Origin of the sequence: Tumebacillus flagellatus, from assembly GCF_000714935.1 — a bacterium.
Classification (GTDB): domain Bacteria; phylum Bacillota; class Bacilli; order Tumebacillales; family Tumebacillaceae; genus Tumebacillus; species Tumebacillus flagellatus.
The window spans coordinates 113,519-170,969 of sequence record NZ_JMIR01000004.1 but is presented as its reverse complement, the minus strand read 5'-3'; the positions used below and the strand labels follow the sequence as shown (position 1 = coordinate 170,969).

The 57,451-nt window shown below is 56.7% G+C and carries 53 protein-coding genes, 1 tRNA gene and 1 pseudogene (2 of these 55 cut by a window edge); 13 read left to right on the top strand and 42 right to left on the bottom strand.

The genetic code is table 11. The features are described from left to right. The 4 genes from EL26_RS23460 to EL26_RS04835 form a co-directional block, all read right to left on the bottom strand. Positions 1-1,065 carry the 5' portion of an HNH endonuclease gene (locus EL26_RS23460; protein ID WP_052036003.1) on the bottom strand. It extends 528 nt beyond the left edge of the window, so only the first 1,065 of its 1,593 coding nucleotides appear in the window; it begins with the start codon at positions 1,063-1,065; its stop codon lies beyond the left edge, outside the window. Positions 1,066-1,248: 183 nt separating this feature from the next. Beyond that, positions 1,249-2,634: a dipeptidase PepV gene (gene pepV, locus EL26_RS04845; protein ID WP_038085089.1), complete on the bottom strand. Its 1,386-nt coding sequence runs from the start codon at positions 2,632-2,634 to the stop codon at positions 1,249-1,251. Between the two features lie 15 nt (positions 2,635-2,649). Further along, positions 2,650-3,636 (bottom strand): 2-hydroxyacid dehydrogenase, encoded by a 987-nt coding sequence (locus EL26_RS04840; protein ID WP_038085087.1) that lies wholly within the window; start codon positions 3,634-3,636, stop codon positions 2,650-2,652. Between the two features lie 75 nt (positions 3,637-3,711). Beyond that, positions 3,712-4,713 (bottom strand): substrate-binding domain-containing protein, encoded by a 1,002-nt coding sequence (locus tag EL26_RS04835; RefSeq protein ID WP_038085086.1) that lies wholly within the window; start codon positions 4,711-4,713, stop codon positions 3,712-3,714. A 146-nt stretch (positions 4,714-4,859) separates the two neighbouring features. Here EL26_RS04835 and EL26_RS04830 point away from each other — a divergent pair, with 146 nt between their 5' ends. Next, complete coding sequence (locus EL26_RS04830) at positions 4,860-5,798, top strand: ketopantoate reductase family protein (protein ID WP_038085084.1); 939 nt, start codon at positions 4,860-4,862, stop codon at positions 5,796-5,798. Between the two features lie 23 nt (positions 5,799-5,821). On the opposite strand, the gene EL26_RS04825 is transcribed toward EL26_RS04830, so the two are convergent. The 6 genes from EL26_RS04825 to EL26_RS04800 all read right to left on the bottom strand — a co-directional run bounded on the left by EL26_RS04825 (position 5,822) and on the right by EL26_RS04800 (position 12,597). Beyond that, complete coding sequence (locus EL26_RS04825; protein ID WP_038085082.1) at positions 5,822-7,633, bottom strand: ATP-binding protein; 1,812 nt, start codon at positions 7,631-7,633, stop codon at positions 5,822-5,824. A 194-nt stretch (positions 7,634-7,827) separates the two neighbouring features. Then, complete coding sequence (locus EL26_RS04820) at positions 7,828-8,415, bottom strand: GNAT family N-acetyltransferase (RefSeq protein ID WP_038085081.1); 588 nt, start codon at positions 8,413-8,415, stop codon at positions 7,828-7,830. 30 nt (positions 8,416-8,445) lie between these two features. Further along, entirely contained in the window at positions 8,446-9,024 is a 579-nt protein-coding gene (locus tag EL26_RS04815) for a hypothetical protein (RefSeq protein WP_038085080.1), read from the bottom strand. After that, positions 9,012-10,730, bottom strand: a complete 1,719-nt coding sequence (locus tag EL26_RS04810; RefSeq protein ID WP_052036002.1) for an acyl-CoA dehydrogenase family protein — start codon at positions 10,728-10,730, stop codon at positions 9,012-9,014. Before EL26_RS04810 ends, EL26_RS04815 begins: the two co-directional genes overlap by 13 nt. 199 nt (positions 10,731-10,929) lie before the next feature. After that, complete coding sequence (locus EL26_RS04805; RefSeq protein ID WP_038085078.1) at positions 10,930-11,331, bottom strand: DUF3888 domain-containing protein; 402 nt, start codon at positions 11,329-11,331, stop codon at positions 10,930-10,932. 39 nt (positions 11,332-11,370) lie between these two features. Continuing rightward, entirely contained in the window at positions 11,371-12,597 is a 1,227-nt protein-coding gene (locus EL26_RS04800) for a WD40/YVTN/BNR-like repeat-containing protein (RefSeq protein ID WP_038085077.1), read from the bottom strand. A 117-nt stretch (positions 12,598-12,714) separates the two neighbouring features. Here EL26_RS04800 and EL26_RS04795 point away from each other — a divergent pair, with 117 nt between their 5' ends. Next, entirely contained in the window at positions 12,715-14,352 is a 1,638-nt protein-coding gene (locus EL26_RS04795; RefSeq protein ID WP_038085075.1) for a glycoside hydrolase family 13 protein, read from the top strand. An 84-nt stretch (positions 14,353-14,436) separates the two neighbouring features. On the opposite strand, the gene EL26_RS04790 is transcribed toward EL26_RS04795, so the two are convergent. The 6 genes from EL26_RS04790 to EL26_RS04765 all read right to left on the bottom strand — a co-directional run bounded on the left by EL26_RS04790 (position 14,437) and on the right by EL26_RS04765 (position 18,373). Continuing rightward, complete coding sequence (locus tag EL26_RS04790; RefSeq protein WP_038085073.1) at positions 14,437-14,850, bottom strand: hypothetical protein; 414 nt, start codon at positions 14,848-14,850, stop codon at positions 14,437-14,439. 33 nt (positions 14,851-14,883) lie between these two features. Beyond that, entirely contained in the window at positions 14,884-16,242 is a 1,359-nt protein-coding gene (locus tag EL26_RS26145) for an EndoU domain-containing protein (protein WP_238546048.1), read from the bottom strand. 133 nt (positions 16,243-16,375) lie between these two features. Continuing rightward, positions 16,376-17,281 carry a hypothetical protein gene (locus EL26_RS04780; protein ID WP_038085070.1) on the bottom strand — a complete coding sequence of 302 codons (906 nt, stop codon included), beginning with the start codon at positions 17,279-17,281 and terminating at the stop codon, positions 16,376-16,378. After that, on the bottom strand, positions 17,269-17,790 hold the full coding sequence (locus tag EL26_RS04775) for a sigma-70 family RNA polymerase sigma factor (RefSeq protein ID WP_052036001.1): 522 nt from the start codon (positions 17,788-17,790) through the stop codon (positions 17,269-17,271). Before EL26_RS04775 ends, EL26_RS04780 begins: the two co-directional genes overlap by 13 nt. Positions 17,791-17,906: 116 nt before the next feature. Continuing rightward, positions 17,907-18,206 (bottom strand): hypothetical protein, encoded by a 300-nt coding sequence (locus EL26_RS04770; protein WP_038085187.1) that lies wholly within the window; start codon positions 18,204-18,206, stop codon positions 17,907-17,909. Between the two features lie 91 nt (positions 18,207-18,297). Next, positions 18,298-18,373, bottom strand: a tRNA-Thr gene (locus EL26_RS04765). Between the two features lie 133 nt (positions 18,374-18,506). Between EL26_RS04765 and EL26_RS04760 the strand changes: the two genes are divergently transcribed. The 6 genes from EL26_RS04760 to EL26_RS04740 all read left to right on the top strand — a co-directional run bounded on the left by EL26_RS04760 (position 18,507) and on the right by EL26_RS04740 (position 26,326). Further along, complete coding sequence (locus EL26_RS04760) at positions 18,507-18,845, top strand: hypothetical protein (protein WP_038085068.1); 339 nt, start codon at positions 18,507-18,509, stop codon at positions 18,843-18,845. A 109-nt stretch (positions 18,846-18,954) separates the two neighbouring features. Beyond that, positions 18,955-19,110, top strand: coding sequence for a hypothetical protein (locus EL26_RS25325; RefSeq protein ID WP_161780658.1), 156 nt, complete (start codon positions 18,955-18,957; stop codon positions 19,108-19,110). Between the two features lie 117 nt (positions 19,111-19,227). Next, positions 19,228-20,571, top strand: coding sequence for an efflux RND transporter periplasmic adaptor subunit (locus EL26_RS04755; protein ID WP_038085066.1), 1,344 nt, complete (start codon positions 19,228-19,230; stop codon positions 20,569-20,571). Continuing rightward, complete coding sequence (locus EL26_RS04750) at positions 20,568-23,663, top strand: efflux RND transporter permease subunit (protein WP_038085064.1); 3,096 nt, start codon at positions 20,568-20,570, stop codon at positions 23,661-23,663. Before EL26_RS04755 ends, EL26_RS04750 begins: the two co-directional genes overlap by 4 nt. 4 nt (positions 23,664-23,667) lie before the next feature. Continuing rightward, entirely contained in the window at positions 23,668-24,753 is a 1,086-nt protein-coding gene (locus EL26_RS04745; RefSeq protein WP_038085062.1) for an SGNH/GDSL hydrolase family protein, read from the top strand. Between the two features lie 106 nt (positions 24,754-24,859). Beyond that, entirely contained in the window at positions 24,860-26,326 is a 1,467-nt protein-coding gene (locus EL26_RS04740; protein ID WP_338010849.1) for an amidase family protein, read from the top strand. A gap of 67 nt (positions 26,327-26,393) precedes the next feature. Here the strand turns inward: EL26_RS04740 and EL26_RS04735 are convergent, their stop codons facing one another. Genes EL26_RS04735 through EL26_RS04725 form a run of 3 tightly spaced genes read right to left on the bottom strand, consistent with a single transcriptional unit; the run spans position 26,394 to position 28,522 of the window. Next, complete coding sequence (locus tag EL26_RS04735; protein ID WP_038085058.1) at positions 26,394-26,720, bottom strand: VOC family protein; 327 nt, start codon at positions 26,718-26,720, stop codon at positions 26,394-26,396. Between the two features lie 27 nt (positions 26,721-26,747). Beyond that, entirely contained in the window at positions 26,748-27,779 is a 1,032-nt protein-coding gene (locus tag EL26_RS04730; RefSeq protein ID WP_038085056.1) for an S-adenosylmethionine:tRNA ribosyltransferase-isomerase, read from the bottom strand. A 2-nt stretch (positions 27,780-27,781) separates the two neighbouring features. Further along, positions 27,782-28,522 carry an SDR family NAD(P)-dependent oxidoreductase gene (locus tag EL26_RS04725; RefSeq protein ID WP_038085054.1) on the bottom strand — a complete coding sequence of 247 codons (741 nt, stop codon included), beginning with the start codon at positions 28,520-28,522 and terminating at the stop codon, positions 27,782-27,784. Positions 28,523-28,731: 209 nt separating this feature from the next. Here EL26_RS04725 and EL26_RS04720 point away from each other — a divergent pair, with 209 nt between their 5' ends. Further along, positions 28,732-30,057: an MFS transporter gene (locus EL26_RS04720; RefSeq protein ID WP_038085052.1), complete on the top strand. Its 1,326-nt coding sequence runs from the start codon at positions 28,732-28,734 to the stop codon at positions 30,055-30,057. 90 nt (positions 30,058-30,147) lie between these two features. Then, positions 30,148-31,767, top strand: a complete 1,620-nt coding sequence (locus tag EL26_RS04715) for a serine hydrolase domain-containing protein (protein WP_038085050.1) — start codon at positions 30,148-30,150, stop codon at positions 31,765-31,767. 184 nt (positions 31,768-31,951) lie between these two features. Here the strand turns inward: EL26_RS04715 and EL26_RS04710 are convergent, their stop codons facing one another. The 12 genes and pseudogenes from EL26_RS04710 to EL26_RS23455 form a co-directional block, all read right to left on the bottom strand. Further along, positions 31,952-32,920 (bottom strand): D-2-hydroxyacid dehydrogenase family protein, encoded by a 969-nt coding sequence (locus tag EL26_RS04710; protein WP_038085049.1) that lies wholly within the window; start codon positions 32,918-32,920, stop codon positions 31,952-31,954. Positions 32,921-33,007: 87 nt separating this feature from the next. Continuing rightward, a complete protein-coding gene (locus EL26_RS04705) occupies positions 33,008-34,420 on the bottom strand; it encodes a glutamate-5-semialdehyde dehydrogenase (RefSeq protein WP_052036000.1) in 1,413 nt (470 codons plus the stop codon). Next, on the bottom strand, positions 34,417-35,208 hold the full coding sequence (gene proB / locus EL26_RS04700) for a glutamate 5-kinase (protein WP_038085181.1): 792 nt from the start codon (positions 35,206-35,208) through the stop codon (positions 34,417-34,419). Before proB ends, EL26_RS04705 begins: the two co-directional genes overlap by 4 nt. A 387-nt stretch (positions 35,209-35,595) precedes the next feature. Next, the gene (locus tag EL26_RS04695) at positions 35,596-37,989 is read right to left on the bottom strand and encodes an ATP-dependent helicase (protein ID WP_038085047.1); all 2,394 of its coding nucleotides are present in this window, start codon (positions 37,987-37,989) and stop codon (positions 35,596-35,598) included. After that, positions 37,958-38,203: a hypothetical protein gene (locus EL26_RS24890; protein WP_152559174.1), complete on the bottom strand. Its 246-nt coding sequence runs from the start codon at positions 38,201-38,203 to the stop codon at positions 37,958-37,960. Before EL26_RS24890 ends, EL26_RS04695 begins: the two co-directional genes overlap by 32 nt. A 28-nt stretch (positions 38,204-38,231) precedes the next feature. Beyond that, positions 38,232-39,281, bottom strand: coding sequence for a hypothetical protein (locus EL26_RS04690; RefSeq protein ID WP_038085045.1), 1,050 nt, complete (start codon positions 39,279-39,281; stop codon positions 38,232-38,234). 70 nt (positions 39,282-39,351) lie between these two features. Further along, on the bottom strand, positions 39,352-39,819 hold the full coding sequence (locus EL26_RS04685; RefSeq protein ID WP_038085043.1) for a SprT family protein: 468 nt from the start codon (positions 39,817-39,819) through the stop codon (positions 39,352-39,354). Continuing rightward, positions 39,816-40,319, bottom strand: coding sequence for an NUDIX hydrolase (locus tag EL26_RS04680; protein ID WP_052035999.1), 504 nt, complete (start codon positions 40,317-40,319; stop codon positions 39,816-39,818). The genes EL26_RS04685 and EL26_RS04680 overlap by 4 nt, the downstream gene beginning before the upstream one ends. Positions 40,320-40,417: 98 nt before the next feature. Then, positions 40,418-41,740 carry a hypothetical protein gene (locus EL26_RS04675; protein WP_152559173.1) on the bottom strand — a complete coding sequence of 441 codons (1,323 nt, stop codon included), beginning with the start codon at positions 41,738-41,740 and terminating at the stop codon, positions 40,418-40,420. 71 nt (positions 41,741-41,811) lie between these two features. Then, a complete protein-coding gene (locus EL26_RS26650; RefSeq protein ID WP_420802050.1) occupies positions 41,812-42,147 on the bottom strand; it encodes a methyl-accepting chemotaxis protein in 336 nt (111 codons plus the stop codon). A gap of 28 nt (positions 42,148-42,175) precedes the next feature. Continuing rightward, positions 42,176-42,880, bottom strand: a pseudogene (locus EL26_RS26645) (methyl-accepting chemotaxis protein); the annotation flags it as partial. Between the two features lie 738 nt (positions 42,881-43,618). Continuing rightward, positions 43,619-44,833, bottom strand: a complete 1,215-nt coding sequence (locus EL26_RS23455; RefSeq protein ID WP_052035997.1) for a rhomboid family intramembrane serine protease — start codon at positions 44,831-44,833, stop codon at positions 43,619-43,621. Positions 44,834-44,874: 41 nt separating this feature from the next. Here EL26_RS23455 and EL26_RS04660 point away from each other — a divergent pair, with 41 nt between their 5' ends. Then, positions 44,875-45,567: a metallophosphoesterase gene (locus tag EL26_RS04660; protein WP_038085040.1), complete on the top strand. Its 693-nt coding sequence runs from the start codon at positions 44,875-44,877 to the stop codon at positions 45,565-45,567. A 24-nt stretch (positions 45,568-45,591) separates the two neighbouring features. Here EL26_RS04660 and EL26_RS04655 read toward each other — a convergent pair whose 3' ends face one another. From EL26_RS04655 to EL26_RS04635, 5 genes are all read right to left on the bottom strand, one after another. After that, the gene (locus EL26_RS04655; protein WP_038085038.1) at positions 45,592-46,545 is read right to left on the bottom strand and encodes an NAD(P)H-dependent flavin oxidoreductase; all 954 of its coding nucleotides are present in this window, start codon (positions 46,543-46,545) and stop codon (positions 45,592-45,594) included. Positions 46,546-46,632: 87 nt separating this feature from the next. Further along, positions 46,633-47,199, bottom strand: coding sequence for a GTP cyclohydrolase I FolE (folE, locus tag EL26_RS04650; protein WP_038085036.1), 567 nt, complete (start codon positions 47,197-47,199; stop codon positions 46,633-46,635). 233 nt (positions 47,200-47,432) lie between these two features. Continuing rightward, the gene (locus EL26_RS04645) at positions 47,433-49,967 is read right to left on the bottom strand and encodes a transglycosylase domain-containing protein (protein ID WP_052035996.1); all 2,535 of its coding nucleotides are present in this window, start codon (positions 49,965-49,967) and stop codon (positions 47,433-47,435) included. A 204-nt stretch (positions 49,968-50,171) separates the two neighbouring features. Further along, positions 50,172-50,747, bottom strand: a complete 576-nt coding sequence (locus EL26_RS04640) for a YkoP family protein (protein WP_038085034.1) — start codon at positions 50,745-50,747, stop codon at positions 50,172-50,174. 143 nt (positions 50,748-50,890) lie between these two features. Beyond that, positions 50,891-51,088 carry a cold shock domain-containing protein gene (locus EL26_RS04635; RefSeq protein WP_038085033.1) on the bottom strand — a complete coding sequence of 66 codons (198 nt, stop codon included), beginning with the start codon at positions 51,086-51,088 and terminating at the stop codon, positions 50,891-50,893. Positions 51,089-51,222: 134 nt separating this feature from the next. Between EL26_RS04635 and EL26_RS04630 the strand changes: the two genes are divergently transcribed. Further along, complete coding sequence (locus EL26_RS04630) at positions 51,223-51,603, top strand: hypothetical protein (RefSeq protein ID WP_038085031.1); 381 nt, start codon at positions 51,223-51,225, stop codon at positions 51,601-51,603. Here EL26_RS04630 and EL26_RS04625 read toward each other — a convergent pair. From EL26_RS04625 to EL26_RS04600, 6 genes are all read right to left on the bottom strand, one after another. Next, on the bottom strand, positions 51,600-53,162 hold the full coding sequence (locus EL26_RS04625) for an ABC-F family ATP-binding cassette domain-containing protein (RefSeq protein ID WP_038085029.1): 1,563 nt from the start codon (positions 53,160-53,162) through the stop codon (positions 51,600-51,602). The genes EL26_RS04630 and EL26_RS04625 overlap by 4 nt on opposite strands. A 315-nt stretch (positions 53,163-53,477) precedes the next feature. Next, positions 53,478-54,257: an SDR family NAD(P)-dependent oxidoreductase gene (locus EL26_RS04620; RefSeq protein WP_038085027.1), complete on the bottom strand. Its 780-nt coding sequence runs from the start codon at positions 54,255-54,257 to the stop codon at positions 53,478-53,480. Further along, complete coding sequence (locus EL26_RS04615) at positions 54,258-54,593, bottom strand: rhodanese-like domain-containing protein (RefSeq protein ID WP_038085025.1); 336 nt, start codon at positions 54,591-54,593, stop codon at positions 54,258-54,260. Between the two features lie 3 nt (positions 54,594-54,596). After that, positions 54,597-55,544, bottom strand: coding sequence for a cysteine synthase A (cysK, locus tag EL26_RS04610; protein WP_173424605.1), 948 nt, complete (start codon positions 55,542-55,544; stop codon positions 54,597-54,599). A gap of 63 nt (positions 55,545-55,607) precedes the next feature. Continuing rightward, complete coding sequence (locus tag EL26_RS23450; protein ID WP_081856978.1) at positions 55,608-56,216, bottom strand: C40 family peptidase; 609 nt, start codon at positions 56,214-56,216, stop codon at positions 55,608-55,610. Positions 56,217-56,341: 125 nt separating this feature from the next. Beyond that, positions 56,342-56,698, bottom strand: a complete 357-nt coding sequence (locus EL26_RS04600) for a Lin0512 family protein (protein ID WP_038085021.1) — start codon at positions 56,696-56,698, stop codon at positions 56,342-56,344. Between the two features lie 143 nt (positions 56,699-56,841). On the opposite strand from EL26_RS04600, the gene EL26_RS04595 reads away from it, so the two are divergent. After that, positions 56,842-57,451 carry the 5' portion of a TRM11 family SAM-dependent methyltransferase gene (locus EL26_RS04595; protein ID WP_338010848.1) on the top strand. Its footprint extends 140 nt past the window's final position, so the window shows 610 of its 750 coding nt (coding positions 1-610); the start codon lies at positions 56,842-56,844; its stop codon lies off the right edge, out of view.

Genomic DNA, 57,451 nt, shown 5'->3' with positions numbered 1-57,451 from the left:
CTTCTCGATGGATTGTCCGTTTAGGTTCCCGGAGAATCGGACAACACTCTCGTCCGCTTTGTTGAAAAAAGAGAACCCTTGCGCGGCTCTTACATCCGCTCCGCCGGCCGTCGCCAGTCCGTAATTAGGCCCCATGCCGCGAAAGAGTGTGATCTCCCGGTCGCCATTTTTGACTTCGCGATAGAAGCGGGCTCCGTTTTCAAGGACTTGTTTGCCATACTCCCGTGCTTGCTGCAACTTCTGCAAAGCAGGGCCAAACTTCGCCCCAGCCTTCGCCAAGAGTTCGGCACCGCGAATTTCTTCCCCAACGCCGACCACCATCAACACATCGGTCCCAACGTTGAAAATCAACGATCCCGCGGCTTCCAGACGATCTCCCCAAGAACTGTTGGAATCTGTGAGTGTATTCCAAGATTCCACGATCTCCGGGATTCCTAAAAACTCCTCCACACCGTCTAAGAGGAGATTCCCGAACTTTTTCAGGTACTCCTCCGGATGTTCTTCAACGTCTTTCCAAACTGCATCTAATGCGGGGATTACCACATCTTCCGTGTAGACCTCCGCCACATGATACCCTCGTTTGACCACATCCCACAGCGATTGGAAACCCTCCATGAGATCAATCCCCCGAAACGCCGTCGCCGCCGCTTGATCCGCGTACCAGCTCTCGGTTTCAATCTCTCCTGCCAACCAAGCAATTTGCCCGTCCAGATACGCAATTTCCGCATCGTTTGCCGGATTGGCACTCCAATGCAGATGGTTGCGCTGATTCTCAAGTCTTTGCAGGTTCTGTCTTTTTTGCTGAATGGTTTCGACCTTGTACGCCAACGTACTCAAAGTGGAACTGATCTCATCAAAGGTAGTGATGTACTTTTTGTACTCACCCGCCAAAAACTCCGCTTTCGTGACAAAACTGTCAGCCGCTTGCCCTTTCCAACCGGACGCCCCCTGTACGAGTGCATGCGCCTGTGTTTCGATGCGGGAGGATTGCCTTCGAATGTCGTTGGCTGCTCCTGCGAAGCGTTGTGCAAGGAATCGAAGTTGTTGTGGATCTGCTTCCACCATGTAGAACCCTACCTATCATCTAGGAATTACGATCATAAAAATAGTATAACGAACCTATTCTTGGTATTCAATCATGCAATCAAGCTCCGGTTTCTTACTAAATACAACAAAAAAAGGGCCGCGATTGGATTCTGCGGCCCTTCGTAATTTCAGAGGCAAAGTTACAAAACTGCGTGTTTCCTTCTATTTCGCCAGCTCATAAATCGCTTTGGCGTAGATTTTCGTGCAGCGGATCAGATCGTCCACCGCCCAGTTTTCGTCGCGCTGGTGAGCCAGCTCTTCTTGGCCCGGGAACAGCGCCCCGAACGCGACGGCGTTGGGAATCGCTCGTGCGTACGTGCCGCCGCCGATGGTCAGCGGCTCGGCTTTGTCACCGGTTTCTTCCTCGTAGACGCTGAGCAGTTTCTGGACGATTTCCGAGTCCTTCGGCACATAGAGCGGCTCCATGTTCGCGTGCTCGTTCATCGCGACGGTATACCCGTCCGGGCCGAGCTTCTCTTGCATGATCGAGAGCAGACCTTCCGACGTTTGGTCGACCGGGAAGCGGACGTTGAAGGAGAACTTCGCCGCTTTTTCATCGACGTGGACGAGGCCCATGTTGTTGGTCAGCGGGCCGGTCACATCGCAGACCAATTGGATGCCGAGGCGGTCGCCTTCGGTGTCGACTTCCGAAATGAACGTCCAGAGGTCGCGTTCGGCGGTGTCGAGTTCCGCGAGCAGTCGACCCGCTTGGCGGATCGCGTTGACGCCGTGCTGCGGAGCGGCGGCGTGCACAGAAACCCCGGCGACGTGGATTTTGATCGTGTCGTCGCCGACTTCCAGTTCATGCTGGATGTTGTACGACTCGGCGATCTCGCCGATCTGCTTCACGACTTGGTCGATGTCCACGCCCTTGACGTCCAGCACGATCGCGGTGTGATCCGGCACCATGTTGATCCGGTTGCCGCCCGTCACTTCGCGAACGATGACCGTCGCACTCTCTTGGCTTTTGCGATCTCGAATCACGTCGAAGCAGAGGATGCCCTTCTCCGCGTAGATCAGCGGGAAGTCGGCATCAGGCGTAAATCCGCCGAGCGGCTTCGGCTCTTTTTCAAAATAGTGATCCATGCAGCGCCAGTTCGATTCCTCGTCCAACCCGAAGATGACACGGACTTTTTTCGACAGTTTGACGCCCGATTCCTTCACGGCTTGCAGGGCGTGCAGTGCGGCCATCGACGGGCCTTTGTCGTCGATCGCTCCGCGTGCGTACATTTTGCCGTCGTGAATTTCCGCGCCAAACGGCGGGTACGTCCAGCCGGTGCCGACCGGCACGACGTCGAGGTGGCCGAGGACGGCGATGTAGTCGTCTCCCTCGCCGAATTCGATGTGTCCCGCGTAGCCGTCGACGTTTTTGACCGCGAAGCCCATCTCGCGGCCGAGGTTCAAGACGTACTCCAGCGCTTCGGCACAGCCGGGGCCGAACGGTTGATCCGGAGCGCTCGCCGGGCCGCCGACCGAGTTGATGCGCAAGATGCCTTGCGTGTTTTCGATAATCTGGCTGCGATGTTGTTCAATCCACTTTTCAAACATGGTATGTATGCCTCCTTATGAGTAAACCTCTGGGTTGACGAGAGAGTGCGGACGCTGTCCTTGCAACGCGCGTACGAGATTCTCTGCGGCGAGAATCGCCATGTTGTCGCGGGTTTCCCGCGTGGAACTGCCCAAGTGCGGCACGAGGACGACGTTGTCGAGTTCGAGGAATCCCGGATGAACGGACGGCTCGTTTTCAAAAACGTCCAGGCCCGCGCCCGCCAGCTGGCGTTTTTTCAACGCTTCGACGAGAGCTGCTTCGTCGACAATCGCCCCTCGCGCCGTGTTGATCAAGTACGCGGTGGGCTTCATGCGGGAGAGCAAGTCGGCGTTGAAGAGATGGTGCGACTCTTGATTATATGGCAGGTTCAGCGAGATTACGTCCGATGTGCGGACGAGCGTGTCCAGATCGACGTAGTTCAAGCTGTATTCGCGTTCTGTTTCTTCATCTAAACGGCGGCGGTTGTAATACTTCACGTTCATGTCAAACGCGCGCGCCCGTTTCGCCACCGCGAGCCCGATGCGGCCGGCCCCGACGATGCCGATCGTCTTGCCGCCGAGTTCCATGCCGAGCAAGAGGTCCGGAGACCAGCCGACCCACTTTCCTTGGCGAACGTACGCATCTCCTTCCACGATGCGGCGCGTGACGGCCATGAGCAGCGCCCACGCGATGTCGGCGGTGGCGTTCGTCAGCACGCCCGGTGTGTTCGTGACCGGAATGCCGAGTTCGGTGGCGGCTTGAATGTCGATGTTATTGTAGCCGACCGCGTAATTGCTGATCACGCGCAGGTGCGGGACTTTTTCAAGCATCGGGCGGTCGAGGATGTCGATCAGCATCGAGAGCAGGCCGTCGTAATTCGGGAGCAACGCCAGCAGTTCTTCGCGGGTCGGTTGCCGTTCGGAGGAAAAAACGGTCACCTCGCACGCCTCGCGCAAAATCGCGAGGCCCGCTTCCGGGATTTCGCGGGTGACGAGCACGCGGGGTTTGTTGGTTTGGGACACGGGATCACCTCGTCAGGTAGACGAAAGCCCGCATGTCGAGCGTGCGCATGCGGGGCCTCTTCCACGATCAGTTCTCTATCGTTTGGTAGACGTGCGCTCCAAGATGGAATGCGGGAGGCGCACGGTGTATTCTTCGATGGCTTCATCGTTGAGAAGTTTGGTCAAGAGGCGCATCGAGACGGCTCCGAGATCATAAGTCGGCTGGGCGATCGTCGTCAGTTCCGGGCGCACGATGGTCGTGAGGCGCGTGTTTTCGAAACTGAGCAACATCACGTCGTCCGGCGCTTTGCCGCCGCGGTCGCGCACGGCGTTGAGGAAGCCGAGCACGAGTTCGTCGGAGGTGGCAACGACGGCGTCCGCTTTCAAGCCGGAATTGAGGAATTCGTTGGAGACGTCATAGCCTGCTTGGTAGTGCGAATCGCGGGCGTGGATCACGTACGCCGGGTTGAATTCGTGACCGGCGTCGGCGAGGGCTTTTTCATAGCCGGCCAAGCGTTCCATCGTGACGGGCTGCGAAGTCGGACCGCCGAGAAACACGATCTTGTCCACTCCGAGGTTGAGAAAATAACGGGTCGCGTCCGTGCCGGCTTGCTTGTTGTCGATGGCGACGGACGGGATGCGGTGTTCCGGGTCTTCGGTGGCGCAGAGAACGACAGGCAATTGTGCCGATTCGAAAGTTTTTACAATCTTCGGTGTAATTTTTTCAGAGATGAAAATCAACCCGTCGACCTGCTTTTCCCACATGGTGCCGACCAGATCGACTTCACGGTCTTCGCGGGCATCGGAGTTGGTGAGGATGATGTGGTATTGGTACATCGTGGCGATGTCCTCGATGCCGCGGAGGACTTCTGCATGAAACAGGTCGGAAACGTCCGGGAGGATGACGCCGATCGATTTCGTGCGCTTGCTGGCGAGACCGCGCGCTACCGCATTCGGTCGATACCCGAGCTTCTCAATCGCCGCTTGAACTTTGGCTTTGGTCTCTTCCTTCACAACCGCCGTCCCGTTTAAGACACGGGAAACCGTCGCCATCGACACGCCAGCCTCGCGGGCTACATCATAGATCGTTTTGTTCACCGGACACACCTACTTTTCATTGACATTTATCAACTATCATACCACAGGAAGCAAGTGCAAAAAAGCACAAAGTGTGGAGGGTTTGCTGAGGTTTTCCGTTTCTTCTATACTAGAGGAGACAGAATTGTTTGAGGAGGCGGACGAGAATGAAGTTTCTGGTCGTTGGAGCCGGTGCGGTCGGGGGTTATTTTGGCGGGCGTTTGGTGCAGAAGGGCGAAGATGTGACGTTTTTGGTGCGTTCGGGTCGTCGGGCGCAGTTGGAGCAGACCGGGTTGGTGATTGAGAGTCACGCCGGGAATTGGTCGGCGGGTGTGAAGACGCTGGTCGCCGGAGAAGAGGCTGACGCGCCGTTTGATGTGGTGCTGCTTTCGGTGAAGGCGTATCATATGGGGCAGATTGTGGAGGATTTGCGCGGGTATGTGACGGAGCAGACGGTGATTTTGCCGTTATTGAACGGGTACGGGCATTATGAAACACTGTGGCAGGCGTTTGGGAAGGAACGCGTGCTCGGCGGGCTGTGCTTCATTTCGACGACGCTGGATGCGGAAGGTCGGATTGTACATAGCAGCCCTAGGCATGATGTGACGTTCGGCGAATGGGACGGCGGGCGTACGGAGCGGGTGGAGAAGATTTTGGAGCATATGTCGTGTGCGGGTTTTGATGTGATTCTGAGCGAGAACGTGCAGCGGGATGTGTGGCATAAATACATCACGATTGCCGTAATCAGCGGGATCACGACCCTGTTCCGCTCGTCGCTCGGGCCGATTATGGCGGATGCGCACGGGCATGCAACCTGCAAGAAGTTGCTGGCGGAGATTGTGGAGATTACGCGACTCGCCGGCGCCCCCACCAAAGAGGATGTCGAGGAAAAAACGTATCAGATCGTGGTCAATTCCCCCTTCGGGATGAAAGCCTCCATGCTCTACGACATGGAAAAAGGCCTCTCCGTCGAGACGGATCATCTGCATGGCTACCTCCTCTCGCTCGCGGAGAAACACGGGCGAACTGCAACAGAGTTCCCAGTGTTGCAGGCGGTATATGGGGTTCTGCGGGTGTATGAGATCTTTATCTATAGTTCTCGATAAAAAAGCTAACATAAAAAATCATCTCACCTAATGAGTGATCCTTCTCTTCTCTTCCCTTTCAACCTAGGTTTGTACTCATTTACTCTAATTGAAAACGCACCAAAGTCCAAAACCTTCTTATTTAAAACTTCATACTTCACCTCGTCATTCTCAAACCAAACAAAACCATATCCTTGAATACGATCATCATATGGGGTTTTTGGCAACACAACTTTTGTTACCTTCCCATAAACGCTAAGCAACCGCTTTACATCATCTTCCCTTAAATTAAGAGGGACTTTTGAAATGTGGATGGGGTCGTCATTTCCCGTAGAATTATTATCCGGAATATGAACCTTAAATCTCGGAACCTGCTGTTTTGGTATTTTTCGTTGCCTAGATAACTTCATGGCTTCTCCATGAGTTCGGAATTGAATTAGAATCCCCATTTTCCTTAAACCAGTCACTTCGGTATCATATGTATTTCTATCAGTTGTATTCATCGCATCGTAAATATCTTTTTGAGAAAATGGGTTATCATCCATGCCAAGAACAATAATTTTCTTTTGCCAGTTTGTCAACTCATACTCATCAAAGATAGCTAACCATTGCAATTGTCTCGGTGTATAGACTGATTTATGGAACAATGTAACACTGAAACTGTTATTCTCAGACTTCAAGACAGGCTTTTCCAGCTCATGTTCTTCCATGAGATCAAAGATCCGTTTCATCCCTTCGCCTAATTCACGCATAAACTTGTTTTCACGAAGAATGCGAGCAATAAGAGAGTTTCGAGATTCGTGTATACCTGACAACTGTGTTAAACCATCTATTGTTAATGTTGACAACAGGGCACCCGCACTCTTTATTTCCATCCTATCATCGAAAATAAATACATCAATCCCACTTTGAATAGTATAATCTCGATGAGCAATGGCATTTACAAGCGCCTCACGACACGCCCCTTCAGGATAAATATATTTTTGCTCAAACTTAGCGTCCGACCCAAACTCTGTTTTGTAAGCTAGAAACGGACGAAGAGCCTCCCATGAGCGAACTAATAATTCAAATATATTCCCTTGTACAGTCTCATCAGATAAAGCATTATAATTCCCACCGGGTTTTAATTCGGTACCAGCGACTTTTAAAATTCTGAAATTTGACCTAGGATGCCATTTCTGAATGTCTTTTGCAAAAAGTAATAATGCCGCCATACGAAGTTTTATTCCGTTAACTGTATATTCAGCTAACCCTATCTGTTGTAGGTATTTCTCTACACTTATTCCCCGTAAGTAATTATCTGCCATAGATTGCACAAAGAGAATATCAAGATCAGCTATAGTAGCATTATCCACAAACTGTCTGTCATATTCTCTTGATTTAACCTCTTGCCTTTCCACTATTATTCTTCTAAAATTCGCAGGAACTGTAGCTTTGTCTTTTCTTCTAACACAACGCCCATCCGGGAGTTGATAAATATCATCAATCCCTTTTGATACAGAAAAGAATAATATCACTTTACCATCGATAACTAACCTTGTATTATGAACCATTGGTAGTTGGCTATCGGCATGAACATGAGAACTAAATGCATTAAGCATAAATTGAATGTCTTCTTCGTTATGCGGAACGCCTGTTACCGTTCCATCATCTTCTACCCCGATTAATAATTCGCCTCCATCAGCATTAGCAAATGACACTAATGCTTCACCAATATCTTCACAAATCTTTTTGGATAATCTTGGTTTTTTTGATTCAGGTTTACCTTCTAGTGCGGTTTTAAATTCCCTAAAATGACTTTCCCCTAGCTGAATTGTGTTCTTGACGCGCTCCTGCAGAGCCAAAATTTCGGACATTTTCTTCACTCCAATCCAAATTATCATTTACGTTATTCTACAAATAAACAGAAATTCCTTCATTAGATTATTACACTAGTCTCTCTTTGATCAATGCATCGAAAGTATTTCATTCTGAAATAGCCTCATTATCTACTAGGTAATAAAAAATCTAAGTATATTGCCATTTATCAAAAAATAAATTTCCTCATACTTCAAAACACCCAGGTTTTTTTCTCTTTATAGACGGCTTTGATGAAGCCGCCGAATACCTCGTGGCTGTAGGTGAAGCCGCGGTTCAGGTAGAAATTGAGCGCCGCGTCATTGCCGTTGGAGATGTAGATGAAAATCAGATCGACGTCGGCGTGGCTTTCCAGCCAGTCGATGGACATGTTGAACAGCTGGGAGCCGAGCTTCAAGTCTCGGTAGTCGTCGCGGATGTAGAGGTTGTTCAGCAGGCCGATCTTTTGGGGGAATTGCACCCAGTCGGGGTAGAAACCCTGCGCGGTCGACGGGTCCTTCACTGGTGCCCAGTCCGGGATCGCGTTCGTTTCGCCCTCTACCATGTCGATCGTAGAAAAAACATACCCAACCGGCACCCCGTTGTCTTTCACCACCACAACTTGACTCTCCAATGCGCTTTCAAAGCCCTTCTTCATGCGTGTGTCAAAATTCATCGCGTCAAATGCTTCCGGCGCGAGCGTCGCTTGCGATTTTTGGAAGGCCATCAATTCGTTGCACAGGTCACGGCACGCCTCGATGTTGCCGTCTGTGATGACTTCTAAGGTGATGTTGCGTTCCATGGTTTCATCTCCACAATCAGAAATCTGGTATCAGAAATCTTTCTTCATTAATACAGAACCGTCCGAAGCGTAGACGACAGCGTGAACTTGCCACTTGTTGGCAGCGTCCGTCTCAGACACATATAACTGGTTCTTTTGATAGCCGATAAACCCCTTGTTCGTGACGGGGATTTTCATGGAGATCGTGTGTGTCGGGTCTTTCCTGTCAATGAACAGAACCTCGACTTCCTTCACTGGCTTCACGGTGTCCACCACACCCCAAACGACATCCCCAATCCCCTCTTGATAGATCGTCCGCAGCATCATGGCGTCAAATCCCACGTCATATCTCCAGCCGTCTTCTCCACTCCCCGAGTAGAAGTACCGTCCAAGCCACTTGTCATACGTGTTAAAAACATACATCTCTTTCTCTTTGAAGATCACGCCGTTGTGAGCATCTTCCGACATCACAACCGTAACGGGAAACTTCCAAAGTTTGCGGATGGCCCCTTCCAGAGTATCAGAAGAATCCCCATACCACATCTTTCCAATCCCAAACACCAAAAAAACAACGACCATGATCAGCAACGAGCGCGGACTCGTTGCTTTTTTCTGCCCTAAACGCTCCATGTTCCAAACGCCACCAACGCTTCAAACTGCTCGTCGGTCAGCACTTCGCCAGAGAGGATTCCGCGATCCGCATCCTTCGAGAACACCAGCTTCACCCACTGCTCCGCCGCCAACAGTCTTCTGCCGTCGCCCGAATTCAGGAGATCGTACTGGGCTTCCTCCGCCAAGTGGACGGCGGTGTACACGTCGTACATGAAATCCGCCAACTTCTTCGCAAGGGCGGTTTGTTGGCGTTGGTCTTGTTGCAAGACGTGGGAGATCAACTCTTGCGCGCGGGCAACTTCTGCCGAGAGTTGAGGGTGCAGTTTTTTCAAAGCAGGGTGTTCGAGGCTAGCCAGCGTCGCTTGCAAGTCCGCCACGAACGGCGCAGCACCTCCACGATGCAGAGTTTTGAGGACTTCCAGCGCTTGGATGTTCGCCGTCCCCTCCCACACCGGGTTGACGATCGCGTCACGCAGGAGGCGCGGAGTGACGTACTCTTCGATGTAGCCATTCCCGCCGTGAAGTTCAAGCGACTGGCGGGCCGCCGTCACTCCCAAGTCGCTGAGGCGCGTCTTCCCAAGCGAGAGCAAGATCCGCATCAGCAGGTAGTCATCCTGCGTGCCTGTGTTGTACGTATGCACCTGATCAAACTTCGAGATCATCTGTGCCGCCATCGCCCAGCCCGCTTCGATCTCCGTGATCAGGTTCGCGAGCGTCTCCTGCACCATCGGATACCGCGCCACCACATTTCCAAACGCCTCGCGCTGGCTCGTATACACCGCCGCTTCCAAGAAAGCCCTCCGCGCAATCGCCAGCCCGCCAAGCGCCGTGTCCAACCGCGAAACGTTCAACGCTTCCGCCATGTACTTGAACCCGTGATCGAGCGTCCCGATCAGATAACCAACCGCGTTGTTCAGCACCAACTCCCCGCTCGCGACCGCCCGCACGCCGAGTTTGTCTTTCAGGCGGCGGATGCTGATCCCGGGATTGCGCGTGCCGTCCGGCAGGGTGCGCGGCAGGAGGAAGAGCCCGAGGCCGGCGGTGGATTTTTTCTCATTCACCCGCGCCAACGTGATGGAGATCTCCGCGTCGCAGTTGCTCGCAAACCACTTCTCCCCCGTCAGTAAGTAGTGATCGCCCTCCGCAACCGCCACCGTTTTCGTCGCCCCGACGTCGGAGCCGCCTTGGATTTCGGTGAGGAACGTCCCGCCTTGCTCCATCACGTCCGGGTCGATGGAGGCAAGCCGCGTGAGATACGTGCGTTTTTGCTCCTCTGTGCCGAACTTCTCCAGAACAAACGCGACCGATTGCGTCAACGCCACCGGACACGTGAAACCGCACTCCGTCTCCGTCAGCAGATAAAACAAAATCCCGTTTGCCAAAAACGGAACTTTCTCCGGCGCGTTTTCGTCATATCGCAAGCCGACGACTCCCGTGCCGTAACCGTCCCGCACCGTTTGCAGGTAGCCTTCGTTGTACCAGACTTCATTGATTTCTTCGCCCTTCTTATTGTAGCGGATCAAACGCGGCTGGCCTTCGCGGTCGGTGTGCACGGCGCGGCGGTCCATCGGTCCGGCGACGAGTTTGCCTGTCGCTTGGAAGGTCTCTTCTAGATAGGACAACACAGCAGGCGGCAAATAGCGCTTGGCGTAGCGCGTCAAGATCGGATCGTCTGTGTACCAGTTCAAATCATTGGCAGATGAGAGTTTGCCGTAGTTCAACATGAAAAACCCCCTGTTCTATAAGTCGTGAATTCTATGCAAACGGAAACAGACTTTTTCAGCAAAGAAAAAAATGGAAGATGCTACACTTCACATTGTAATTGAATCAGCAGATAATTTCGACTACTATTTCTACAGCTTCACACAAAAAAGAGCCCTGCGCATGTGGGCTCCTTTTTTCAAAAACAAACGGTTGCAAAACTTACGCGTGGTTCCGCGCTTCCACCGGGTACGTCTCATACCCCAGCACTTTTGACGCTCCCGGTTGCACGCGCACTGTGACGATATCCCGCGATTTCGCTTGTTGCGTGGCGTCGTCGAGCATGCGGAGTTGCACGCGAACGGTGTACGTCGCCGGGTCGTGCGCGTCATGCGTGAGATGTAACACCTGCGCGTCGCGGATCGCAAAGCGCGGCGGGTTGGTTTTGTAATGCTCCTGCACCGCTTGATGAAGCGGTGCAGAGAGCGCGGTCAACATCGCGTCTTCCATCAGTTGCTCCCGTGTCTCGCGCGTGACCGCCTGCAGGCCGGTCGCCGGAAAGGCGGCGGTCAGAGTGAGAACGGCGAGCGCGAGAGTTGCGTACGTGGCGAGACGTTTTTTCATGACGGGCTGCACCTCCAATTTTTGGATAGTATGCCCGATTTAGCGCCAAGTATGACCGCCGTCTTCCGTTTTCAAGATGATACTTTCGCCCAACCCGCCCGGTTTCACCAGCAGCGCCCATCCGATCTGATCGCTCACGAAATCCAGCTGCTTGACCCGCTTTTCATTCATCGCCTGCTTCAACGCGCTGTCCTCCGGAACCGGAATCGCCTCCCACGTCGCGCCGCCGTCCTGGGTCGCGTACAGGTCCTCCGCCTGATCCATCACCCAGCCGCGTGTTGCGTCCGCGAAATCATAGACCATGTCGATGCGGAGGCCGTTTTTTTCAATTGCGGGGTCTTTGAGAGAGCGCAATTGGAACGGGCGCGGCGTCGTCGCTTGCCACGTCTGCCCGCTGTCGTGCGTGATCAAGAACGTCACGTTCAACTCCTGGCCGTCGACCGCCGCCATCACGCCGTCCTTGCCGTCGTTGAAAAACTCCGGCGGCTGCGTCGTGATCGTCGCGCTGCGGATCGGCAAGTCCTGCTGTTTCCACGTCTTGCCCCCGTCGTCCGTTCTGTAAAAAAACGGAACCTCCACATCCCGCAAATAGCCTGTCGCAAACCCGTGCTGTGCATCGGCAAACGAGACACCCGACTTGAGCCCCGCATACGGGAACGTGTCGCTGCCGTCGTGTTTGTCGTTCCCCGACACCCGTGTCCAGGTTGCGCCGCCGTCCTCCGTGCGGTTGAGTCCTACGATGTCGTTGCCTGTCGCCCCGCCCATGCGCTCCAACATCCAGCCGTGCTTGGAATCGACGAACTGAATCTCTCCGGCGCTGGGCGCGGAATGCGTGTCCCAATTTTTGAACCCGCTGCGCCCGCCGTCGGCGGTGTGTTGGACGACATACGGGGAAATTCCCGCTTCCACCGCTTCGGAAACCCAGATCTCGTCGGCGCCGTTGTACGCGGTGTGCAGTTTCGCCGGGTCGAGCGGCTTGAGTTCACTGGGGCTCATCGTGTCGGTATAGTTAAAGGTCAGCGCGTTGATCCAATGCCCGCCGCCGTCTTCCGTGCGGAAGACATTGCCTGCGGAGACCGCCCAGCCCGTTTTTTCATTCGCCATGTGGATTTCCAACGCCACAGGAGGTTGCGGAAATCCTTCGATCTGCGCACCGCCGATCTTTTTGTCGACCGAAAATTGGCCCTCGACCGCGGAGCCGCTGGTTCCACAGCCTGTTATCAGTCCCGCCGTTGCCAGAACAGCCAGCCACCCTGCTTTTTTCACCCCGAACCATCTCCTCCCATTCTTACCCATTAGACGCATCGATCCCGCGAAAGGTTGCACTTCCCCCGCCCAACCTTGATAATAAAAAAAGACCCTTATTAAACTGGAGTGTGCCAAATGAAACGAACATGGTGGAAAGAAGCAGTCGTTTATCAAATCTATTGGCGCTCGTTCTTGGACACGAACGGCGACGGTTTCGGCGACTTGCAAGGCGTCATCGCCAAACTCGACTACATCCAATCCCTCGGCGTCGATGTGATCTGGCTGAACCCCTGCTACGAATCGCCCGACCGCGACAACGGATACGACATCTCAGAGTACACCACGATCATGGAAAAAGCAGGCACGATGCAAATCTGGGAAACGCTGCTCCAAGAAGTACATACACGCGGCATGAAACTGATCATGGACCTCGTCGTCAACCACACCTCCGACCAGCACCCGTGGTTCCTCGAATCCCGCTCTTCCAAAGACAACCCCAAGCGTGACTACTACATCTGGCGCGACCCGAAAGCGGACGGCAGCGCGCCGAACAACTGGCGCTCCTACTTTGAGCCGTCGACGTGGACGCTGGACGAAACGACCGGTCAGTATTACTTCCACTCGTTTGCCGTCGAGCAGCCGGATTTGAACTGGGAGAGCCCGGCGTTGCGCGAAGAGATCTACCGCATGATGCGCTGGTGGCTGGACAAGGGGATCGACGGATTCCGCATGGACGCCGTCGCGTTGCTCGCCAAACAGGAGGGCTTCCCGGACGCGGAGCACCCGGAAGACATCTCCTACCTCGCCAACAACCCCGGCGTGCACGAGTACCTGCATGAGATGCACGAGCAAGTGTTGAAGCACTACGACATCCTCACCGTCGGCGAACTCGGGTTTATCAAGCCGGAGGACGGCCCGCTCTACACGGGCGAAGACCGCGGCGAGTTGAACACGCTGTTCCACTTTGAAGTGGCGGACGAGATGCCGTCGTGGGACATGCTGCGCTTCAAGGAAATCCAGACCCGCTGGTACCAAGCGCTCAAAGACAAAGGCTGGAACTCGCAATTCCTCAACAACCACGACCACACCCGCCAAGTCACCCGCTACGGCAACGACCGCGATTTCCGCGTGGAGTCCGCCAAACTGCTTGGCACGCTCGTCCACACGCTGCCCGGCATGCCGTACATCTACCAGGGCGAAGAGATCGGGATGACTGGCGTGCGCTTCTCGTCGATTGAGGACTACGACGACATCGCGATGAAAAACAAGTACCGCGACTTGGTGGCGGCGGGCCGCGACCCGCAGGAAGTATTTGAAAGCCTGCTGCCGCTCTCCCGCGACAACTCCCGCACGCCGATGCAGTGGGACGCGAGCGAGCACGGCGGGTTTACGACGGGCACGCCGTGGATCAAAGTCAACCCGAACCACACGGAGATCAATGTGGAACAAGCCCTCGCCGACCCGAATTCGGTGTTCTACTACTATAAGAAGCTGATTCAACTGCGCAAAGAGAACCCGGTGATGGTGTACGGCGACTACTTCGACCTCTCGGAAGGGCATGAGGAGCTGTACATCTACAAGCGCGAGTTTGAAGGGACGCGCTGGTTGGTGATGCTCAACCACTCCGACCGCGAGAACACGTTCACGCTTCCGGCTGGGTATGACGAGTCCGGCAAGGAGTTGGTGATCGCGAACTATGCGGACGTCACCGGTGAGGAGTCGATTCAAGAAACAACGCTGAGGCCGCATGAGGCGCGGGTCTATCAGATCTAGCCCTTGGGTATTGCCACCAAAAAAACAAAAAAGAGCCTGCTTAGATAGCGGCTCTTTTTTGTTACTTTCGTTTCACAAGTCATATTACGATTGAATTTTCGTAAGAAAGTCTTCCAATACTTTTTTCACAGGAAGGCTTACTGTGGATAATAATTCATTCACTCGCTCTATTATGCGTGGGTTTTCAAGTATCATGATTTTGCTCTCCATCGTTGTAAAACTTCGTAGGGTATCAATACATATTTCGAATAATTCCTCATCTTCCGTGCTAAGCAATGACAAAAGAATACTCAGCTCATATTCATTGCAGGTGCTATCCAAACAGTACGCTAATTTTTTTTGCCATTCAACTGATTTTTTTTGCACATTGTTTGTGAGTTCCTCCCAATCTGTATGGGTAAACTCTGACAAAATCTCACCGGCAATGATACAACCATCGTCATACCAAGAATCTACCGTTGTTTCAGCTGATAGAAGACGATCTAATACTTGATACATGTATACCCCACCTATCGTGAAAAATTCAGTATGTCAAAAACCCGCTGGGCGCGGCGCATGGATTGTACCTGTCGGGTAAGCACTCGTTACGTCTTCGCCAATTTTTAGCACTTCTATCTCAATACCGTTAATGATCGCTCTATGCCAAGTAGCTCTAGCTCTTAAACGAGTGGAGATCGCAGGTGTATTTCCAACCTCAATAATGCTGGCAAGGATTTGTTCATCGCTCCACGATTTTGGGAATAAAGTGCTCTTTTTGAGCTTAGAAATGTTACCATCTGGAAATTGTTTGGTAAACATAACATTCATCGTACCATCCACATTCGTTGATAACACTTCAACTGCGAAACCCTCATTTTCATTGTTTATTTTGGGAGAATGTCCTCCTATCAACTCGTTCTTGGGTACTTTGCGTTGCCCCTCTAAAATCTTAACTTCCATACTAGGACTGATAACAGTTTTCGTCTGAACAAAATTTACATTTTTGTCCTCAGCTACTCCTTCACCACCGCCAGTGAAAGTTCCTTTTTCCGCCTGAAATTTGGGCTTCAGCATGCCTAAGATCATCATCGAAAATTGAAGACCCGCAACCGCCGAGCCGCTTGGACTTTCGGACTCCATGCCTTGTTCGAAGGCGTACCCCACGTATCCGGGGTCGTTTTTCAATTGTGCTTTTGCATCGAAATTTGGGTCTTGGACGAGTTTTTGGTAACGCTGAGCACGTTCATCGGTGGACACTAGACGTTCCAGCAGATTGTATAATTCTTGGTTGTCCAAGCCAGGGGTGAATTTTAAATAATCTTTGGTATCTTCTGCACGATCGGATTCTGATAAATCACTTCGTTTTGACATGTAATATTGACGAAGAGCCTCTAAAAGTTGCTGATTGATCTTGTTGTTGTCCGGCATCTCGTGGTACTGACTTAACAGATCGCCAAACCCAGGGATCAAACTCATCAACTCTTGAAGCTGTCGAGCCGCAGTGGAATCGGCTTGATTGGCTTCCCATACAGCCTGTTGGCGGAGTGTTGCCGCTTGTCTCGCAAGGTTTTGCCGATGGTGCAAGTCATCGATCGTATCCCCGCTGTATTTCCAACTCGCCTGCTCGTACCTGTCCGCCTGTCTCTGAAGTTCCATGATGTGATCGATCTGGTTCGCAAGCGTATTGAGAATCGGGGCTGCTTTTTCCAAGACTTCGGCATTCCGTCTCAGATAGCCTGCTTGTATTTCCGTTTTTCGATCAAAAGCTTGAGAGGCCGTCCCTCGCCAATCGGTCGTAACCAGTTCAGTTTTGTGTCCGATCGCTTGGGTTGCGATTCGATGTAGTTCTTGGGCTCCGGCGGTAAAACGTGAAGCAGCATAACGCAGGGCGTAAGGGTCTGCGTGTAACATCACATCACCTCATTTCACCCTATTTTATTACAAATCACCAAATACACGAAGAGATTCGTTGAATCATTATTAATTACAAATCAAAAACAGCACCGTCATGGGTGCTGTTTTTATCTCTTTTCGTACTTATTCCCTACTGCTTCTCGACAATTTGGTTCCCTTGATCGCTCTTATAGCTCCCTTTCGGAATCTCGAAAAATTTCGGGTCAAAGTCTTTTGCGTCCATCGTTCTGTACGTGAAAGTCTGCACCTCGTCCAACACGCCCTCCGTATAGACTTCCCTTTTCAATCGCAACAACGTGGCTTCGTCGTAGTACACCGCCTCGACTTGGTTACGACCGTCCTTGGGGGCGATGGGCTGACGGACGACGAGGACTGGTACGCCGTCGACGACGTCTTTTTGAACATCGGTCCGCCCCTCCAGCATCTGCTGCGACTCGGTCTGCCATTCCTTGATGTCTGAGTCGTAGCCGTCGCTAATCGGCGGATGTTTGTGGAACACCGCGTCAGTCCGGTGATTGTCTTTGTCGTAGGTAAGGATGTACGACCCTAATTCCCGCACATTCATATGCATAACTTTTTTCGAGCCGTCCGGATTCAATTGGACGATGACGCTTTGTCCGGTAGCCTTATTGTGATGCACATCCAGTACAGTGCGATCAGCGTTCACAATCGTCATCTGCTCCACTTCTTGATTCATATCGAGTTTCGGTGCCGTCAGCGGCGCGACGTCAGACGGCGGTTGCGGCACATCCGGGGGAAATTCTGTCACCGCCACGGGAACATCGGGCTTCGTTGCGCTGGTTCCGCCTCCCAAGTACCCCGCCTTCAGCAATCCGGTGCCTCCTGCAATCAAAACCACCGCCGCCACGATCGGGACGGCGACTTTCGAAACCGCACGGGTTCGCGCCTTGCGGTTTCCTGTGCGCACGCGCTTCAGCACGGCTTCGGCGAGACGTTTTTTATCCTCCTGTGTCACCTGAAGGGCGTCATGCACATGCAAACGTGCTTGCTCCATGTGATTTTTTACACGTTCCATAAAGCTCGTTCCTCCTCTCCCAGTTCCTGCTGCAACTTCTTGAGCCCGCGGTGCAGGCGGACTTTGACGGTGGACTCCGTCAGCTCCAACAGGTCGGCGATTTCACGAATTTTCAGTTGTTCGAAGTAATGCAGCACCACCGCTTCGCGGTATTTCACCGGCAGTTTCAAGACGCGCGCCGCCAACTCTTGGTTCTGCACCTGCGCGAGCGCCGCCGTTTCCGCCGAGCTCGTCGTGGCTTTCAGGCCGACAAACTCCTGCACGACGATGTTGCGGTGCCGCCACGACCGCAGATAGTCCTTGCACGCGTTGACCGTCATCCGCGACAGCCACGCCTCCACGCGCCCGTCCCCGCGAAACTCCTCCATCCGGTCGAACGCTTTGACAAACACATCTTGCACGATGTCCTCCGCCACCATCCGATCTCTCACATAATAGTAGGCGGTGCGGATCAGCAACGCGCTGTGCCGCTCAATCCAGTCGAGCAACACCGTTTCTTTTTCCGACACGGAAGCACCTCCCCCTCAAAATCCTCACGTACATGACGAGTCCCGTTGGAAAAAGGTTACAAAAAAATCCGTGCGCACGCAGCCACGGATTTTTCGCTCACCCTCTATTAAAAACCTCAATCGTACTTCTCGTCCTCTTCCCGCGTAATCCCTTCAAAAATCAATTCCAGCTCCGTCTCGAAGTTCAACAGAAGCGGCGCAGGCAGTTCATCCGCAAACGCCTGCAACTCCGGTCGCGCCAACAGCGCTTCCAGCGTCGCCGGTTTCTCCTGCAACGCGTCCACCCACTCGCGCACGGCGTCGATGAACTTGTAAAAAGACCCCTCAAACCGCTCCGCATCTTCCGCCGCCGAATCAAAGTCGCTCGACTGCATCATCCGCCAGTTCTCTTGCATGGTCTCAAACGCTTCCTGCATTTCCTTCACCGCAAACCCTCCTCTGATGATGTACGAAAAAACCAACAAAAAAGCGCCTTCCTCGCAGGAAGACGCCTTCGATTACATCATGTGGTGCCGGCAACAGGAATCGAACCCGCGACCTACTGATTACAAGTCAGTTGCTCTACCAACTGAGCTACACCGGCATAGCGGAAACAAGCATTACTATATCATCACGCTCTCCACCTGTCAACCCCCTCCACACCTCCCAAAACCCTCCTGTCGTAAAAATCCCCCATTCGACATATGCTTGGACTAACGAAAAGGGAGGCGTCCTACGTGAAAAAGTGGTTGCTCGCCTGGGTGGTGTTCACCCTCTATTTGATCGCCAACATGACCGTCATGCCCACCGCCGAACAACCGCACTTGGTGGCAACGTTGTTGCTGGGCTTTTTCTTCTACTTGATCTTCGGAATTCGCGGGGTCTATTTCGCCATGCTCGCCGTCGCCGGGATCGTCGTGCTCGCCGTTCTCGTCCACCAATTTCGTCATCCGCACTACGGCTTCAGCTTCTACGGAGAGCAGTTCATCCGGCTCTTGCTCGATTTGATCACGATCATGGGCGGCGGCGGCATCGGCTATTGGGTCGACCGCTTGCTGCATCGACGCTCCACGTAATCCAAAAACGGAAGCCCCATAATGAAAATACGCCCTGCCGCAGTCGATTCTGCAACAAGGCGTACTTAGTATGTAGGTGCTTTCACGGGAAGAGTATGAGTTCGTAAACATGAAAGCAAACTGGAAACCGGACTCAGGTGTTTCGACAAACGATGTCGATTCACGTCGTTTCTTTACCGAAAATATACCGAACCTTGTCGAAGGATTCAAGGCGATGATCCGGCATCTGGCTGGATCATCTTTTTTTGGCTCCGAATTTCTCTAAATTCCCTCCGATTTCTTCACATTTCAATTCGCAATGTCCACTCATAAGAAACAGGAAAAACACTCACACTACATCCACCAGCATTGGAAATGTTTGACTCGGAGTGGAGGTGAGCCGATGAACCTGCATTGGAAAAAAACCGGGCTGCAACTGTCTTTGCTGACTCTCCTGCTCGCCGGGTGTGCCAAGTCCCCGCAGACGGCGCAGACCGAGACGGTCATCCCCGTCTCCGTCGAGCGCGCCGCCCCGCGCGACCTGCCGGAACAGCTCGTGCTGCCGGGACGCGTGATGCCCCGCGAACAGACACCCGTGCTGGCGACGGCGGCGGGTCGCGTGCAAGCGGTACTCGTCCAGGTCGGCGATTCCGTGAAAAAAGGCCAAGAGCTCGCCACGCTCGACACCGGCAGCTCACAAGCCTCTCTGACGGAAGCCAAAACCGCCATCGCCGGCCTCGAAGCGCAGATTCGCCGTCTGCAAACCGCCGCTCTGCCAACGGGCTTCGACGTTTCCAGCTCATCGAACGCGTCGACCGCCTCGGCGTCCGCTCTGCCCGGCGACATCTCGCGCAAAATCTCGCAGATTGAAACGAAAATGCAGTTGCAGATCGCCACCTTAGCGGCTGTTTTGGAAAAACCAGGGCCCGATGCCCTGCCGAAACTGCTCGCGATCTCCCAACAATTGCAACGCGCACAGAGTGAAGTGTCTCTCCTGCAAACACAAGCGGTTGTGGGACAAAGCCTCGATCTGTTTAAAGCGCCGCTTTTGCAAACGCTCCAAGCGCAACTCGTGCAGGCGCATCAAGCGTTGCGGCTCGCCCAAGCGCAAGTCCAAGCGGCGCACATCACGTCGCCGTTTGACGGGGTCATTCTCAGCAAGACCGCCGTCGCCGGAACTCCCTCCGGCCCCGGCGTGCCGTTGTTCACCGTGGGCGACGTGTCGAACGTGGACTTTGAAATTCTCGTCGACCCGACGATGCAGACGCGCCTGAAGCAAGGCCAGAAAGCCAACGTGCAAGTCGGCGAGCACGCGGCGGTGCAGACGACACTCGGTTCGGTTTCGCCCTCGCTCGACCCGCAAGCGAAGTCGTTCACGGCGCACGCGACACTCGAAAACGCAACCGGCGACTTCAAGCCCGGTCAAGTTGGCCTTGCGTCGATCACGCTCGATCCGCACGCAGGCGTGCTCTCCGTGCCGACCGCTTCGATTTTGCACGAAGGAGAAAAAACCTACGTCCTGCTCGCCCCAAACGGCACCGCCGTCAAACGGGCCGTCGCCACCGGCTACAACAACGGCACCTACACCGAAATCCGCAGCGGCTTGCAAAAAAACGACCCCGTCATCCACGAAGGTCTTGACCGCGTGCAACCGGGCACGAAAATCAAAGTGATTTCCTCGGGAACACCGGGAACTTCAATAACGCCGGAAACTTCAGGAACGCCGGGAACGGAGACTTCCTCATGAGACTCTCGGAACTCTCCGTCAAACGCCCTGTCGCCGCGACGATGATCATCATCGCGCTGGTGATCCTCGGCGGCGTGTCGTTGTTTCGGTTGCCGGTGGAACTTTTCCCCAGCATGACGTTCCCGCTGGCGGCCGTCACCGTGCAAAGCCCCGGCACCGGACCGGAAGTGATCGAGACGATGATCACCCGCCCGCTCGAAGAAATCCTCGGCACCGCCAACGGGGTCAAAAACATCTCCTCCACCACCCGCAACGGCGGCACGCTGGTACTCGTCGAGTTCGACTGGGGCACGAACATGGATTTTGCCACCCTGCAGATGCGCGAGAAGATCGACTATGTGAAATCCAGCCTCCCCGAAGGCACGCAGACGCCGACGGTGATCCGCTTCGACCCGAACTTGCTCCCGATCGTGCAACTGAGCATGATCGGCGGCAAAGACTTGCAAGAGCTTGGCAAACTTGCGAACGACACCGTCAAGCGAACACTCTCGCGCGTCGAAGGCGTCGCTGCCGTGCAAATCTCCGGCGGAGCGGAATCGGAAGTCCGCGTCACCGTGCGCCCCTACGATTTGCAAGCGCGCGGACTGACGCTGGAAGACTTGAAGCAACTGCTCGCCAGCGAGAACCTCACGCTCTCCGGCGGCTTGGTGCGGGAAGCGGAGCGCGACATGGCGGTCGTCATACGCGGCGACTTCCCCGACGTGGAAAGCATTCGCAACCTGCCGCTGGCAAGCCCGCAAGGCAACCGCTTCCACCTGCGCGACGTCGCCGACGTGGAATGGACGCTCGCGGAGCAAACGAACCTCTCCCGCATGAACGGCAAGCCCAGCGTCTCGCTCCAAATTCAAAAGCTGTCCGACGCCAACACCGTGCAAGTCTCCGGCGGCATCGCCGACGCGCTGAAGACGTTGCAACAGCAGTTGCCCGCGAACGTGCAGATCACGCCGCTTTTTGACCAAGCGACGTACATCAAGCAGTCGGTCGCCACGCTGACCCGCGACATGCTGCTCGGCGGCGTTTTTGCCGTGGTAATCCTGTATGTGTTTTTGCGCTCGTGGCGCAGTACGCTGGTCATATCGCTTGCGATCCCCGTGTCGATCATCGCGACGTTTATCATGGTCTATTTCGCCGGACAATCGGTGAACATGCTCACGATGGGCGGTCTCGCGCTCGGCGTCGGCGCGATGGTCGACACGGCGGTCGTCATCCTCGAAAACATCTTCCGCCACCGCCAGATGGGGCGGCCGCTGTACGAAGCCGTGCTGGAAGGCGCAAGCGAAGTGACGCTCGCCGTGACGAGCGCGGCGTTTGCGTCGGTCGTGGTATTTGCCCCGATCATTTTCGTCTCGGGCCTCGCCGCGCAACTGTTCCGCCCCTTGGCGCTGACCGTCACGTTTTCGCACTTGGCGTCGCTGTTCAGCGCGCTGTTGCTCGTCCCGATGTTCGCGTACTACTTCCTGCGCGGGGAAAAAACAACCCTGCCCGCAGCCCCACTTGCCGATTCCGCAGACCCGGAATCCCACGAGGCGGAAACGCTCGGACGCCTCTCCCGCGCGTATGAACACTTGCTGCGTTGGGCGCTAACTCACCGCAAAACGGTCTACCTGACCACGTTGCTCCTGCTCGGTCTGACCGCGGCGGCGTATCCGCTGATCGGCCAAGAATTTTTGCCCAAGGGCGATCAAGGGGCGATCCAAGTCACGATGACGTTGACACCCGGCACCCCTTTGGAAAAAACCAGCCAACGCGTCGCCGAGCTGGAGCAAAAAATCTCCGAGCTCCCCGAACTGGCCACCACGTTCGTCACGATCGGCGGCGGAACTTCGTACAACCCGACAGCAGGCGTGCAAACGCACAAAGCCGTGCTGAATTTGCAACTGAAGGAACGCGGCGAACGATCCCGCTCCACCGTCGCCGTCGCCGACGATCTGCGTGCCCGTTTGACGAACATCCCCGACGCACGCCTTAACGTGCAGGTGTCCGGCGATCAAATGACGGGAGGTGCCGGCATGCCGATTCAAATTCGGCTGCGCGGCGACGACCCGGAACTTCTGCGGGGCTTGGCGCAGCAAGTCACGGCGCAGATTTCCGCCGTCGAGGGCGTGCGTGAAGCGTCTGCCGAACGCGAGCGGCTCACGCAGGAGATCGAAGTGATCGTCGACCGGGAGAAAGCCCGCACGTACGGCCTCGGCAACGCGCAAGTCTCCCAACTGATCCGCGACGCCACGCAAGGCCAACTGGCGACGCAATACCGCACGCAAGCGGGCGAATTCAACGTGCGGCTGCAAATCCCCGAAGAACTGCGCAATTCGCTGGAACGCCTGCGCCAACTGCAACTGCCGACACCGCTCGGCACGACGGTGGCGCTGGGCACGATTGCCGACGTGCACACGACAGAGGGCCCGTCCACGATCTCGCGCTACAACAACTTGCGCGAGATGACGGTGGACGCCGACTACATCGGGCGCGATCTCGGACACATCATGGACGACATTGAAAAAACGATCGGGGCGCATCTTCAACTCCCGTCCGGCTATTCCATCGAGTACGGCGGGGAATCGGAGCAGATGACCGACGCGTTCCGCAAACTCGAAGGCGCGCTCGCCCTCGCCGTCGTGCTCGTGTACATGGTGATGGCGGCGCAGTTTGAATCGTTTTTTCACCCGTTTGTCATCATGTTCTCGATCCCCGTCACGGCGGTCGGCGTCGTGTTCGGTTTGCTGGTAACAGGGCGGGCGCTGGGAGTCGGAGCGTTCATCGGGCTGATCGTGCTGGTCGGGATCGTCGTCAACAACGCGATCATCTTGATCGACTACATCAACCGTTTGCGCCGCCGAGGATTGGATCGCGAAGAAGCGATCCTGCGCGCCGGTCCCGTGCGCTTGCGCCCGATTCTGATGACGGCGGGAGCAACCGTGCTCGGCGTCGTGCCCGCGTCGCTCGGGCTTGGCGAAGGCGCGGAAATTCAAGCGCCCTTGGCGACGGTGATTCTGTTTGGATTGACGTTCTCCACGTTGATTACGCTGGTGTTGATCCCGGTCGTGTACCTGTCGCTCGACCGTTGGATGGAACGACGACTCGCCCGGAGGTGAGATCATGACATTCCTGCGACGGCTGCGGCCTGCACTCTGCTGGTTGTTGCTTCTGTGCTGTTTGTTGACACAAGCTCTGCCCGCGCAGGCGGTCGTGCACCGCCCGTTCTTGCCGGAGCAAGTGGATTATGTGGCGATCGGCGACTCGATCACCGCCGGTTGGGGCGCCCCGCCGATCCACGGTACCCGGCTGAACGGGTTTTCCGCGCAATTGCACCGCCAACTGCTCACACGCGGCCCGGCGGAACTGCACAATTTAGGCGTGCCGGGCTTGACCAGCGGGCAGTTTCTTTTTTTGCTGGATCATTGGCCGGAAGCGAGCGGCGTGATCAAGCACGCCGATCTGATCACGCTCTCGATCGGCGGCAACGACATCATCTGGGCCGATTACAAATCGCCGGGCGATGACGCCAAGATGCGCGACGCGCTCTCGAAGTACGAAAGCAACATCGAGGACATCCTCGCGAAAATTCGCGGACAGAACCCGACCGCGCGGCTGTTCGTGCTCGAAGTATACAACCCGTTCCCCCCCGACGATTCCCGCCATCACGCGTTGAGCGAGTACATCCAGTGGGCGAACGAGTCGATCGCGATGGCTGCCAACACGCACGAAGCGACGGTGGTGCCGACCGCGTCGCTTTTTCTCGATCATGAGAAGGAATACGTCAACCTCGCCAACAACGACATCCACCCCAACGTCGCCGGGCACACGCGCATCGCCGAACAGATTTCGCACGCGCTGTTCGGGCGCTTCAATAAAATGGTGGTGGAAGAAAGCATGAAGCCGACCCTGCTCCTCAACGGCAAGCCGCAAAAACTCAAAGTCCCGCTGTTGGTCGAGAACGACACGCTCTACCTCGACGCCGACCAAGTGGCCGCTCTGCATAAGGGCTTGTTAAAAAGATGGTGGTTTCGCATCGGCCTCTGGTGGATGCAAGTCAACGGACAGCGGGTGAAACTCCCCTCCCCCGTCCTGATGATCAACGGCCGCCCCTACCTGCCGCTGCGGGCGGTGTCGCAATCGCTCGGAGCGAAAGTGTACTGGATTGAAGACGCGCAAACCGTCTCCGTGGTGACCAAGCATGAATGACCGGACTTCCTTTCGGAATCCGGTCTTTTTGGTTGACAAGAAGCATGAAAATTGAGACGCTTGCAAAAGTACGACATAGGACACCCAGAGGAGGTTGGCTTGCTTGTTGTCTGAAAAGTTGAAACAATGGAGTGAAGAGTGGCTGGTCGAAGCCACCGTTGAAGATATGCAGGCGAAGATGGAAGCGGGCGAACTGACGTCGCTCGATCTCGTGCTGATGTACATGGAGCGCATCGCCGCGTATGACAAAAGCGGCCCGACGCTGAACTCCGTGCTCGAATTGAACCCGGACGCGATCTTCATCGCCAAAGCCCTCGACTTCGAGCGCAGACAAAAAGGCCCGCGCGGCCCGCTGCACGGCATTCCCGTGCTGATCAAGGACAACATCGACACCGGCGATAAGATGCACACGTCCGCAGGCTCGATCGCGCTGGCGAACCATCGCGCCAAGCAGGACTCCTTCGTCGCGAAAAAACTCCGCGAAGCCGGCATGGTCATCCTCGGCAAAACCAACATGACCGAATGGGCGAACTGGATGGCGGAAGACATGCCCTGCGGCTACTCGTCCCGCGGCGGGCAAGTGCTGAACCCGTACAATCCGGCAAGCTCCACGGGCGGATCTTCCGCCGGTTCGGGGGTGGCGGCGGCGGCGAACTTGGCAGCTCTGACGGTCGGCACGGAAACGTCCGGCTCGATTCTCTCCCCGAGCTCGCAAAACTCCCTCGCCGGAATCAAGCCGACGGTCGGCCTGGTCTCGCGCACGGGCATCATCCCGATCTGCCACTCCCAAGACACCGCCGGCCCGATGGCGCGCACCGTACGCGACGCGGCGATTCTGCTCGGCGCGCTGACCGGCGTTGACGAGCAAGACCCGGCGACGTGGAGCCAAGAAGCGCACACCGATTACACGCAGTTCTTGGACGCCGACGGGTTGCGCGGCGTCCGCATCGGCGTTGCCGATTTCCAAAACCCGGAGCTGAGCGAGGAAGACCTTGCGATCTTCCAAGCCGCGCTCGACGACCTGCGCAAGCTGGGCGCGGAAGTCGTGGAGGGCGTACACGTGAAATCCGCCCGTCTGCCGTGGTCGCCGCACGTCATGACCGACGAATTCAAAATCGACCTCGATTACTACCTCTCCACGTGCGGCCCGGAAGTTCCGGTGCACTCGTTGGAAGAGGTGGTGGCGTACAACGAAGCGCATGCCGAGCAAGCGTTGAAGTACGGGCAAGCCAACTCGGAACGCTCTGCGCAAACTTCTGCAACGCTTACGTCCCCCGACTACATCCGCGAAATCATCTCGCACACGACCGTCTTCGCGCAAGAGATCGACGACAACCTCGCGAACCACAACCTCGACGCGATGGTGTACTACGGCACCTGGGGCTGCTGGCTGGCGGCGCGCGCGGGCTATCCGTCCGTGATCGTTCCGGCAGGCGCGTTGACCACAGGAGAAAACGCAGGCATGCCGGTCGGTCTTACGTTCACCGCCGGTGCGTACAGTGAGCCGAAACTGATCAAGTTCGCCTACGCATACGAGCAAGCGACGAAGCATCGCAAAGTTCCGAAGTTTTAGTTATATTTAATAGGTAGAAAAGGACATGACCCGCTGGTCGAAATGAGACGCGCGGTCATGTCCTTTTTTATTCCAACTGCAAAAGTTCCAGCACTTCCCCGTCCGGCCCTTGGAAAAACGCGTTGCGCCAGCCGTTTTCGAGGTGAGTCGGGCCTTCCAACAGCGGGAGGCTCGTCAGGTACGGGTCGAGGTTCTCCACGGAGAAACAAAGGTGAGACGCCGTGGGGTCCGCGCCTTCGTACAGTTCGAGGCGGAACGCTCCTTTTTGTAAAAAAACGATCTGTTCGCCCATCAGGTTCCAGCGCGATTCCTCCACAAACCCGTAGAGCGAGCGGTAAAACGCCACCGCCCGCTCGAGGTTGCGGACTTCGAGTCCGAGATGGTGCAGGTGCATGCGAAACGCCTTCCTTCTTATTTCTGGCTACAAAATCAAGTTCATGTCGCCGAACTCGTGCCACAGATATTCGCGGTCGATCGCCTCTTGATACGCCGTATACAGCAGGGACGGGTCGACAAACGCCGAGAGCAAATCGAGATGGCTCGCTTCCGGTTCGTGGAAGCCGGTGATCAAGCCGTCCACCACCCGCAGCGGAAAGCCTTCGTGGATGTAGAGGTTGGTCCAGCCGGATTGCGCTCTCAGCACGCCCTCCGCGTCCACCGCCGTCTCCAGCGAGCGAACGACGGTCGTGCCCACGGCGATCACGCGCCCGCCTGCCGCTTTGCATTGCTCGACAGCTTCGACCGTCTCTTGCGGGATCATGTACTGCTCATGATTCTCGCGCGGGTCATGGCGCCACGAGTCGTCGAGCAGATAACTGAGTCCCGTGTGCAGTTGCATGTACGCGATCTTGACCCCCTTGCGCTGAAGCCGGAACAGCATCTCCCACGAGAACGCCCGCCCGGCGGACGGCATCTCCACAGAGCCGGGCACCGACGCGTAGACCGTCTGGTAATAATCGAGGCTCCAGTCCGTGTGGATGTACTCATAGCGCACCGGCTCGCCCAGTTGATAGATCTCGTCGTACAACGCCGCCCCCTCCCGCGAGAACTGCAAGGTCACAAACGGCCCGCTCCCCTGCTCCTTCACCACGTCCGCCGTCAACGACGGGGAGAAAATGAAGCGTTCCCCAACCGCCACGCCCTCCGCAACCACCAGCGCCTGCCACACGGAATCGTCCAGACGGTGCGCGAGGCGGATTTCCACTTCCTCGCCCGAGCGCAGGCGCACCGCTTGCAACACAGCGGGCACGGTGCGCGAGGCGTTGAGGAGGAGCAGGTCGTCTTTTTTCAAAAACTGATCGAGTTGAAAAAACTTCGCATGCGCCGTAGCCCCCGTCTTGCGGTCGAGCACCATCATCCGCACATGGTCGCGCCGCAATCCGCGGCGCTCCGGCGGAGTGGTCGCATTGAGAGCTTCCGGCAATTGAAAGTGGTGCAGACGGCGTGCTTCCATGACTACTTCTCCCCTTCCGCTTGAGCTTCACCAGTTTGAAATTCCTGTGCTTGAAACCGCTGGCCGTTCACCCCGCGCGAATCCTCCGACGCGAGGTAGAAAAACACGTCGAGGATGTCCTGCGGGTTCGCCAATTCATAGTCACAATCCGGCACTGCCAGCGCATGCATCTCCGTGTCCATCTCGCCCGGATCGACCATGTTCACGCGCACCGCCGTCTCGCCGACTTCATCCGCCCACGTCTGCGTCAACCCTTCCACGGCGAACTTGGAAATCCCGTACGCGCCCCATCCGGCATATCCCGTGTGTCCCGCTTCGGAGGTGAGGTTGATGATCGAGCCGGAATTGCGCCGCAACATGCCGGGAATCACCCGCCGCGTGACCAGAAACGGCCCGACGGCGTTGACGCGCAGCACGTCGGCGAAGTCCTCCTCCGGATAGTCCAGCAAGTACGGCATCGGGCTCGGGCCCAGAATCGAAGCGTTGTTGATCAGCACGTCAATTCCGCCGTACGTCGCTTCCGCCTGCGCGACGAATCGCTCCACGTCGCGGGCGACCGACATGTCGCCGACCACTGCCAACACGCTGGCACCCAGTTGCTCCGCTTCCCGTTGAACGGCGCGCAACGCCTCTTCTCCGCGCGCCGAGATCGCGAGTTTCGCGCCCCGCTTGGCAAACCCGAGCGTCAACGCCCGCCCCAACCCTTTCGATGCTCCCGTGATCATGACGACTTGCTTTTCCATTTGCCTCGACCTCCTCTTGAGTTTAACAACTTATATAACATGTATATTTCTTATGTATTCATCATATCTCCAAAAGTTTCCACAGTCAACACTTTCCAAACCAAAAAGTTTACAAAGTATCCGCCGCCCTTTACGTCTTGATGTTGGAGAATTCGAACTTCCTTGTTAAAATAATAAGAGCACGACCCAAAACGAAAGGTGTGGACTTCATGGCACAACCGCAACTTCAGCGGTCAGCTCCCCCGGCGGGACCTCGTCGCGGACTGGCGCTGTACTTCGCGCTGCCGATCCTTTCTTGGGCTTTCTACGATTTTGCCAACACGATTTTCTCTTCGAACATCGTGACGATCTTCTTCCCGTTTTATCTGCAGGAAGCAGTCGGCGGCAACGCGCAGATGGACCAGATCGCCAGCACGATGATCACGTACACAAATGCTCTTGTAAGCGTTTTCCTCGTCCTTCTCAATCCCTTGTTCGGCGTGTGGATCGACCGTACCGGCAAGAAAAAAGCCTACCTCGTCCCTTTCACCCTCCTCTCGATTCTTGGAACGGTGTTGATGGGATTGTCGGCGATGTGGCAGACGGACGCTGAGTGGTTCGGGCTTCCGGCGTCGCTTGCGGGTGTGTTGCTGTCGTTTATGGTGGCGAAATTTTTCTACAACTCGTCGCTGGTGTTTTACGACCCGATGATTTCCGATATCGGCACGAAGCAGGAACTGCCGTTGATCTCCGGCTTTGGCGTCGGGCTCGGGTATGTCGGGACGCTGATGGGGCTGGTCGTATACCCGTTTGTGGAAAAAAACCACTCGTACCAAGCGTTCATTCCGTCGGCGGCGCTGTTTTTGCTGTTCTGTTTGCCGATGTTCTTCTTGTTCAAGGACCGCCCGGCGAAAGTGGTTCAGGAGCGCAAGTCGTTTTTCAGCGGGTATCGCGAAATTTGGGCGACGTTCCGCGAGGCGCGGGCGCACCGGGGAATTTTTTTGTTCATGATCGCGTACTTTTTCCTCAATGACGCGATTGCGACGGCGATTTCCGTGATGGCGGTCTACGCCAAAGCGGTCGTCGGTTTTACGACCGCCAAGTTCGTGTTGCTCTACCTCGTGTCGACGGTGGCGAGCATCTTGGGCTCGTTTGCGTTTGGTCACGTGACGAAGCGGATCGGGTCGAAGAAAGCGCTGATCTGGATCGCCGTGATCTTGCTGGCCGCGCTGGCGATTGCGGCACTGGCGGTCAACCAGACGATGCTGTGGATTTGCGGGTCGATGTACGGCATCGCGATGGGCGCGACATGGGTGACGTCGCGGGCGATGATCGTCGAGATGACCCCGGAAGAGAAGCGCGGACAGTTCTTCGGGCTGTTTGCGTTCTCCGGCAAGCTCTCGTCGATTGTCGGGCCGTCGATTTACGGCACGATCACGCTGCTGCTCGCCGATTCCGGCAATCTCGCCTCCCGTGTGGCGATGGGGTCGCTCGGCGTGTTGGTGTTGATCGGGTTGGTGTTTCAAGTGCGGCTGCCTTATCAGCGGTCGCAGTGAGTTTTTTGGGAAAGAAGAGAGCCTCCGGAGACGGGGGCTTTTTTTCGTGATATACTAGTAGGAAATTTCAGGGAAAAGTAGGGTTGTAGAATGCGGACGTTGATCGAAGAAGCGATGCGAAATGCGCGGACGCCGGGCGTTGCTTGTGTGGTCATGCGCGGCGGCGAGGTGGTTATTTCAGAAGGGTTTGGGGAGGCAGTGCTTGGGAGCGGTGTGTCGGTGACGGCGGATCGCACGCTGTTTCGAGTCGGGTCGATTACGAAGCCGTTGACGGCGACGATGATTTTGAGGTTGGTGGAGCGCGGGATCGTGGGGCTCGATGTACCGGTGCGGGAGTATCTGCCGTGGTTTCGGGTGGGGGTGCCGGATGCGTCTGCTAGAGATGATTTCTCGGGTTGCGTGACGCTGCGCATGCTCTTGAGCCAGATGACCGGGTTTGTGAATGATGCTGGGTTGGAGCGGTCGACTTCGCTTCGAGAATTTGTCGAGCACGATGTGCCTCGAATTCGGATGGCGGCCGCGCCGGGGACGCTTTTTTCGTACAGCAATGTGAATTTTAGCGTGGCGGCTTGTGTGGCGGAGGTTGTGACGGGGCGGTCTTATGAGCAGTTGATGCGTGAAGAGGTGTTCGCGCCGCTTGGGATGGAGCGGACAGGGTTTGATGTGGACGCGTTGCTTGCTTCGGGCGGGTCGTTGGCGCTCGGGCATGAATTGCAGTTCGACGGCTCTCTGCTCGTGCAGGACCTGCCGATGATCGACACGCCTGCCGCGCCTGGGTACATGGCGCTGTCCACAGCGGAAGACCTTGCAAAGTTTGCACGGTTGCAGTTGGGGCGCGGGGAGTTGCTTTCCAAGAGCTCGCTGGACGAGATGCAACGCGTGCAGACACCGCTCTTCAACACGTTCCGCTCCGGCTACGGGCTCGGGCTGTTCGTGCGCAACAACTGGGTGTACCACTTCGGCGATGTCGGCAAGTACTCGAACCTGCTGACGATCTCCCCCGACGAAGACGCCGCCGTGATTACGCTCGCCAACCGCGAGTTCCCCCATCTCCAAATCGCCGAACAGATCTTACAGGAGAAAAAAATCACCCGGCCCGTGGGTCGCGGCTATCTCGTCGAGCAAGATGATGCTGGCGTCGGGGTCGAGATTGGCTCAGTGGCAAGCGACTCGTACGCCGAGAAGGATGGCGCGGACGTTGGCTTTACCTCTGTGGAAGGCGACTTTTTTGGCGGTGCCGTTGGGTTTGTGAAAGTTTGGCAGGAAGACGGCGTGACGCGCCTCTCGAAGAACGGGCAGGTGTTCCGTTTGGACGTTCAGTCGGAGCGCCCCGACTTCGCGCTGGCCATTGACGATGCGGCCGGGCATGCCGTTTTTGGCGTGGGAGTTGTGGACGCCGCGCACCTTATGGTGGGCAACGAAGCCTGCCGCAAACTCGCGCAGAGCCCTGAACTGTGGACTCCCACAGCGGAAGAGTTGCAAAAATACACCGGCGAATACTCGCACAGCGGATTCCTGAATTCGAGCGTGCGGCTGGAGGGAGACACGCTGATCATGCGCTATCATGACGGGGAGCAGCCCTTGCAACCGCTGGCTCCCAACCTGTTCCACGCAGGGTGGTTTGGGATTACCGACTTTCAGGTGGATGATGCGGGACGCGTGGTGTCGTACCTCTACCGGCAAGCGATCCCGTTTGTGCGGAAATGGTGAAAAAAAGAAACCTCCGAGCCGTGCGGGCTTGGAGGTTTGTTTCACTTTATGATAGTCCCGTGCGTGTACGGAGTTTTTTTCTCCTGACCGTCTGTGCGGTTTCGGAGATTTTTATCTCCTACCGGTCAATTCGGGTTCAGTTTTTTTATCTCCTGAAAGCCCATGGGGATTGGAGCTTCCTTTTCTAGTCATTGAAGACTTCCGGGTTCGCGATATGTACCGGCTTCCCCTGCCGGAAGAAGCTCTCGATATTCTCGATCGACCCGTTCAAGAAGCTCTCAAACGTCGTATCCGTTTTCCATCCGATGTGCGGGGCGAGGACGACGTTGTTCAGTTGCAGGAGCGGATGGTTCGGGTCGAGCGGTTCTTGGTGGAACACGTCGAGTCCCGCGCCTTTGATCCGGCCGGACTGCAGCGCACAGATCAGGGCTTTTTCGTCCACCAGTTCCCCGCGCGAGGTGTTGATCAGGCACGCGTCGGGGCGCATGGTGCCAAAATGCCTTCTCGTCAGCAAATTCCGTGTCTCCGCCACGAGACGAACGTGCAGCGAAACGAAGTGGCTTTGCTGGAGCAAGTCGTCCAGCTCCACATACGTCACTCCCGCCGCTTCCGCTCGCTCTGCCGTCAGCCTCGGCCCCCACGCGATCACGTTCATTCCGAACGCTTTGGCAACCTTCGCGACGGAGAGGCCGATCTTGCCGAGCCCGATCAGGCCGAGGGTCTTGCCGGAGATGTTTTGCGTGATGCCGATCGGCCAACTCCCCGCTTTCATCTGCGCGGTGAACTTCACCAAGTCGCGCGCCAACGCAAGGAGAAACGCAAACGTCAACTCCGTCACCGCCGCCGTCGACCCGCCCGGCGTGGTGGCGACCGGGATGCGGCGCTTGTTGACTTCCGACATGTCGATGTGCGCAAGACCCGTGCCCGTCTGGGCGAGAAGTTTGAGGTTCGGCATCTGGTCGAGCAACTCCGCCGTCACTTTCGTTCTCTCGCGCATGAACACCACGGCGTCGGCGTCGCGCACCCGCTCGTAGAGAACGGCTGGCGACGGTTGATCGTGATAAATCTGTACGTCCGAAAACTGCTTCAGGGCGTTCAATTTCTGGAGCCCGTTGGTAGCATTGTCCCAATCGTCAAGGATGACCGTTTTCATGAAAAGCCCTCCTGTTCCGCTGTGTGAAATTTTGTTTTGCATAGCAAAACTAGTTTTCTACATTATACCATATGAATACCATATGACTCAGCGGATTTGACCTGTCCCTCGGAGGATGTATTTGGAAGAAGTAAGTTCTCGCAGCCCCATCGGGCCGCGGGCGTGCAGTTTCTGTGTGGAGATGCCGATCTCCGCGCCGAAGCCGAATTCGAATCCGTCGGTGAAGCGCGTCGACGCGTTGTGATAGACGGCAGCGGCGTCCACGCGGGTCAAAAACGCCTGTGCCGCCGACTCGTTGCCCGTGATGATCGCTTCGGAGTGCTGCGTGCCGTAGCGGCCGATGTGCTCGACGGCGTCGTCCAGCGAGTCGACGACCTTCACCGCGAGGATGAGGTCGAGGAATTCGGTCGACCAGTCCGCTTCGGCGGCGGGGACGATCCGCGAACGTGCAGAGTCACGATCAGAACCAGCAAACTCGCCAACTCGTTCAAAAGTTCGCTCAGAACGGCTTTCGTCCCCTACTTCCAACGCCTGCTCGTAAGCGTCAGTCTCAAACCGTTTTAAAGTCCCCTTCTCTCCACCAAGCCGAAGTCGTTTCAAAGTCCGCTCACACCCGCGTATCTCCACCCCTCGTTCCGCCAACTCAGCGGCGAGTTCGCGCAACCATTCAGCTCCTACCGCTTCATGCACCAACAGCGTCTCCATCGCGTTGCAAACCGAAGGTCTCTGCGTTTTCGCGTTGAGGATAACTGCCTTCGCCATCGCGAGGTCCGCCTCTGCATCCACGTACACGTGGCAGTTGCCCACCCCCGTTTCAATCACGGGCACTCTTGAATTCTCCACCACGCGGTTGATCAACTCCGCGCCGCCGCGAGGAATCACGAGATCGACCAGCCCTCTTGCCCGGATCAATACATCCACCGTTTCCCGCTCCGTCCGGTTGATCAACTGAATCGCGTCCGCCGTCAATCCGGCCCGCTCCACTCCCTCGCGCATCGCCGCCACCAACTCGACGTTGGTTCGCAACGCTTCCCGACCGCCGCGCAAGATCACGGCATTGCCCGTCTTCAACGTCAACCCCGCCGCATCCACCGTGACGTTCGGGCGGGACTCGTAGATCATCGCGATGACGCCGAGCGGCACGCGAACTTTTTCCACGCGCAAGCCGTCCGCCCGCACGAACGTCTCGATCACCTCTCCCACCGGATCGGGCAACGCCGCCACTTGTTGCAAGCCCTCGATGATCCCTTGCATCCGTTTCTCATCCAACGCCAACCGGTCGATCCGTCCCTCCGACTGCCCCGTCTCTCGCGCTTCCGCCACGTCCAACGCATTCGCCGCCAAAATTGCCTCGCGCCGCTCCCACAGGGATTGCCCCATGGCGCGGAGCGCTTCGTTTTTTTGATCCGTCGTGGCGACGCGCAGTTGTTTGGCAGCGTTCTGCGCGCTCTCCGCTTGCTTCAGAACCAGAACTTTCAACAGCTCGGCTTCCGTGATCATCTTCCTCGAACCGCCTTTCTCGCGTGAAATTGTGTGCCGATGTCCTCACCTCGCACGATGCGCGCCAACACATCCGGCTCCGTGCTCGCCGCCACTACCAAATCGATTCCGGCGTCCATCGCGATTCGTGCCGCCGCCAGTTTCGAGCGCATCCCCCCGGTGCCGACAACCGTGCCCGTGCCGCCCGCCATCTGCTCCAACTCCTCGGTGATCTCCCAGACGTCGAGCAAGCGCTCCGCCGACTCATCCAGTCGCGGGTCGGACGTATACATGCCGTCGATGTCGGTCAGCAACACCACGAGGTCCGCCTCCGCGACCACCGCGACCAGACTCCCGAGCGTGTCGTTGTCGCCAAAGCGGATCTCTTCCACCGCGACCGTATCGTTTTCGTTGACGATCGGAATGATTCGATGGGCGAGCAGCGTTTCCGTCGTGTTGCGGATGTTCAAGAAGCGGTTTCGCACTTCCACATCGGAGCGCGTCAACAGCAACTGCCCGATGACGATCCCGCGCTCGGCAAACATCTGCTCGTAGGTGTTGATCAACAACCCTTGGCCGACGGCGGCGGCGGCTTGTTTTTCCGGCATGGAGATCGACTCCCGCTGCCAGCCCAGTTTGCCAAGACCGGCGGCGATGGCGCCCGACGACACCAAGAGCACTTCATGCCCCTCTTCCCGCAACTCCGCCAGCATGTCGACCAAGCGGGAAATCCGCGCCTCGTCAAGCCGCCCTGTTTCGTCGGTCAGCGAACTCGACCCTGCTTTTACAACGATCCGTCTGTGATTCATGCTGTTCTCCTCCTCTTCTCCACTCCAAAACGCCAATAAAAAAAGCCCTCTCGTCCCTCAGAAGGACGAAAGAGCTCTCTCTCGCGGTACCACCTTCGTTGACAGAGCACCCCCTTGGGAGGTCTGCTGCCCACTCAAGCCGAGATAACGGTCGGAACCCGTTCTGCTTTTCACAGAAAGCTCAGGAGGCGGTTCGGCAAGATGCTTCCGGCGGGGGCTCTCAGCCGCTGACCCCTGCTCTCTGATCGGTTTCTCCCGCGTACTCACTCCATCATCGCGTTGCCCAAAAGTATTGTTTATATTTATACATCCGAACGCAGGAGGCTGTCAAGAAAAAAACACCTCTGCCCGCACACTTTTCTCCAAGTGCGGACAGCGGTGTTTTTTCTACACGTTCACAGAAACGGTCAACAGGCCCAGAAACAGACTGAGTTCCAGGTGCACATCCAACGGCTTGTCCCGTCCGTCCATGCGCAGGGACACACGGCGGCCGCCGTCGCCGGAAACCGGCTTGATCGCTTCGACCACGCCCGCGCCCAAGTCGCGGTGTTGCAGGGTGTCGCCGACTGCAAGCGGCTGTTCTCCGTACTTCTCCAGCGCGGCTTTCATCCGATCCTGCGGCGAAACGGACATCACGCCGGAACCGCCGGCGCTTGCGCCAATCCCGTATCGCCCGCCAGACTGAACACCGCTTGCGCCTGCTCCAAATCTCCCGCCCAGCTGACTGCCTCCTGTACCATAAGAACCTCCAGCCGGACGACCGCCTGCGCCAACTCCGAATCTCCCGCCCAGCTGACTGCCTCCGTACGCCCCGACCGGCACGCCGTCGAGAAGCCCTGTGGACTTGATCTCCACGTGCTTCCCGCGCTGCACCAACCCCGTTTCATACAAAAACGGAGAGGGCTCCGTCCGGCTCCCGTGGTAACACTTCGGCGCCGACAACGTCAAAAACCGCTTCGCCCGCGTCATCCCGACATAGAGCAGACGGCGCTCTTCTTCCAGCGCGGCATCCCGCTTCTCCCCTTCGGCGTTCAGCGCTTTGGCGTGCGGCATCATGTCTTCCACCAGCCCGATGCAATAGACGTGCTCAAACTCCAACCCCTTGGCTTTGTGCATCGTCATCAACTGGATGCCCTCGCCCTTGTTGCGGTTTTTGCGAATCGTCTCGTTGACTTCCGCGACATGCTGCAAGAACTTCGGGATCGTCCCGTGCCCGATCACCGCTTGCTCCAATTCCTCCAGCGGTTCCGACGCCGCTTTCAGATCGTTGCCGGTCTTGGTCGTGTACTCTTCCAGATACTTATCGTACCCGATCTCCTTGCGAAGCGTCTGCAACGCCGACGCGGGCGACTGAAACTTCAACTTGTGCAAGTCCTTCGCCAACTGCTCGACTTTCTGCCGCTGGTACGGCTCCAAACCTGTCACCTGCTTCAACGCTTCCAGGTATGAGCAATTCTTCTCCCGACGAATGTGATGCACTTCTTCCACCCAACGCTCCGGATACAGATAGCGCTTCGGCCGGTTGATGATCTGCACCAACCCGTCCAGATCGTCCGGCTCCAGTGCCAACCGGAAGTACGTCAACACATCCCGCACCTGCCAACGGCGGTAGAAATCACCGTCCGCATCATGCAGCGTAAACGGCACGTTGCGCGCCACCAATCCGTCGATCATCGCCCGCACTTGGATGTTCGTCCGGTAGAGAATCGCAATCCCCTCCGGCTCCATCCCGTCGCGCAGCAACTGTTCGATCTGCGTCAACACCTGCTCCGCTTCGTCCCGCTCGCCTTCAGGCCGGATGACAACAGGACGGTCGCCTTCGCGCCCCGTGCCCTTGATGTGCTTGCTCTGGCGTTTGCGGTTGTGCAAAATCAAGCGCGACGCCGTGTCGATCACCGGGTCGGTCGAGCGGTAATTCGTCGCGAGAATCACTTTCGCCGCTCCGGGAAACGTCTCTTCAAACTCCAGCAAAAACTCCACCCGCGACCCTCGGAAGCGGTAGATCGACTGGTCATCGTCGCCGACGATGCAGAGATTCCCGTGCCCTGCCAACAGCTTGATCACTTCATACTGCGCGAGGTTCGTATCTTGAAACTCGTCGACGAGGATGTAGCGGAACTTGCGCCGGTAATACTCCAACGCCAGCGGATTGCCCGTCAGCATGTGATAGCACTCCACGAGGATGTCGTCGTAATCCCAGCGATCCATCCGCGCCTTGGCTTTCTCATAGCCCGCGAACAGGTCGCGGAATTTCTGGTTCTCCGGCTTCGTCGCTTTGATGCGCGCGGGGAGGATCAGGTTGTTTTTGCACAACCCGATCTTCTGCAGGGCGTCGGCGACTTCCTCGTCGTCGCCGTCCTCGCCCGCTTCCCGCAGAAGGTTGCGTATGATCTGCCGCTGCTCCGCGTCTTCCAGCAACTGCGGCATCCGGCCGCCGTTTTGCTGCAACAGCATCCGCAAAAACACCGAGTGAAACGTCCCGATCTCCGCCGCCCGCGCCACGCTTTCGCCGATGCCGGGCAACCGGCCGAGCCGCTCCTGCATCTCTTCGGCCGCCGCGCGGGTGAACGTGACGATCAAAAGCTGGTTCGCCGGAATCCGAGCCACTTGCATCATGTAAGCGGCGCGGCAGGTGAGCACCGTCGTCTTGCCGCTGCCTGGCCCCGCAAACACGACGAGAGGCCCCGCCGTATGGCGGACCGCCTCTCGTTGTTCCGGGTTGAGTCGTATGCCGTTGTCTGCGATCCCCTCAAAAAAGCCCGTCTCGCTCAAAATCAGCATTCTCTTCCCACTTTCGTATAAAATCCTGAAGTTCAGGAATCAAAACTTCCAATCGCCGCTTCTCGACCATCAGTCCTGCTATCGAGTCCAAGTCGGCCGCGTCGAAATGCGCCAGAACTTGTGCGGGCAATTGATTATACCGAATCTCCCAAGTTGAGACAACCGTCCGCAATCTCGAAAAACGCTCGTACAGGCTTTCCGGCTCTACGCGCATCGATCAAACGCTCGCGAAGGCAGAAATCTTACTCCGCTTGCTCTTCGCGCCATTTGGCAACCAGCGCGCTCAGGTCTTCCGCCAGCGCGCCGATGCGCTTGCGCTGTTGCATGAGGGACTCGATCCCTTTGAGGTCTTCGAGGTTGAACAGCGACAGCACTTCGTTCGGCAGTTCTTGATTGCGAGAAGTGAGTTGTTCAGCCGCTTGGGTCAGCTGTTGCAACACGACGTCGACCAGTTTGTCGGTCGGAACCGCCGGTTGCGTTTCGTCGGTGGTGGTTTCTACAGTGGTTTCTACAGTCGTTTCCAAGGCGTTCATCGAAGATTCCTCCGTTTCAAGGTCTGTTTCATGTTCGGTTACATGATCGGTTTCATGTTCGGTGTCAAGTTCAGTGTCCAAAGGTTGCGTTTCCGGTTCTGCTTCCGGTTGCGCCGGTGCAGCTTCCGTCAAAAGTTCAGCGGTCGCCGCCGCTTCCGGCTCGACCAGCAGACATTCCACGATTTCGCCCGCCACCGCAAAGCGCGGGTCCAATTCCGGACAGAAAATCCCGTCCGCGTTGACCAACTCAAGCAAATCGGTGCGTTGCGCCCGACGGGACCCCAACTCCACCATCAACTCGGCGACGGCATCGTGAATCAAGTCCCATTCGGTCAGCAGGTATTCCCCGCTCTCCAAACGGGCAAAGCGCGGATCGCTGTCCAAGTCCACCCGCGACATCAGCTCGCCGCGGTTGCGGCCGGTCGACTGCTGCAGATGGCGAAGAATCTCGCCCTGCTTCTCCGGTCGGCCCGACTCTTTCAAAAATTCATAGGCGCGCTCGCCAAGCTCATCCTCGGCCGCGTTGCGCAACTCATAACGCTCGTCCTCCAACTTGAGAAACGATCTGTTGCGCGATTGCAAAGCCGCACGGACGCGATCCGGGATGGAATCGAGGGATTTCTCCCCAAGGCCTGCCCATTGGCTTTGCACGGCATCGACCAACTCCGACTCGCTCATCGGACCTGCCGCGACGCGCAACACGCGTTTTAGAAACCCTTCCAGGCTGTAGCGAAACGTCCAAGCCCCTTGTTGCAACATGTTGCGTTCATCCCCTTCAAAAAACTGCTTCGCTCTATAAGATTCGACAGACGTGTGCATTTTCCTGTCGTCATTTGCCAACGTTGCCTGCCGCGACCAACTTTAATTTGCCGCGGCACTTGCCGCACCCGTACTTTTTCACATCGATCTGCCGTTTGCGCTCATAAGGTTGACCGCACGACACGCACGCGTACAGGTAGCGCGTCTTCACTTCCCGCCGTAGCCCCGTGTCCGGGCAATAGCGCGAACCGCCGACCTGCTCCAACAAGCGCTTAAAGTCGGCGTCTTGGTGCCGGTAGCCGCGCTTTTGCAAATGGAGATGATAGTGGCACAGTTCATGCTTGATCGTGCCGATCATCGACTCCAGCCCGTGCGCTTCGTAGTGGTGCGGGTTGATCTCGATGTCGTGCGTTCGGAGCAGATAGCGTCCGCCCGTCGTGCGCAACCGCCCATTCCAGCGCGCTTTGTGCCGAAACGGCCAGCCGAACGACTCGGCGGAAATGGTCTCGACGAGTTGCTGCAAGTCTTGCTCGGTCATGGCTTGGCTTCCTCATTGTCCTCCACATCGTAGTGGACGACGTGTTGGATGGTTTGCGGCAACTCCTTCAATCCGGCACGCAGGAAGGACGGATACACCCGTTCCCCTTCCAACCTGTCAATCGGGAACCACTTATAGAGCAGATGAACATCCGTCTCGATCCCGCGGTGCACCACGTCCTTGTTCAACAGCGGATGGTTCTCGTCCGTCAGGTGAAGCAAATAATAGAAAGCCGTCTCGTGATACGGCATCCCGTCGATTTCAAAAAAATTCTCCGACACCCACAGCATGCGGTCGACGCGCACTTCCACACCCAGTTCTTCCATGAACTCGCGCACGATCGTGACGTTTGACGGCTCCATGATCTCGATGCGTCCGCCCGGCAAACTCCAAAAATCATCTTTCTCCAAGCGGTGTAACAACACATATCCGTCGTGAACGACGATCCCGGTCGACCGATGATTAAACCGTCTGCCCCCAAGATCGAAATTGATCATCATCTCTGCGTCCTCCTCTCGTCCACAAACATACCCTTACGCTATCCAAATTCTATCAAGAAAGCAACTGTTTTCAGGCGACAGTTGTTTTTTTGCAAAAACTATTCTGCATCCGCATCCGCATCCGCTGGAGCTGGAGCGGGAAACTGATCGGGACGCAACGCCAGTGCCAAGGCAGGGTCTTGAGGCGCAATTGAATCAAGCTCAATGCTTACCGTCACATCATCGCTGTTCTCATCTTTCGTTTGAGTCATAGACCCTTGGAAAAACAACTTCCTCGCAGCCGCGTTCAGAGGTACATACTCCTCCGGTGAATCCGGCAGGTTGCTCAGCCGATCGATCAACAGCTCCAATTCCGGTTTCAATAACTCCTGCGTAACCGTCGTGAAGGGGTCATCTCTCCAAAACGTATTGATCGCTTTCACATCTCCGGCAAATCCTCGTACCGTATGGCGGTCATAGATGTGCTTCCATTGTTCAACGGGGATGTTGACCATGACCGTGACAGTCGAATCGTACGTCTCGATCTCGTTGCCGTTCTTGCGATAGCCTTTCAGGTCATACGTCCATTCAAACTCGCTCTCCGCCAAGTTTGCAGGGTAGGCCTGTTTCGCGGTTCCAAGATCGGCCGGCGCTGCATCCAACCAAGTCGCGGGCACTTTTTTGACATACTTGTCTCCGGCCGCATTTTGATACCAAGCGTTGAGGTTGAGTTTGGGCTCGGCTCCTTCCTCCATCGAGGTCAGATTTTTCTCGATCATGTCCAACAGCTCCGCCACGCGGCCGTCAAAATCTTCGTTGTAAGATTCCTCCTTCATCCCTTGCGATTGGTTAGGCAAGATCGTTTGCAATCGGACGAGGGCACGAGCGGCGTTGTCAATCGCTTCAAGCGCCGGTGTTCGCGCCGATCGGCTGACCACGTTGCCCGCCACCGCAACTTGCGGGTCGAACGTGTCTCCCTGATCGGCCACCCGATCCTTCGGGCCGGGCGTTAAGTTATTGGGCAGATTGAGGAGGCCCGTCTTGGACAGAACCCCCAAATGAGTTTTGAGCGTCTCGAAGGCCGTTTTGGTTTTCTCGTATAAGGTTGCTGACGGTTGAATGAGCGTCTCAATTTTCTTCAGCGTTTCGTAGAGATCTTTTAGCTGATTTTGCGATACGGAGTGGTCCAACTGTGCTTGCTTGCCGCCTGCCATCTCCGAATGGGCTGTCGTCAACCGCCCTTTGTTATGCTCGTTCTTCCAGTCGTTCCGTTGAATCGGGGCTTGCGATCTCAACAGTTGGGCGGTGAAACGGTTCCCTCGGAGCTGTTGCATTTGTAAGAGTCGAGATTGGAGCGCGGCACCCCCGCTTCTGGCAGACTGCTCGGGAGCAGACGGTGACTTTGTTTGCATCTTCCCGTTTGCTGAATGATCAAATACCATTAAAACCCCTCCTCAATCCGATTATAGACAAAAAGCCCCCTGCACGTCCACGCGGCCAGGGGGCTTTTTCGCTAAATTTTAAACTGTCCGATCACGTCTTGCAGCTCTTGCGCGGCGGTGGAAAGTTCCTGAATCGACGCCGTCATCTCTACCGTGCACGCCAACTGCCCTTCCGAGGAAGCCGCCACCTCGTTGGACGACTTCGACGTCGCGTTGGCGATGCGGGTCAACTCTTCGACCGACGACGTGATCTGCTGCGACGAGGCGCTGAGTTCCTGCGACGCCGCCGAGATGTCTTGAATCTGCCCCGCGACGGAGAGTGTGGCGTGCAGAATCTTCTGAAACTCCATGCCCGCCTCGTCCACCCGTTGCAAACCCGTTTGCACTTCTTCGTTGCTCGCTTGCATCGCAAGCACCGCTTTGCCCCGTGTCGCCGTGGATCTCCAGCACCAACTCGGCGATCTGCGTCGCCGATTCCTTCGACTGCTCCGCCAGTTTGCGCACCTCGTCGGCGACGATGGCAAATCCGCGTCCGTGCTCACCCGCCCGAGCCGCTTCAATGGCGGCGTTGAGCGCCAGCAAATTCGTGCGCGCCGCAATCGACGTGATCACTTCGACGATCTGACCGATTTCCTGCGAGCGGTCCGCCAACCGCTGGACGACTTGCTCCGACGCGTTCGTGCTCTCGTGAATCGACTTCATCTGGTTCACGACGCTTTGGATGACGACGTTGCCGTGTTCCGCCGCTTGCGACGTTTCCACAGACGCTTCTGTGACGCCCGCCGACGTTTCGGCGATGCGTTGGATGCCGTGCGCGACGTCTGTGAGCGAAGTCAAGCAATCTTCCGCTCCGAGCACTTGCGTTTGGGCGCCGCTCGCCAGCTCTTGCATCGTCGCCGTGACGTGCTCCGTCACCGTCATCACGTGCCCGGCGCTCGTCAGCAACACGTGCGTCGCGCTTTGCACCTGAGCCGCGGTGCCGTCCACCCGTTGAATCAACGTGCGCAAATTCTGCACCATCGCATTGATCGAGCGGGTCAAAATCGTCACTTCATCCCGGCTCTTGGCGCGGGTCGGAATCTCTTCGACGCTCAAGTCGCCCCCCGCCACGCGGTTCGCCAATTCCGTCAGGCGACCCATCGGGCGCAGGCGGTAGTGGATGATGCCAAACGCGAGGATGACTTCCACCGACACGGCGTACACTGCGATATGCAAAAACAGCACAACGAGGGAGCTTTTGTCTTGGATCGCTCTCCACTCGCGTTCGGCGCGTTCGTTCATTTTTTGATCGAACTTCTGAAGCGAGGAGTCGATCTCCAGTTTGGCGTTGTCGTACGTTTCGTTGAACAACAGTTGGCGGGCATTGACCATGTCGCCTGCGTTGACCGCTTCGATCGCCTCCCCTTCGATTTTGAACATGATGTCCGACTTCTGCTCGGCTTGTTCGACGAGTTCGAGTTCTGCCCCGGGGGTGTTCAGTTCTCGAAGGCGCTTGAGGACGCGCTCGCGGGTTTTCGTGCCGTTGATTTCCAGCCAGTAGTTGTTGTAGTGCTGTTTGTCCCCGCTTTGGACGTACATCCGCGCTTCGTTGCTCAACAGGTCGGTCGCTCCGGCGAGGTCGAGACCCAGCTGTTTCAATTCCATGCGCTGCTCGACGGCTGCTTGATTTTGGACGGCGTACTCGTTTTGCAGATACAAAAGGTACAACATGATCCCGACACACGTGAACACGAACACATTGATGATCACGATCAACCGGGTCAGTTTCGCAGTGCCCAACAACACGTTTCAGTCACCACCCTCAAAGAGATTAAGATAACTGAATATATACGACAAATGAAATTAAACCCCTTCTCCATTGAGCAGGGGTTTACCAGATTAGGATGTTTCTAAACCGAGTGTGAAGGTGATGACGACATACGCGAGAAACGCCGCGCCCCACTTCCAGTTGATTTTTTGCGAACGATAGCCCGGCACGCCGACCGCCATGCCGACGAGAAAGCCTCCCGCCAGCCCGCCGAGGTGGCCCCAGTAGTCGATGCGCGGGACGAGAAAGCTCATCACGAGGTTGATCGCCAGCATGTAATACACCGACGAGCCGATCGTCATCGAGAACGCTTTCTGATCATGCCGCCCAAACGCCAGCAGCGCCCCCATCAAGCCGAAAATCGCCCCGGACGCGCCGAGCGACGGGTTGTCGTTGAACGCAAACGACAGCAAGCAACCGGCGATGCCCGCCAGCAGGTAGACGGCGAGGTACCGCTTGCTGCCGTAGATGCGCTCCGCCACTTTGCCTAGCACCCAAAGGCTCCACATGTTGAAGAAGATATGCGACACCTCATAATGAAAAAACACCGGTGTCAACAAGCGGTAGAACTCGCCCTGCCGGATCAACTCCGGCACCATCAAACCTCTGTACAGGAATTCCTGCGACGCATCCATCCGCGCGATCAAAAAAATCAACACGGTCAGCGCGAGCAACGCGTACGTCACCGTGGTCTTGGCGCTGTGGTTCATCTTGGACTCGATGCGCTCCACCCGGCGGTTCGAGAGTTCGACCAGTTGCGCCTCCCACTGCTCCTTGCTGCGGTAGAGCAGTTCGTCCGGGTAGTTCGCGTTCGGATAATGGGCGACGAGGTCGCGCAACGGCTCCACGGAGATCCCCTTGACGGCGGGGCCGGTCGGCCATTCGCCCAGCACGCCGCGCGAGAGGTCGACGGCGACGGCTGCCGCGCCGATCGTTTTCAGATAGCCCAGGTAGCGGGTGGCGGCTGTGATGGCGCGCAAGTTTTCTTCGGAGCGCCACTGGGAGAAGATAAAGACGGTCAGGCTGTATGTATTTTGCGAGCGTTGGTGCTCGCCGAAGTTTTTCGCTTCCCGCTCCGTGAACGCTTGGATCTGCTCCACCGTCAAGCCGTCCGCCGGAACCAGTTGGATCACTTGGAGCGATTGAAATTTCCTGCGCATCAACAGCAACGAGGGCCTGCCTTGCCCCTCGGCCTGTTCCTGTGGCAAAATGGTAAAGTCATCATGCGCGATCAAACTCTGCGCCATTCCATAGAGGAAGGTGCTCAAACGCTGTTGTTCGCTCACCGAACTCCTCCCCCCCTTTTTTGAAAGGATGTGTATACAGCTTGAATATCTTCGCCATCGGGGACTTGCACCTGTCGTTTGCAAACCCTAAGCCGATGGACATCTTCGGCGACAACTGGGCGGACCATCCCGAGAAGATTCGCGCCAACTGGGAGCGCCTGGTCACTTCGGACGACCTCGTGCTGCTGCCCGGCGATATCTCGTGGGCGATGTCGATCGAGGAAGCCAAGCTTGACCTCGACTACATCGCGTCTCTGCCCGGCCGCAAACTGATGATTCGCGGCAACCACGATTATTGGTGGTCGACCGTCTCCAAAGTCCGCAAAGCGCTGGACCCGTCGATTCAAGTGCTGCAAAACGACTCGATCACCATCGGCGACATCACGTTCGCCGCCACACGCGGTTGGGACTGCCCCGGCGCCTACTCGTTTGACGAGCATGACCGCACCGTCTACGAGCGCGAAGTGGGCCGGCTGAAACTGTCGCTCGACCATGCGATGAAGCACGGCGCGACACGCATCTGGGTGATGCTGCACTACCCGCCGACCAACGAAAAGCACCAAGAAACCGGGTTCCTCGATGTCCTGCGCCAATACCCTGTCGAGAAAGTCGTCTACGGCCATCTGCACGGCTCGGAGGGACACAAAGGCGCGTTGGAAGGCATGCACGACGGAATCGAATACCGACTGGTCGCTTGCGATTATCTTGATTTTGCCCCGCTGAAACTCACCTGAGTCCGCGGGGCTTTCTTTCGTTTTTTAGAGCGTCGGCAGGTTTTGCAAGGTGCGGCGGGCTTCTTCGACCATCGAGGAAATCACGTCCTCCACGGTCGGGATCGAATGGATCAAGCCGACGCCTTGACCACCGTACGCAAAGCCGTGCTGCAGGTCGCCTTGGAGCGCGCCGATGCTGTTTTTCTCGCCCTTGATAAACGGGTAGAGTTCGTCCGGCGACGGTTGGGTGCGCTCGAACGCCAGCACTTCCGCCACATACGGCGATTTCAGCACGCGGGTGACGCGGCCGACACTGCGCTCAATCATCGTGGTGTCTTCGGCGCGGGCGGCGACCAGCGCTTGTTTGTACTGCTCGTGCGCGGGCGACTCCACGGTCGCCGCCAAACGGGTGCCCAGTTGCACGCCCGCGGCGCCAAGCGCGAGCGCTGCGGCGAGACCTCGTCCGTCCGCAACGCCTCCCGCCGCGATGACCGGCACGTTGACGGCGCTTGCCGCCTGCGGAATCAACGCGAACGTCGTCACTTCCGACGGGCCGTTGTGACCGCCTGCTTCAAAACCTTCCGCGATCAAGATGTCCGCTCCGGCGGCTTCCGCTTTTTGCGCGTGCATCGCCGTGGAGATCACAACCATCACCGGAAGACCCGCTTCTTGGAAGACGGGAATGAACGGGCGCGGGTTGCCCGCCGAAATCGAGACGGCGCGCAGGTGTTGCTTGTATTTCAAAATCATCTCCACCCGTTCGCGCGGGTCGCTGTGCTCGCCGATCGGCAAATTGACGCCAACCGGTTTGTTCGTGCTCTCGATGGCGATCTGAATCTGCTTCTCAAAGTCTTGAAGCGTTCGTCCCGCCGAACCGACTTGGCCGAACGCGCCTGCGTTGGAAACGGCAGCGGCGAGCCGCCCGTCTCCTATGTACGCCATACCGCCTTCGATGATCGGGAACTCCACCCCGAGCAACTCCAGCAATCGTTGTTTCATCTCCATCAACCTCCTCTATCCAATCGTACCATATCCCAAACAAAAAAGGACGCCCTGCGCGGGCGTCCCTTCGTCATTTGTCATTGATTACCCGCGCATCAGAGAGAACACTTCGGCGCGTGCTTGCGGATCTTCGTGATAGAGACCGCGAACGGCGGTGGTGATCGTCGACGCGCCCGGCTTCTTCACGCCGCGCATCGTCATGCACATGTGCTCTGCTTCCACGATGACTGCCACGCCGTGCGGCTGGATTTTGTTGACGAGCGTGTCGGCGATCGTCGCGGTGATGCGCTCTTGAAGCTGCGGTTGGCGAGCGACCGTTTCCACGACGCGCGCGAGCTTGGAGAGGCCGGTGACACGCCCGCCGCGCGGGATGTAGGCGACGTGCGCTTTGCCGTAGAACGGCACGAGATGATGTTCGCACATCGAGAAGAACGGAATGTCTTTCACGATGACGACCTCTTCGTGCATTTCGTTAAACAGCGCGGTGAGTTCGTCCTCCGGGTTCTTGCCGAGCCCCTCGAACACTTCCGCGTACATCTTCGCCACACGCTTCGGCGTATCGAGCAAGCCTTCGCGGTTCGGGTCTTCCCCGACCGCTGCCAGAATCATACGCACAGCTTCCTCTATTTGACCGAGATTGACTTCCTTCATCTGTTGAAAACCTCCTATCGAAAATCTGACCTGAATCAGACTATACAAAACCTCTACAATATTATCAAAAACTAGAATTACTATAGCTAGAAAGCTAGCCTTTGTCAAATGTTGCACTTTAAAAGCGTGTCCAATCTTACAAAATCTCACGCTCCGAATCCCAAACTTCCTGAAAAAAATCCCCTGCCGCGAGCGGGCAGAGGATTTTTGCATCACAGAACTGCTGCTTACGTTTACTGCTTCGGCGGAGGAAGCGGGATCGACGGTTGACCGCCGGTTCCCGGCTGCGTTGCGCCGCCTCCGGTCCCCGGTGTCGTCCCGGTGCCCGGTTGCGGCAACGTGCCTCCCGTGTCGCCGTCCGTTCCGCCCGGAGGCTGTGTGCCGCCCGTGCCCGGATTGCTCGGTTGCGTCGGGTTGGTCGGCTGGGTCGTGCCGCCGTTGCCTTGCGTCGTTCCCGTTCCGCCTCCCGTGCCGTTGCCCGTTCCCGGCTGCGTTGGACCGCCGGCGCCCGGTTGCGTCGGCTGGTTCGGGTCTTTCGGCTTTTGCGTTTCGCCGCCCGGAATCGCGACGCTCGCGAAGTTCGATTTGGAAAGCTCTTGACCGTCTTTCCAAACGACGACGCTGTACCAGTACGACTTGCCCGGCGTGACGCTTCCGTCGGTGTAGCCCGGCTTGGTGTATTGTCCAAGCGGAATCGAATTCACCGCGGTGCCGTCCGGGTTTTTGTCCGCCCGGTAGAGGAAGTATTGCACGCCCTCCGCCTTGACGGACGACCAGTTGACTTGCACAGACTTGCCGTCAAACGCAGCGGAGAGGTCGTTGACGATCGTGTCGGATTCCTTCGGTTGGTCTTTGGTTTTGTCCTTGTCGTCCGTCGGCGCTTTCTCTTGGACGTTGGTGTCGAAGCCCTTCGATTTCGTGCCGGCCAAACCTGCCGACATGACTTTCGAGAACATCGCCGCCGGCAATTCCGAGCCTTGGCGCAGATAGTGCTGTTGGTCGGACTTGTCAAAGCCCATCCACGTCACCATCACGTAGTCGCTGGTGTACCCGGCAAACCAGGCGTCGCGGTTCCCGGACGTGCCTTCCATCTCCGTGGTCCCGGTCTTGCCCGCCACGTCGCGGCCGCTGATTTGCGCGGCGGTACCCGTGCCGGAATCGACGACGAGCTTCATCATCTTGGTCATGACTTTTGCGGTTTCCGGTTTGATCGCGTCGTGCTTTTGCGTTTTGATCGAAGCGATCTCCGTGCCGCCGTCGTTTTTGATGGATCGAATCGCATACGGCGTCACGCGCTGTCCGTTGTTGTCCGGCACAAACGCGGTGTACGCGCCCGCGAGGTCGAGCGGAGAAACCTCCACGTCGCCCAGCGCGATCGAGAGTTTGTTTTGGTCTTCCTTATCGAGCGGGATGCCGAAGTTTTGCGTCGCGTACTTGTAGCCGACGTCGATGCCCATTTCATAGAGCAAGGAGGCAGCCGGAACGTTCCACGACTCGCGGATCGCTTCATACATCGGAACCGTATCGGTGTAGTAATCCTTCCAGTTCTTCGGCGCATACGAGCCGAAGTGCGTGTCGCGCTTGTTGTTGAGCGGCGACGTGGACGTTTTAAACCCGGTGTCGATCGCCGGCGCATAGTCGACGATCGGTTTGAACGACGAGCCCGGACGGACTTTCGCCATGCTCGCCCGGTTAAACCCGCGCAGTGCATGTTCATCGTTGGACTCGCGTCCGCCGACGATCGCAGCAATCCCGCCGGTCTTCGGATCAACGACGACCGAAGCGCCTTGGACGATCGTGCCGTCGGCAGCGTTGTTCGGGAAGTTGCTCGCGTTTTGGTAGTTTTTCTCCAGCGCTTGCTGGAATTTCGGATCGAGGTTCGTGTAGACCTTCACCCCGCCGCGCAGAATCTGTTCCGCCGGGATGTCGAGCTTCGTTTCCGCTTCTTCCAGGATGTAGTCCAAATAGTACGGGTATTGGACGTTGTCCATCGCACCCTTGATGTTCTTGCCTTGTTTCAAGACGAGTTTGTCTTGCTTGGCTTTATCGGCTTCGTCTTGCGTGATGTAGCCGTTCTTCGCCATCGCGTCCAGCACGATGTTGCGGCGCTTGATCGCCGCTTCGACGTTCTGGTCGTTGTACGGGTCATACGCGGACGGCGCGTTCGGCAGCCCCGCGAGCAGGGCGCATTCGCTGAGCGACAGGTCCTTCATGTCGTCGCCCTTGCCGAAGTAGACTTCCGCCGCCATCTTGATCCCGGTCGCGCCGTGACCGAAGTAGACGCGGTTCAGATACATCTCCAAGATGTCTTCCTTGGAATAGTTTCGCTCAATCTGTGCAGCGAGATAGACTTCCTTAACTTTCCGGGAAAGCGTCTTATCCTGCGTCAAGTAGACGTTCTTCGCCAACTGTTGCGTCAGGGTCGAACCGCCCTCCGCTGCGGAGCCGGTCAGGATGTCTTTCCAGATCGCCCGGCCAATCGAGCGGAAGTCGATGCCGTTGTGATCGTAGAAACGGCTGTCCTCGACGGCAACAACTCCGTCAGAGACCCACTTCGGCACTTCGTTAAGCGCCGCGTGTTCCCCCGGTTGGGCTTGGAACGACATGATCTCTTGGTCGTTTTTGTCATAGATTTGGGTCGTTTTATACTCGAGTTCAAGCTTTGATGGATCGAACGTCGGAAGCGCAATGCTGCATCCGATCAAAATCACCGAGATCGCCGTTATGAAAAAGGCGATCAGCAAGCTGCGCAAGATTTTCTTGCCCAAGACTATCACCTCTTTTGCAACATTCTACTCTTCTCACCAGTATCCGCACAACTTGGAATTCGCACGGGATCAGGACGCTTCTTACTTCTATTCGTGCGCGAGGGCTGTTTTCTGTCTCTCTGGACAAAAAATAACCCTTCCCACTGTATTAGACGTCATCCGGCGGGAAGGGTTTCAGTTCGCGTTATTCATGTAATTTTCAGACTACTGTTCCTTACAATTCGCTCCATAGCGGAAGAACAACTCGTCGGCGGGCATCACGACCCGCTTGATGCACATCGCCTCGTCGCGCCGCGAGAGCCGCCTGAAGCCGTCGGGATGGCAGAATGCCATCATCAGCCGCATGTACCAGTTCTTAAACCGAAACCACGCCGTGTCCGGCACGTTCATCACGGTGAAGCCGAACGGTTCCACGCCGCGGTTGAGCAGCGTGACGCCCATCAGCGCTTTGATCCTTTCGCCGCGCGGGTGTTTGCGCAGAAACTCCGCGAGCTCCGGCAACGAGCGCTTCACTTCCCGCGCCACGAGCAGCACGCGGCGGTTTTCCGATTGGATGTTTTGCAAAATCCCTTGCAATCTCATGTTGTAAAAGTGCAGAAATCCAACCCAATCTCCATCCTGTACGACATCTCCGCCCGGAAGGTCGAAGGCCGGTCCGGCATAATGACGGATGCGGATGCGAAAAATGTTGGTACCGTCGAGGTCTTCAAAGTCAAAGTGCCGCAGACGTCTGTACACTGTGTCTCCCAGTCGCCAGCAAGCGAGCATCGCGCGGTTCATCTGGGCCACCCCCGTCGGTCGTTTTTTCCGTAGTATGGGCTGTGACTGCCCTGCGTATGCCTATGGTATTCTCGACACAACAAAAAAGTCCCAGGATTGAGTTCCCAGGACTTTACACTGCGGGGTCCAACAATCTGTAGTTCTTACAGCTTGGTGACGTTCGCAGCTTGCGGGCCACGAGCGCCTTCAACGATGTCGAAGGATACTTCTTGGCCTTCTTCGAGGGTTTTGAAACCGTCTGCTTGGATTGCGGAGAAGTGTACGAATACGTCGCCACCGTCTTCACGCTCGATGAAACCATAGCCTTTTTCTGCGTTGAACCACTTGACTTTACCTTGCATTGGGAAGCCTCCTAACGGTACATTAAAAAGGTGACACCTTTGTCTCACATTTTATCTCGCTTAGCAAAAAAAGTCAACGAACTCTTGAATCACGAATTGACTTGTCATTCACAAAAACAATCGAGGAGTCTTGCATGAAGCGACAACGCACCCACATCACCCATGTCTACCTCGTCGGTGTCGAGGACCCGGACGATTACTACCACAAGCCGGAGGGCGTGTTGTTCATCGACAACTTGGGCAACCACACGCTCTACTCCGCCGACTCGCGCTACAATTTCCTGCGCAACGCGATCAACAAATTCCCTTATCAGGATTTGGAGGAAGGCGTGGAGTTTCGCGACCACAACGTCCGGATCACCGACCTGACCGACTCATTTCGTCAAGAGTTCGATCTGGTCATCGACGAAATGCTGTTGATTTTGCGTAAAGTGTTTGAAGGAAGCCCGCGTCAACTGTTCTTCCTCGAAAAGCACCTCAACCCCGACAACCACAACCAGCCGTTCGTGCCCTAGAAGGAGGCCCGATCGCGCCACGCCTGCACGTCCCAGACCTCCGTCACCCAGCCCTCGTAGAATTCGGGCTCATGGGTGACGAGCAGGACGGTGCCGGGGTACGCGGTCAGCGCCTCCTTCAGCGCTTCTTTGGCTTGCAAATCGAGATGGTTGGTCGGCTCGTCGAGCACGAGCCAATTGCTGTCTTGGAGGATCAGTTTGCACAACCGCACTTTGGTCTGCTCCCCGCCGGAAAGCGTGGACAGGGGTTGGAGGATGTGCTCGGCTTTCAATCCGCAGCGGGCCAGCGCTTGACGGATCTCTTTTTGCGTGAACTTCGGGAAGGATCGCCACACTTCTTCCAGTGCGGAATGGCCGGCTTTGAACTCAACTTCTTGGGCGAAGTACGCCGGCATCACCCGCTCGCCGTAGCGGACGCGGCCGTCCAGAGACGGCAGCAGACCGAGCAGGGTCTTGAGGCTGGTGGTTTTGCCGATGCCGTTGTAGCCGACGAGCGCGACTTTCGCCCCGCGTTTGAGCGTCAGCGAGAGCGGCGGGAGCAGGGCGTTGGTTTTTTCATACCCGACGGAGAGACCGTTGGTTTCCAGCACGACGCTGGTCGGATCGACGGCGACTTGGAACTTGAACAGCGGCTTGGGCTGACCGGACGGGCGTTCGAGGCGGTCGATTTTTTCCAAGCGCTTCTCCCGGCTCTTCGCTTGCTTGGCGGTGGACGTGCGGACTTTGTTTTTGGCGATGTAGGTTTCGAGTTTTTGAATTTCGCGCTGTTGTTGGTTGTAGGCTTGCAGCGCTTGTGTGCGGCGCAGTTCCGCCAGTTGCACGAATTGGTTGTAGTTGCCGACATAGCGCGTCAGACGCTGGTGTTCGAGGTGGTAGATGATGTTGACAACCTCGTTGAGAAAGTGCGTGTCGTGCGAGATCAAGATGAACGCGTGCGGGTAGTTGCGCAGATATCCTTGCAACCATTCGATGTGTTCTGTGTCGAGGTAGTTGGTCGGCTCGTCGATCAACAGCACTTGCGGTGTTTGCAGCAGCAATTTCGCCAGCAGGAGTTTGGTGCGCTGGCCGCCGCTCAGTTGATTCACGAGCGTGTCAAAGCCAAGTTGATGCAAGCCGAGACCGCGCGCCACCTCTTCGATTTTTGCTTCCAGCGAGTAAAAATCGTGGTGGTCGAGCGTCTCTTGGAGAGTTGCGTAGCGGTTCAAGATGGAGTCGAGGTCGGAAGCGTCCTCGGCCATTTTTTGCGTCAAACAAGTCATTTCTTCTTCCAGCGCGTACAGTTCAGCGAACGCGGTGCGCAGAAACCCGCGCAAGGTTTGCCCCGCCTGAAGGTCGATGTGCTGTTGCAGGTGTCCGACTTTGAGCCCGGACAGCCAGGTGAGCGTGCCGTTGTCCGGCAAGACCTCGCCGCTCAAGATGCGAATCAACGTGGATTTTCCTGCTCCGTTCGGGCCGATCAACCCGACGCGCTCGCGCGGCAACAGACGGAACTCTAAATCGCGGAATATGGTTTTGTCCCCGAACGAATGGGTGACGTTTTCTACATGCAAGATGCTCATGATGGAATCCTCCTCAAGTGGTTTGAGATCCCATTCACGCGCTGCAAGGCACAGCATACTTCCCCTGGAAGGTACAACAAAGAGAGGCAGGGCGAAAGAAACGCCCTGCCTCTCCTTACGAAGACAACCTAAGAAGACAGACTCCGGTCGAGTCGTGAAAAGGGGGTTTGCTTCCGCTGTGCTTGCAGTTGGCGTAACGGGTGAAAAAGGGCAGACTTCACCTGTCTCAAGCCAAATCCACTGCAAGAACAACGGTCGTAAACATAGGTCCCTCTCACTCTCCTTGAAATGTAGTACTTCCAGTATATGCAAAACTCAGGAGTTTGACAACATCACTTTGTCATACACCCACGGGAAGAGGTGTCGAAAAGCGATCCCGATGCGCCCGATGCGCGGCAGCACGTACATCGGCTTGCGCTCGCGGGCTGCTCGCAGCACCGCGTCGGCAACCGCATCCGCGCTGAGAAACTTCGAAGCCACTTTCGGCAGCTTGGTGCGGTCCGCCCGGTCAAAAAACGGCGTGTCCACCGGGCCGGGGTTGACCGTCGAAAGCGCAACGCCTGTGCCGTGCAGTTCATAGCGCAACCCTTCCGAGAAGCCCTGCACCGCAAATTTCGTGGCGGCATACACCCCGTGCGTCGGCGTGGCGAAGAAGCTCGCCAAAGACGCGAGGTTGATGATCTGACCGCTGCGGCGCGTAAGCATCGAGGGCAGCACCGCTTTGGTCATCCGCACGAGGCCGAAATAGTTGACGTCCATCATGTCGACGATTTCTTCCACGCTCAGGTCGATCGTTTTTTCAAAGAGACCGTAGCCGGCGTTGTTCAAGAGGATGTCGATGTGTCCAAAGCGGTCGAGCACTTCCGACACCACGCGTTGCACCTGCTGATCGGAATGCACGTCCAGCGCAAAGACCGGCGCTTCGATGCCGTACGTCTCCCGAATCTCCGCCGCTGCTTCCAGCAACTTGTCCACCGTGCGGGCTGTCAGGATGGGAATCGCGCCGGCTTGAGCAAACTTGAGCGCCGCCACGCGGCCGATTCCGCTGGAAGCGCCTGTGATCAACACGATCCGGTCGCGCAGAGAGACGGACATCTACTCCTCCATGCCGGTTTTGACCGGCTCTGTCCACGAAAGCATGCCGCCGTTGAAGTTGTTGACTTTCTCAAAGCCGTTTTGCTTCAAGAAGCGGGCAACTTGATGGCTGCGGTTGCCGCTGCGGCAGATAAAAAGGTATTCCTTGTCCTTGTCGAGTTCGTTCAGTTTGGAAGGAATGGTGTGCATCGGAACGAGCGGCACGCCCGGGATGTGGCCGGCGTTGTACTCTTCCGGTTCACGGACGTCGAGGATCACGATGTCCTTCGGGTCTTCGATGATTTTTTTGACTTCTTCGGCGGTAAATTGCTGGATGCCTTCGATGTTGTGCGGCATGTGTTAACACTCCTTGTCTGAATCGGTGTGGAACAGATCGGATGTCAAGTAGCGCTCGCCGGTATCCGGAGCGATGCAAAGCACGCGATGCCCCGGTCCGAGACGCTTGGCGACTTGCAAAGCAGTATGCACCGACGCGCCCGACGAAGTGCCGACGAGGATGCCTTCCTCGCGCGCCAAGCGGCGAGTGGTTTCCTGTGCGTTCTGATCGGATATCTTGAAGATTTCATCGTACACGTTCTGGTTGAGAATCTTCGGAATGAAGCCGGGGCTTGTCCCGACGATTTTATGCGAGCCTGCCGGTTCGCCGGAGAGCACGGCTGACGTCTCCGGCTCGACGACGTACACGTTAAGGCCGGGGATCAGTTCTTTGAGCGTCTCCCCCGTTCCCGTGACCGTCCCGCCTGTGCCTGCCGTCGCGACGAACGCGTCGAGACGACCCTCCATCTGGCGGAAGATCTCTTGCGCCGTCGTGCGGCGATGCACGTCGGGGTTGTGCAGGTTTTCAAACTGCATCGGAAGAAACGAGCCGGGAATCTCGGACGCCAACCGGTTCGCCACGGCGACCGCGCCGTTCATGCGCTGCGGCCCCGGCGAGAGTTCGACTTCGGCGCCGTACGCTTTGAGAATCGCGATGCGTTCCTTGGTGCAAGTGTCCGGCATGACGAGAGTCACTCGGTAGCCCTTGGAGGCTCCGACCATCGCCAGTCCGATGCCGGTGTTGCCGGAAGTCGGCTCAATGATCGTGGAGCCTGGCTTCAACAGCCCCATGCGCTCTGCTTCCGCTATCATATTGGAGGCTGCCCGATCCTTGACGCTGCGGCTCGGGTTGAACATCTCCAACTTGACATAGACGTCCGCCATCTCGGCCGTCACGAGCCGGTTCAGCTTGACGACCGGCGTGTTGCCAATCAATTCCGAGATGTTGTGAAACACTTTCACGACAACCATCTCCTACTTTTCAATGTCAAGGTTTATCGTGGCATGTTTTTCCTTCTGTGTCAATCGAGCGGCTTAGAGCGCGGCTCCGACGACGCGGCGGGCTCCCACGAAACGGGCTTTGTAATAATCGGCGTCGAGGTTGCCGGTGGTCACGCCCTTTTGAGGATTGAGCGCGTGCACGAATTTGCCGCCGCCGACATAGATGCCCAGATGAGACGGCCCCGGCGCGTACGTTGTAAAAAACACAAGGTCGCCCGGTTGGAGCTCTTGAACGGAAACCACTTGTCCCACGTTGTATTGGTCATAGGAATTGCGCGGCACTTCGATGCCGTTTTGTTTCAATATGTATTGAGTGAATCCGGAGCAGTCGAACCCTTGCGGTCCGGTGCCGCCCCAAACGTAGGGGGTGCCGATGAAATGCGCGGCGGAATCGGCGACGCGCTTGCCGATTTTTTGCTTCTGGGCTTGGGCTTGCCGGAGCCGCTCCAGCGAGCGCGAAGACAGCGCTGCGTGTGAACTTCGGACGGATTGTTTTTGGTCGAGGATTTGGCGGTCCTCGAGATGAAGTTGATTCGGAACGGGGGCTGCCCAAGCTTTCGGCGCGGGTGTTTCCACACACATCGAAATCAAAAGCAAGAAGGTCAGGATCGCAAAGGTCATAACGGAACGCATACAAGGCATGAGTGTCGTTGGTCTCCTTTTCGTCTGATGAATGGCAAAAAATGAAAATCACTCTGAACCAGAGTGATCTCATTCCTTGCTCCTGCATATATGGGGCTTATCCACCCGTTCAGAACCAATTGGACTTAGTAGCCGACTTCGACCGCCGCGTTGACGATGATCACTTCGTCGTTTTTGTCGCCCTTGTCAGGCAGGACGACGCCGCTGGAGCAGATCAAACCGCCCGGCACGATTTCGACTTCGACTTGGCCGTAGGGGAACGATTTCTTGACCTCTTCGATGTCCACTTGTTCCGCGGGAACGGGTACCCCCAGTTTCACGCGCACTTTCATGTTGTCAAGCGTGTTGCCCGGCAAGATCGAACGCAGGCCCGGCATGGAGTTTTCTTGGATGGCATCGCGGCAGGCGCGCTTGGCGGCCACCGTGGCGTCCTGCCCGTGCAGGTCGACGCCCATGCCGAGTTCGATGAAGATCACAGTCATAAAATTTCCCTCCTGTAGTCTGATTATCCATGTATCAGCATACCGAAAATGCACGGTGGAAAACAAACAGAACATATGTTCTTGTCAAATCTCTCCTCCTCTTGTACAATAGACCTACAGAGACTGAGAGGAGTGAAGGTTCAATGGCTACTTCCGCTTTCCATTCCCATTCTTCAGTGCGCGCGGCTCGCCCGTTCCCCCAGACGGCGCAGCTCGATTTGCTATCATCAGCATGGAGCGCTCCCCACCTTCAGCGCGAGGAGCCGGGAACCTTCGCCCTTTCGTTCTCTCCCGCACTCGTGCGAGATTTGTTGCAAACGTATTCCCGCCCGGGCGATACCGTCCTGGACTGCTTCCTCGGTTCCGGCACCGTATATGCGGAAGGAATCTGGATGAGCCGCCGCGTCGTCGGGATGGATTGCAATCCCGACATGGTCGAGGACGTTCGAGAGCGCATCGGAGACGCAGGCGGTGAATTGCACTGCGCCGACGCCCGCCGTTTGGCCGATCTGCTCGGCCCGGACTCGGTCGACCTCGTCGTGACGCAACCGCCGTACGGGCACACTCATAAATTTTCGAAAGATCTCTCCGCCGATTTGTCGTTGCTCTCGTCGCGCGACTTTCTGAGCGCGATTGAGGTGGTGGCAGCGGAGTTGTTCACCGTGTTGAAGCCGGACGGATACTGCGCGATTCTGATCGGCGACATCAAGGATCGAGGGCGCACGATGCCGCTCGGATTCCAATTTGTCCATC

Excerpts from the sequence above, each read along its gene's own strand:
- pepV (WP_038085089.1), bottom strand. The coding sequence starts at position 2,634 with ATGTTTGAAAAGTGGATTGAACAACATCGCAGCCAGATTATCGAAAAC.
- EL26_RS04830 (WP_038085084.1), top strand. The coding sequence starts at position 4,860 with ATGAAGTTTCTGGTCGTTGGAGCCGGTGCGGTCGGGGGTTATTTTGGC.
- EL26_RS04825 (WP_038085082.1), bottom strand. The coding sequence starts at position 7,633 with ATGTCCGAAATTTTGGCTCTGCAGGAGCGCGTCAAGAACACAATTCAG.
- EL26_RS04820 (WP_038085081.1), bottom strand. The coding sequence starts at position 8,415 with ATGGAACGCAACATCACCTTAGAAGTCATCACAGACGGCAACATCGAG.
- EL26_RS04815 (WP_038085080.1), bottom strand. The coding sequence starts at position 9,024 with ATGGAGCGTTTAGGGCAGAAAAAAGCAACGAGTCCGCGCTCGTTGCTG.
- EL26_RS04810 (WP_052036002.1), bottom strand. The coding sequence starts at position 10,730 with ATGTTGAACTACGGCAAACTCTCATCTGCCAATGATTTGAACTGGTAC.
- EL26_RS04805 (WP_038085078.1), bottom strand. The coding sequence starts at position 11,331 with ATGAAAAAACGTCTCGCCACGTACGCAACTCTCGCGCTCGCCGTTCTC.
- EL26_RS04795 (WP_038085075.1), top strand. The coding sequence starts at position 12,715 with ATGAAACGAACATGGTGGAAAGAAGCAGTCGTTTATCAAATCTATTGG.
- EL26_RS04790 (WP_038085073.1), bottom strand. The coding sequence starts at position 14,850 with ATGTATCAAGTATTAGATCGTCTTCTATCAGCTGAAACAACGGTAGAT.
- EL26_RS26145 (WP_238546048.1), bottom strand. The coding sequence starts at position 16,242 with ATGTTACACGCAGACCCTTACGCCCTGCGTTATGCTGCTTCACGTTTT.
- EL26_RS04780 (WP_038085070.1), bottom strand. The coding sequence starts at position 17,281 with ATGGAACGTGTAAAAAATCACATGGAGCAAGCACGTTTGCATGTGCAT.
- EL26_RS04770 (WP_038085187.1), bottom strand. The coding sequence starts at position 18,206 with ATGCAGGAAGCGTTTGAGACCATGCAAGAGAACTGGCGGATGATGCAG.
- EL26_RS25325 (WP_161780658.1), top strand. The coding sequence starts at position 18,955 with ATGAAAGCAAACTGGAAACCGGACTCAGGTGTTTCGACAAACGATGTC.
- EL26_RS04755 (WP_038085066.1), top strand. The coding sequence starts at position 19,228 with ATGAACCTGCATTGGAAAAAAACCGGGCTGCAACTGTCTTTGCTGACT.
- EL26_RS04750 (WP_038085064.1), top strand. The coding sequence starts at position 20,568 with ATGAGACTCTCGGAACTCTCCGTCAAACGCCCTGTCGCCGCGACGATG.
- EL26_RS04745 (WP_038085062.1), top strand. The coding sequence starts at position 23,668 with ATGACATTCCTGCGACGGCTGCGGCCTGCACTCTGCTGGTTGTTGCTT.
- EL26_RS04735 (WP_038085058.1), bottom strand. The coding sequence starts at position 26,720 with ATGCACCTGCACCATCTCGGACTCGAAGTCCGCAACCTCGAGCGGGCG.
- EL26_RS04730 (WP_038085056.1), bottom strand. The coding sequence starts at position 27,779 with ATGGAAGCACGCCGTCTGCACCACTTTCAATTGCCGGAAGCTCTCAAT.
- EL26_RS04725 (WP_038085054.1), bottom strand. The coding sequence starts at position 28,522 with ATGGAAAAGCAAGTCGTCATGATCACGGGAGCATCGAAAGGGTTGGGG.
- EL26_RS04720 (WP_038085052.1), top strand. The coding sequence starts at position 28,732 with ATGGCACAACCGCAACTTCAGCGGTCAGCTCCCCCGGCGGGACCTCGT.
- EL26_RS04715 (WP_038085050.1), top strand. The coding sequence starts at position 30,148 with ATGCGGACGTTGATCGAAGAAGCGATGCGAAATGCGCGGACGCCGGGC.
- EL26_RS04710 (WP_038085049.1), bottom strand. The coding sequence starts at position 32,920 with ATGAAAACGGTCATCCTTGACGATTGGGACAATGCTACCAACGGGCTC.
- EL26_RS04705 (WP_052036000.1), bottom strand. The coding sequence starts at position 34,420 with ATGATCACGGAAGCCGAGCTGTTGAAAGTTCTGGTTCTGAAGCAAGCG.
- proB (WP_038085181.1), bottom strand. The coding sequence starts at position 35,208 with ATGAATCACAGACGGATCGTTGTAAAAGCAGGGTCGAGTTCGCTGACC.
- EL26_RS04695 (WP_038085047.1), bottom strand. The coding sequence starts at position 37,989 with ATGCTGATTTTGAGCGAGACGGGCTTTTTTGAGGGGATCGCAGACAAC.
- EL26_RS24890 (WP_152559174.1), bottom strand. The coding sequence starts at position 38,203 with ATGCGCGTAGAGCCGGAAAGCCTGTACGAGCGTTTTTCGAGATTGCGG.
- EL26_RS04690 (WP_038085045.1), bottom strand. The coding sequence starts at position 39,281 with ATGTTGCAACAAGGGGCTTGGACGTTTCGCTACAGCCTGGAAGGGTTT.
- EL26_RS04685 (WP_038085043.1), bottom strand. The coding sequence starts at position 39,819 with ATGACCGAGCAAGACTTGCAGCAACTCGTCGAGACCATTTCCGCCGAG.
- EL26_RS04680 (WP_052035999.1), bottom strand. The coding sequence starts at position 40,319 with ATGATGATCAATTTCGATCTTGGGGGCAGACGGTTTAATCATCGGTCG.
- EL26_RS04675 (WP_152559173.1), bottom strand. The coding sequence starts at position 41,740 with ATGGTATTTGATCATTCAGCAAACGGGAAGATGCAAACAAAGTCACCG.
- EL26_RS26650 (WP_420802050.1), bottom strand. The coding sequence starts at position 42,147 with ATGCAAGCGAGCAACGAAGAAGTGCAAACGGGTTTGCAACGGGTGGAC.
- EL26_RS04655 (WP_038085038.1), bottom strand. The coding sequence starts at position 46,545 with ATGAAACAACGATTGCTGGAGTTGCTCGGGGTGGAGTTCCCGATCATC.
- folE (WP_038085036.1), bottom strand. The coding sequence starts at position 47,199 with ATGAAGGAAGTCAATCTCGGTCAAATAGAGGAAGCTGTGCGTATGATT.
- EL26_RS04640 (WP_038085034.1), bottom strand. The coding sequence starts at position 50,747 with ATGAACCGCGCGATGCTCGCTTGCTGGCGACTGGGAGACACAGTGTAC.
- EL26_RS04635 (WP_038085033.1), bottom strand. The coding sequence starts at position 51,088 with ATGCAAGGTAAAGTCAAGTGGTTCAACGCAGAAAAAGGCTATGGTTTC.
- EL26_RS04630 (WP_038085031.1), top strand. The coding sequence starts at position 51,223 with ATGAAGCGACAACGCACCCACATCACCCATGTCTACCTCGTCGGTGTC.
- EL26_RS04625 (WP_038085029.1), bottom strand. The coding sequence starts at position 53,162 with ATGAGCATCTTGCATGTAGAAAACGTCACCCATTCGTTCGGGGACAAA.
- EL26_RS04620 (WP_038085027.1), bottom strand. The coding sequence starts at position 54,257 with ATGTCCGTCTCTCTGCGCGACCGGATCGTGTTGATCACAGGCGCTTCC.
- EL26_RS04615 (WP_038085025.1), bottom strand. The coding sequence starts at position 54,593 with ATGCCGCACAACATCGAAGGCATCCAGCAATTTACCGCCGAAGAAGTC.
- cysK (WP_173424605.1), bottom strand. The coding sequence starts at position 55,544 with ATGGTTGTCGTGAAAGTGTTTCACAACATCTCGGAATTGATTGGCAAC.
- EL26_RS23450 (WP_081856978.1), bottom strand. The coding sequence starts at position 56,216 with ATGCCTTGTATGCGTTCCGTTATGACCTTTGCGATCCTGACCTTCTTG.
- EL26_RS04600 (WP_038085021.1), bottom strand. The coding sequence starts at position 56,698 with ATGACTGTGATCTTCATCGAACTCGGCATGGGCGTCGACCTGCACGGG.